The organism is Roseibium hamelinense, assembly GCF_007830545.1.
GTDB lineage: Bacteria > Pseudomonadota > Alphaproteobacteria > Rhizobiales > Stappiaceae > Roseibium > Roseibium hamelinense.
The window spans coordinates 859,188-914,132 of the sequence record NZ_VLLF01000001.1 but is presented as its reverse complement, the minus strand read 5'-3'; the positions used below and the strand labels follow the sequence as shown (position 1 = coordinate 914,132).

Sequence of the window (54,945 nt, the reverse complement as noted above, 5' to 3'; positions counted from 1 at the left end):
CCTTTCCCGATTTGAGCAGGGAGACATTCTGTTCGGTAATGCCGATCCGCTCGGCCAATTCCTTTGACCGCATCTTCCGCCGGGCGAGCATGACATCCAGCTCAATGACAATGGGCATATAGACTTCTTTCCGGCTCCCGTTCAGACAAAGCGGCGGTTTTCATCATCCAGATTGGCCGCTTCCCGCAAAACGGCGCCGAAGACAAGCATCAAAGCCCCTAAGATTGCAAAGAAAATTTCGCCGCCATCCAACGAAACCTCAAGTGTGCGTTGACCTTCCGGACGGTCAAGCGTCGCCAGCACCGACAGGATCGGGTCGCTGAGAATATCCATGACCGCATAGCTGATCAGCCAGACACCGAACAGGAAAACATGTCCGAGGGTCTTTGCGGAAAAGTAGTCCGTCCTTTGGAACCGGGCAAACAGCAGGCGCAGCTCCCAGGCCGCGCCGGCCAGCAGCGCAAACAGGACGCTTTCGACCAGGGCCAGAGCACAGCGCTGCAATATCGGAATGTCGGCGAACGCGCGGTGCGCCCCGGCCACGTCAAGTCCGGTCTCCGGGCTGAACCGGGACAAGGACGGCACCAAAATCGCCAAAACGTAGCCGGCCCAGACAAGAAGAAGCGCGGCAAGAACCCCGCTCAACACCCATTTCAAGATCGCGGAGACCCGGGAGATGCGTTTCTGGCGGCGAAGGCGGCCGGTGGATGCGGGCGTAGTCGTCAATTGGTTTCCTTTAAATGAATTGCTTGTTTTCTTCGGCGATCAGAGCCGCTTCCCGCAGGATCCAGCCAAACACCAGCATGAGCGAGCCGAGAATGAGGAAAAACAGCTCGCCGCCATCCAGCGTGACGTCGATGCTGCGTTGGCCTTCCGGTAGATCGAGGGTCAAAAGCGCCGACCCGACCGGATCGCTGATCAGATCGACAATCGCAAAGATGATCAGCCACCGGCCGAACGAAACGACGCTGGACAAGGTCCGCGGGTCGAAAAATTCAATGTGCTGAAAGCGTTTGAACACAAGCCGTATGTGCCAGCACGCGCCGGCGATCAGAAAAAACGCGAGCCCGGTCAGGCCGGCGATTGCAATGCGCTGGCCCAAAGGAATGTCACCCATCCGGCGCTCGACATCGGCTATGTCGATCATTTCGTCGGCGGTGAACAGAAGGTCTGCGGGCAGGCACAGGGTAACCACCAGAAACAGGCCGATGATCACGACCAGCCCCATCACGACAGTGAGGAACCATTTCATGAACCCTGAAAGCCGCCGGATCCGTGCGAGGCGGTCGGCGCGTTCAGCCATCAAGGTGTCGGTCATCTGATCCCCCATTGCGGTTTGTGCGGATGCACACTGTGACGGTCGCCGGTCTAGCCGCGTCGCGGAATGATTGCAATAAAAAATATTGCGATTGACAAAAAAATTATTCTAAGCATTTTGAAAATTATTGCTTTGCAATAATAAAATTATGTTGCAAGGCAAGTGTATATACGTACACCAAGGAAAGAGCCAAGATGCGAAGATATTGTTATCATTATGCTTTTCACCGAAAACCGGTCTATGAAGCGGAAAAAGGTTCTATGCGTGCCACCAAGGCAAAACGGGCCAGCGGGCTGTGGCTGCTGGAGCCGTTTGCCCTCGCAGTCCTGCTGATTTTGCTGGCCAACGGGGCACGGGCGGCTGATCTGGACATCTGGCAGCAGCCCTCCGCGATCCCTGAAATGCCGCGCGGTTCGGTCTGGTCAGGTTTTTACATGGGCGCAGAAGCGGGTTTGTCCCAAACCGCCACGGACGCCAAATCCAGTGGCCGCACGAAGGAGCTTTCGCGCACCGATGCGGCCTTTGGACTGTTTGCCGGCCACAACTGGGAAGTTGGCCGGGTTGTTCTTGGCGTCGAAGCCGGTGCGGCCTACCTGGGTGGCAAAGCGAAGGCGACCCACCCAACGCTCGGCGAGATCAAGGCCGGCTCAAAATGGACGGCAACGTTAAAAGGCCGGGTTGGTTTGCCGGTCCGTAACTTCCTGCCTTATTTGAGCGCCGGTGTCGCGGCGAGCGAGCATTCCCTGACAGCCAACGGCAAGACCCGGTCATCGGTCGGCATTGGCCCGGTGCTGGGAGCTGGCGTCGAGGCTGCCTTTGCAGAAAAATGGCGGCTGCGGCTGGATTATTCCCTGACCGGTATCGTCAACTCAAAGGACAACTATAACGGCACAAACGTTAAGCGGACGGCGGCAAATCATCGTCTGATGATCGGCGCCGCCTACGCATTTTAACCGGCCTGACCCGCCTTTCGGCCTGTTTTGCGACCGGTTTGTTAGCCCAGGGGCGGCAGACCGGTCAGGTCTTTCAGGACGGCCGCGGGAGCCAGATCGGCATATTCGTCCGGCATTCCCGTCCGGTTCATCCACACCGTGCGGAAGCCGAATGCGGTCGCGCCGGCAATGTCCCAGCGGTTGGAAGACTGAAACGACACCGTATCCGGGTAGATTCGGAACTGGGTGGTGACCAACTCATAGACCTTCGGGTCGGTCTTGAAGGTGCGCAGGTCGTCGACCGAAAACACCTCGTCGAACAGGTCGGTCAACCCGGCCGCATTGACCGCCGCATCAAGCATCGCCGGCGAGCCGTTCGACAAGATGGCGAGTTTCGCCCCGGTGTTTTTCAGCTCGGTCAGAACCTGCGGAACCTCCTGATAGCAATCAAGCGTCCAATAAGCGTTCAAAAGATCGCTTTTCAGCGCGGCATCTGCGCTGGGGGTCAAGGCAAAGGCAGTGTCCAGCGCTTCCTGGGTCAGTTCCCAAAAATCCCGGTAATGCCCCATGAGGGCCCGGACCCAGGAATATTCCAGCTGTTTTTCACGCCAGATCTGGGACAGGCGGGCCGCATCCGGGCCGACACTTTCCGAGTATTTCCGCACGGCCGCGTGAACATCGAACAATGTGCCATACGCATCAAAGACATAAGCGGCATGCGCCATCGCACTCTCCCCCGGTACCTGTTGTTCTGTTTGCAGGTCAGAAAACAGGGTCTTCCGGGCGCCGTCAAGCCATTGCGCAGTGCACAATGATCGCGCTTGCGCCAAATTTCACGGCGCTGCAGCAGAAAGGTCGACATTGCCATCTTTATCAAGGGCCCAGAACGGGTTGAACGCGATCTCCAGCAGATGGCCGCCTGGAATTTCGACATAGGACGAATGACCGCCCCAAAAGGCCTTTTCGGGACGTTTGACGATTGCGGCACCGGCATCGACAGCCCGCTGAAACGTCACCTCAACCTCTTCTTCGGAGCGGGCGTTGTAGGCAAGGGTAATGGCACCAAGCGCCTGTTCGGGAACATGTCGCCCGAGTTCGCGGTTGAGCGCGTCGCGTTTATAAAGGGCAAGGACACTGCCGCCGGTCTGATAAAACACGATGTCGTCGCTCGGGGCTTCCTGTGCGGTCCAGCCCAGTCCGGTTTCGAAAAAAGAGCGTGCTTTCGGCAGATCGGCAACTGCCAGCGTGATCATGGAAATGCGTTGGTCCATAAAGATATCTCAATGTGTTGCGGACCGGGGGTGGCCCGGCTGTGGATAAAAGATCGGATCAGGAACAGAAATAGAACAGAAAACGTACGCTTTGAAAAGCCCGGCTCCGGTCCCGTCCGCTTATTCCCTCTGTTGCGCCCGAAAGGCGTCTTTGAGAGAATGAAAACTGCGGTTTTGCAATCCAGAAGGTGATGATTTTCCGCTCATGGCGGCTGATTGAAAAGAGAATCTGCGATCTCCGGCGATCTGGTGGGAGAATGTTGACCTGGGCCGGTGTTCGTCGTTTTTTAGCAGCCTGACAAAAATGACGTCAGCCGGAAGCCGGCAAGATGAGGAAATGCGCAATGGGCGAGCTGAGCCAAACCTGGACCTGGATCGATGGCACCTGGCATGAGGGCAATCCGCCGATGATGGGACCGCGCTCCCATGCGGCCTGGCTCGGCTCAAGCGTGTTTGACGGCGCCCGGGTGTTCGACGGTGTGGCACCGGACCTTTTGCTGCATGCGCAGCGCACAAACGATTCGGCCGAGGCGCTCGGGCTCAAACCCGGCATGAAGGCAGAGGCGATCGCCGAGCTGACTTGGGACGGGGCTGCCAAATTCGCCGCCAGCCAGCAGCTCTATGTGAAGCCGATGTACTGGGCCGAGGCCGATGGGGCAGGCGTGATTGCGCCGGATCCGGACAGCACGCGGTTTTGCCTGTGCCTGTTCGATGCGCCGATGGCGCCGAAGGACGTGGCCGCGGCCATCACCTTGTCGCCGTTCCGCCGCCCGACCATGGAATGCATGCCGGTCAACGCCAAGGCGGGCTGCCTTTATCCGAACAACGCACGCGCGATGATGGAAGCCCGGAAACGCGGCTTCGACAACGCCGTCGTGCTCGACATGCTCGGCAATGTCGCGGAGCTGACGTCGGCGAATATCTTCATGGCCAAGGATGGCGACGTGCACACCCCGGCGCCGAACGGCACCTTTTTGAATGGCATCACCCGCCAGAGGGTGATCAAGCTGCTGAGGGAGGCCGGTTATGCTGTGCATGAGCGCACACTGGCCTATCAGGACTTTCTGGACGCCGACGAGATCTTTTCGACCGGTAACTACAACAAGGTGTCGCCGGTCAAGCGCATCGAGGAGCGCGATCTGCAGCCGGGACCGATCGCCGCAAAAGCGCGCGAGCTTTATTGGGAGTTTGCCCACGCCTGATCCGAGCGGAACACAAGCGCGCTGGCAACAACCAGCGCGGCGGCCGCGATCAGCGATGCCGCCGCATAGGACCCAGTCGCCTCGCGCAAGGTTCCGGCAACGAAAGGGCCGATCATCTGGCCCAGTCCAAAACTGGCGGTCATCAGCGCCAGAAGGCGGCTGGCATGGGCCGGGCTGAGGCTGCGCGCCTGCGTCAGGCCAAGTGCGGTGATGCCCATGAAAGTGCCGCCCAACAGCGCGGCGCCGAACATCAGCCAGAACGGTCCGAATCCGGCAACGGTCAAGGTGACGCCTGCCGCCTCGGCCAGGCAGGCAAGCGCAAAGGCCGATGCCGAGCCGAGACGGCTTGAAACGGCGTTCCACAGGTAGATCGAGGGCGCGGCGGCGAGCCCGACCACCAGCCACACCAGATGCTGGACCGGGGCCATGGCGGGATCTTCCGCCGCGATGACCGAGACGAATGTGGCCGTGATCACATAACCAAAACCGAACAGGCCATATGCCAGCACAAGCCGCACGAGGGGCGCGGTCCAAAGCGGCGGTGTGGCCTGCGCTGCCGGAGGCTTTTGCGCCGTGTCCGGATGTGTTTGCGCTGCCGGTCCGTCCATGGCCGGCCGATCTGCAGCCGGTTCTGCCGGGACCAGCACAAGAGCCACAGCCAGAAAGACAAGGGTGGCAAGCGCGCTTGCGAACCACAGCTGCGGCCAGGAGGCACTGCCCGCTTCGAGGCTTGCGATCAGCATCGCTGAAAACGCAATGCCCGCACCGACACCACCAAAATGGAGCGCAGACAGGCCCGGCCGGCCTGCGGCCTGCAAACGCTCCAGCACCACTGTGGAGGCAAATACCAGCACGAAAGCGCTTGCCAGTCCGCTGACAAATCGCAGCGCCGCCAGCACCCCAAATGCCGGGGTCAGCCCCATGGCGCCGCTTGTCAGCGCACTTATGGCCATCCCCGTCAAAAACCACCAGCGCGGATGCCGGGCGAACAGGCCCGCGGATGCCGTCAGAGCGCCGGTCAAATAGCCCAGGAAATTGGCCGAGGCGATCAAGCCGGCCTCGGTCGGCGGAAGTGGAATTCCTGCCGCCATCGCCGGCAGGATCGGCGTATAGACGAAGCGGCCGATCCCCATGGCTGCGGCGAGAGCGATAAAACCACCGAAAGCAAGCGGCACCGGACGAGCCGGGGAGGGAGTGCGAAACACGGGTTGAAATACCTGAAATCAAAAGACGCCACACCATAAGCGGGCCGCGGGCGGAGCGATAGGGCCAAGTATAGGCTGTGGAACTGTTGCAGTTTGAAACGAAAAAGCCCCGCAGCGCGTCCGCTGCAGGGCTTTTTTACGGGGTCAGGCTTTTTAGTTGGCAAGGCGGACCGGGTTCACGGCAGGGGCTTTCAAGGTTGCACGGGCAGGTTTCGCTTTGCGCAGGCTGTTGCGCTTCATGGCCTGGACCTTGTAGCCGGGGATTTCGGAAATCGCGGCCGAATGCGTTTCGTCACACATGTTCAGGCTTTCGGTGTAACAGTTATTCGGATAACCGGCTGTGTGCTCATCACAGTAATTGATCCAGTTATTGTAGCATTCGACAAGGCTAGAGCCCATGCCCGGACCTGCATTTGCAGACATTAACGTTGCGGCGAAGAGTGTTCCCGCTGTCGCGATTGTCAGCCCGAGTGTTTTAAACAATGACATTTCTATTCTCCTCTGTTTTTTACGCAGCCGTTCCTGACTGCAAGAACAGAGATACGTTAGGTGAGGCTGTAAAACCGTGTTGAAGATCACAGGTTTCAATTTTCGCTCACATTCTTGCGATTATCTGTGATCTTTTGAAAGAAACGCGCACCTGATGCGCTTTTCAGGTGTCGGATACACCGGCTCGGTTGATCAGGCGGGCCAGCGTGGCGGGCAGGAAATCGGCGAAAAAAAACCGGCCGCATTCATAGGCCCAGGCAATCATCGGAGCCTCAAGGCGCAGGTTCAGCGATGCCAGGCCGGTGTCGCCTGTGGCAAGCATCTTCAACTGATCAAGCTGGTATCTGCCGTCTGCCCGGCCAAGGCCCGGCACCCGGGTGGACAGCCGGTCAACCGCCGGGTCCTCGGCCCAGGGATCAGACAGAACCGCCATGGGACGCAGGCCGGGGGCGTCCGACCATACTTCGACAAAGGTGATTTCACCCGCGCTATTGAAGGTGAACTCCTCATAAATTGGCGTGCGCGCACCGGTCCAGTCGAATTCAAAAGTCACCCGGCAGCGCGCAAACGGCTGAACCTCGAAGGCACGGCAGGTCCGGTCGGTGACGCGGGCCGGGAAGAGAACCACCAGCTTGTCCATCACCATGAAATGGTCCTTGTGTCCGGTCAAATAGAGCCAAGGCGGCCACTCCCAGCGTAGGACATGGGAGGCATAAGCCGGCTGCGAAGACCGCGGCGCAAAACTGTCGAGGGTGTCAAAATATTTGTGCGCCTGATCGACGTAGTAGGCCTTCGAATGCTGTGGGGCGAGGCTGGCCGAAAACTGCATCTGCGGGGAAGCAGTGCCCGGATGCGGCTGTGCAAACAACAATGCGGCAAGTTTCAAGGCAAACAGTGCGGGATCAACCTGAGTAACGGATATCGAAGGGCTTCAACTTACGATACGTCAGATTGCGTGTTTATACGAGTGTATTTTTTGGTGAATACAACTGATGGGGTGACGCGGGTCAGTTTGCCTGCGGGATTTCGAGCCCGGTGGCGTCCAGGGTCCAGAGGCTGATCATCCGCACGGGACCGTCGACAACACGCATGGTTTGTTCCTGCAGCTGTTTGGTCAGCGTGCCGGTGACGGTGATCTGGGTAAACAGCGGCAGCACGGGGGTGCTGCCGGGCAGGTGTGCCAGGACTAGATTGTTGGCGGGCGGCGGCGGCACATGGGCACACATGCCAAGTTCCGGCACCAGATAGGCGCGCGGCTTTCCTGAAGCTCCGGGGGGCGCGGGGATAACAAACCCGGACAGTTTCACCGGCTTGCCATCGAGGTCCGGATTGCCGGCAACGCCCGCCCGGGCGCGCTTCTCGGCGACCACGAAGCGCTGATCGACCAGCCGTTGCGCGTCATACCCCTTGTTCTTCAAAGAGTTTGCTGCAATGCGGCGCCGGTTTTCAAGGCGTTTGCGTGTTGCATCGTCAAGGTCCAGATCTTGCAGTTGCTGGCCCGCTCGCAGATAGGTGCTCAAAGACTGCAGCTCAAAAATACCCAGTGCCTCAAAAGGGTCGTTGAATTCGGCGTGCGGGTCTTTCAGATCCGCCCAGCCGATCGCGACAGGCGGTTTTGCAAAAACCTGCGTGCCCATCGTCACGGCAACCAGAAAGACAATCAGACCCCGAAACTGCATGCAGCGCTCCATTGGTGTCAGGCCGGATCTGAATACCAGATTCGGAGCACGCCAGGTGGTCACAAACCGCTGAAGAACTCCGCCGCCCCCGGCGTGATCGTCAGGATCCCCGGGCGGCCCGCCAGCCCGCTGCGAGTGCCTCGTCCTCGGAACAGAACCAGCGCTCGCCCTTGGCCTCATTGATGCGGGTGCGGGCATAGGACGGCGACCACGGCATGTGATAGATCCGCCCGCGGCTGGAAATATTGCCCTTGATGGTACAGCCCTGCGGGGCGGTCTGCCCGGCGCTTTGCCATTTCGCCGCGCGGTAGTCCCACGGGGCTTCGGCAACACCGGCCCACACACCGGCACCGGACTGGCGGGCAAGCTGCTCATCAGCCTCATAGGTGCTGTCGTATTTGACAAAGGCAAAGGCATATCCCGACCGGACCAGTGCCGCGTTCAAATCCCGGCCTCCGGAAAAGCAGGTCGCAATGCGTCTGCCATAAGCGTCGCGCTCGGCGCCGCGGCACTCCACCGGCCCGGTCTTGGCAAGTTTTTGAAGCTGCTTTTTCGCCGACTGGCCGCAACGCCAGGGCGTGCCGGTCAAGGTGAGGCATGTTTGGCCAAGCTCAGGCGCATCAATGCCGGCAAGACGGATTTTCTCGCCATCAAGCTCCAGCGTGTCCCCGTCAACGACGCGCAGGCTCTGGGCGCCGTAGGCAGGAGGCAGAGCGCAAAAAAATGTGAGGGCCAACGCACAAGCGAGCAGCCCCCGAGTTGGGCGGAACATCATATTCACATTTCGAATCAAGCAATTACCGTTTGTTTCAGCTTCACCTGCCAGGCGTGCCGCGCAAGCGGCTGGCAGGTCATTTGCGGAGTTGGGTGGTCTTTACATGTGGAGAGACGCACCGCGCCCGCCGGTGTGACACGATCACCCTTTTCCGCTGCGCTCAAAAAACCTCTATCGGGTTAACAGCGTGACAACACACCTGTGGTTCCCTAAGGGCAATTTTGGGCAGGCAATCGTCCGCTGTTAGGGGACCGAAGATCATGTTTGAGCGGTTTGATCGTGCGTTGAAATTGGGCGCGGCATGCTGGCGCGTTCTGATGCTCGACAAGGAAATGCTTCTGTTTCCGATCATGAGCGCCCTGGCGCTGGCCGCCATCCTGGGCGGGACCTTCTATCCGCTCTACGCTTCGGGCGAGGCACAGGCCTTTCTGGAATCCTTGCAGGACAACCCGAATCCGGAGAACGACCCGCGGTTCCTGGCGATCATTTTCGCGATCTACTTTGTCAGCTATTTCGTGATGATCTATTTCAACGCCGCGCTGCTGGCCTGCGCGATGATCCGGTTCGCCGGGTCGGATCCCACCCTGATGGACGGGCTGAAAGTTGCGACACGGAATCTGCCGCAGATCCTCGCCTGGGCTTTCGTGACCGCGCTGGTCGGCTTCATTCTGGAACAGATCGAGCAACGTCTCAAAGGACTGGCCAGCTTCTTCGTCAGTCTTTTGGGCGCCGGATGGGCTGTTGCGACTTACTTTGCGGTCCCGGTTCTGGTGGTCGATGGTGTCGGCCCGATCGAAGCCGTGAAACGCTCGGTGGCGGCAGTGCGCAAGACCTGGGGCGAGGCGCTGGTGGGCCATATCGGGCTCGGCGCGCTGAATTTCATCAGTTTCATTGTTGCCCTGCCGTTGCTTTTTGTCGGCTTCATGCAAATAGAGACCTCACCGGAAACCGCGGTCATTGCGTTTGCCATCGCCGGAAGCTGGATCGTGTTTTGCAGCGTCGTGATCACCACCTTGAGCGCGATCCTGCGGGCCGCGCTGTACATCTACGCGGTTGAGGGGCAGATGCCGGTGAATTTCGATTCCACATTGATAAGAAATGCTTTTCAGCCCAAGAAGCGCTGAACGCGGCATCCGGAAAAACCCGAATAAAATTTTGCAATTCTGACCCAGAGACATTGCCCAAAGGCGTGTGGATGCCTATTTTGCCGCACGACGCACGGTGTTGGCTTCCGCTTATTACGAAGCGCGGCGTGCTGGTCTGTAGACCCTTGAGGAGTTTTGATATGTCCTTTGAATTGCCCGACCTCCCTTATGCCTATGACGCCCTTGCGCCTTACATGTCCGCAGAAACACTCGAGTTTCACCACGACAAACACCATCAGGCCTATGTCACCAAAGGCAACGAGTTGCTCGCCGGCAGCGGTCTTGAAGGCAAGTCTCTCGAAGAGATCGTGAAAGAGAGCTACGGCAAGAATGCGCCGCTCTTTAACAATGCGGGTCAGCACTACAACCACATCCACTTCTGGAAATGGATGAAAAAGGACGGTGGCGGCACCTCGCTTCCAGGTGCTCTGGCTTCCAAGACCGATAGCGATCTGGGCGGCTACGACAAGTTCCGTGCAGACTTCATCGCGGCCGGCGTTGGCCAGTTCGGGTCCGGCTGGGCGTGGCTCGCGGTCAAGGACGGCAAGCTGGAGATCATGAAGACCCCGAACGGCGAAAACCCGCTGGTTCACGGCGCAACGCCGATCCTCGGCTGCGACGTGTGGGAGCACTCCTACTACATCGATTACCGCAATGCGCGCCCGAAATACCTTGAGGCGTTTATCGACAACATGATCAACTGGGACTACGTCCTGGAGATGTACGAAGCCGCTTCCTGAGGCATTTGTCTTTGGTCCGCAGGACCTTCGAACCCCGGCTCGAAAGGGCCGGGGTTTTTTGTGCCGGTAATCCGTGACATGGTTCTATCACGTGGGCGTGATTTCCTCTTCGGGCGTAATCCTGCCTGAATTGGCGGCATAGGTTGCGCACTCGCGGCTTGAGGAGAGGAGACAGGACGCATGCGGAAATTGGCTTTGGCATTGGCGGGCGGCGCTGCTATGGCGGCGGCTTTCGGAGGGGGTGCGGCAACGGCGGCGGACGACCCGATCCAGACCCGCAAGGCAATCATGCAGTCGGTCGGCGCAGCTGCCGGTCTCGGCGGCGGCATGTTGAAGGGTGAAATCGACTACACCCCGGCAGCCGGCAAGGCGGCGATCGCGACCATGTATGCGGCCTCGCAGTCGTACGGCAGCTTCTTCCCCGAAGGCTCCAACACCGGCGATACGACCGCAGCGCCAGCGATCTGGGACAATCCGGTCGAGTGGCAGGCGGAGCTTGAAAAATTTGCATCACCTGCGCAAGCCGCGTTTCAGGCGGCTGGCCGCGAGGGACCGGTTGATCTGGATGCGTTCAAAGCGGCATTCGGGCCGGTTCTGGCAACTTGCAAGTCCTGCCACGAAGGCTACCGGGTCAAACGCTAACTTGGCACTGACTTGGCGCTGACTGATTCAGGCAGAGCGCGCGTGCGGGCTGCTGCCTTTTTGGGGAGGGACGCTTGAAAACGGTTCTTTACGGGCTCATCGCCATCGGACTTGCTGCGGCTGTGGCGCTTTATGTGATGTCGGCCGGTGCGGAAGTCTCTGAAGAACAAATTGCGGCTCTTCCGCCCGGCAGCGCGGAGCTCGGTGAAAAGTGGTTTTGGGCGGGGGGCTGTGCCTCCTGCCATGCCGCACCCGAGGCGAAGGGCGATGACAAGCTGCTGCTCGGCGGCGGCCTGCGGCTGGAAACGCCGTTCGGCGTGTTTGTCGCTCCGAATATCTCCCAGTCGTCTGAGGACGGGATTGGCAGCTGGAGCCTGCGTGATTTTGCAAGCGCCATGCTGCATGGAACCGCCCCGAACGGAGCAAACTACTATCCGGCGTTTCCCTACACGTCCTATGCCCGCATGGAACTTCAGGACGTGTCGGATCTGTTTGCCTACATGAAGACGCTGCCGCAGGTCACAGGAAAGGCAGCCACTCATGAGCTGTCTTTCCCTTACAACATCCGGCGCGGTATTGGCCTTTGGAAGCTGGTGTTCGTTGACCCCGCACCGGTGGTGCTGCAACCGTCCGTCGAGGTGGAGGATCTGGAGGTCTGGCAAAAGGGTCGCTATCTGGTCGAAGGGCCGGGTCATTGCGGCGAATGCCATACCCCGCGGGATGCTATTGGCGGGCTTGAACTTGCCAGATGGCTGGGCGGCGCCCCGGCGGCGACCGGTGAGGGTACGGTGCCGGACATCACCCCCGCCGGCCTGTCCAGCTGGAGCGCGTCCGACATCGCGTATTATCTGGAGAGTGGCTTCACGCCTGACTATGATTCCGTTGGCGGCGAGATGGTGTCCGTTCAGGAGAACATGGCCCGCCTGGGACCTGAAGACAGGGCTGCGATCGCTGCCTATCTCGAGGCGATCCCCGCGGTTCCGGAGTAACCGGCGCCAAAGCGGATGGCGGTTGTTTTTGAAGCAGTTTCTTGTGTCAGATTGTTCGGCTGCGGCCGGAAGACGTGTAAGGCCGGCAGCCGATATAACCTGGAATGTCGATATACTGGCGCATGACAACCAGGAAGGCCTGGCATTCCTGCTCGGTCTTGAAACAGCCCGCGCGGGACACGTTCCAGCTTTGGCTGAACAGCTGGCGCTTTCCGCCGGCAATGCCCTTGTAGCCGGAGCCCTGGAAGGTGCGGCAGTCATAGGGTGTGCCATAGGTCGCCGGCACGTTGCGCGAGGCGTTTGGTGTCGGTGCAAACAGGACCGTGTCGGCCAGCTGCTCGGCGCCGCCGCCCGCCTGGCATCCGGCGAGCGTTACAACGGCCAGCCCACATGCCAGAAAGCTCTTGATTTTTGTAACAAACACCCTGGCATCTCCTTGCAAGCGACGGCAGCTGCTCCGTCAAGATTTTATCGTCAACGCCTAGCGCGCTTCTGATGTTTTGCCAACCACCGCAGGACGCCGCCGCGATCACAACTGGGCAAGCCGGTCTTGTCCGATAGCTGCGTCAGTTCACATTTATCCAGCGCAAGATGACGAAATTGTCGGCGCGCTGCGTGAGGCTGATATTGGATCGCGCCCCCCACAGCAGCGGCTGGATGTGCAAGGGCACATAGACCACGTCTTGTTTCACTTTGGCCGCGGTTTCGTCCAGCATCGCCTGGCGTGCGGCCGGGTCTATCTCGCTCTGGATCTTCGGCAGCAGCTCATCAATTTTTTCGTCTGAATAGCCGCCAAAGTTCCAGCTGCCGAGTTTTTTGTCCGCGTCCGGCGTGGCCACCAGAAAGCGCAAGGGGTGCTCGGCATCGAACGTCCCAGGTGACCATCCGAGAAGATACATGTCGAAATTGCCCTCGCGCAGCTCCGGCCAGTAGGAGCGCACCGGCATCGCGGTCAGCTCGGCTCTGAGGCCCGCTTTGGCCAGCATGGCGGCAACCGCTTTGCAGATTGCCTCGTCATTGATGTAGCGGTCATTCGGGCAGGCAAGGCCAAAGGAAAATCCCTCCGGATACCCGGCCTCTGCCAGAAGCGCTTTTGCGGCCTCCGGATCGAACGCGTCTCTCTCAGACGCTTTTTCGCTGTAGCCCTTCATTTGCGGGCTCACCAGCTGCGAGGCGACTTCCGCATTGCCGCGCATGATCTTGTCGACAATGGCATCCGCATCAATGGCCTTTTGCACAGCTTTGCGCACGCGCACATCCTGGAACGGGTTTTTGCCCTCGGTCTCTGCCGAAAAGCGCAGCGTGTCATGGTCGTGGCCAAAGCCGAGCATGATGACACGGGCTTCGATGCCCTGATGCAGGGAGAGTTCAGGGTTCCCGGCAACCCGGCTGATGTCCTGGACCGGTACCGGATTGATCATGTCCACCTGGCCGCTCATAAGCGCTGCGACCGATGTTGCAGGGTTGGACACCGGAATGAAAGTGGCCTTGGTCAGGTTGTGCGTTGCTGCATCCCACCAGCCGTCGAAGGGCTCCAGAACCGTCTGCACGCCGGGTTCGCGCGATGTCACCTTGAACGGGCCGGTGCCGTTGGTCATCAAGGTGGCAAAGGTCTGGGTGTCGCGGGCAGGACGGGTTGCGTCGTGCTTCTCGGCCCAGTCCTTGTCCATGATCATGAAATTGGCGATGGAGTCCGGGAAGATCGGGTTCGGCGCGTTTGTCAGAAAATCGATCGTGTAATCGTCGACGATGTTGACCGCCTCGATCGAGGAAAACCATGATTGCACATCCGATTGTTCGGAGATTGCGCGCTCATAAGAAAACAGAACGTCTTCGGCGGTCAGCTCCGCGCCGTCGTGAAACCTCACGCCTTCGCGCAGGTGAAACCGCCAGCCATCCGGCCCGAGCGGTTCCCAGCGGGTGGCAAGCGCCGGCTCAATGGCCATGTTCTGGTCGCGGCGGACCAGACCTTCATAGACATTGTTCAAAAACCCGAGCACCGCTGCGGAACTCAGCGCATGGGGGTCCATGGTCTGCGGATCTGTGGGAGACGCCCAGGTCAGCTCCTCGGCCGATGCGGTCTGCGGCACAAGGCTTAGGGCGGTAAGGCAGGTGGCGGCAAGGCTCAAGCCGGCGGCCATGCCGAAAACGGCGCGGCGGAGAGGTCGGCGCGGTGTTTTCGTCATGTCGGCGCTCCGAGGTTGTCGACTTGCTTGGCAGCAAGCCTACGCGTTCTTGGGAAAAAGAAAATGCCGGACCGTGTCAACAGTCCGGCATCTGCGTACTATATTGTTAAAAATTCGGACATTCAACGCGCGGGGCGCGTTAAGCCTTTCCGGCCACCATCAGCGCGAAAGCTTGGTTCAAGGCGACTTCCTTCAGCCGGTCGAACCGTCCTGACGCGCCGCCATGACCCGCATCCATGTTGGTCTTGAGCATCAGCAGGCTGTCACCGGTTTTGGTCTCGCGCAGCTTGGCGACCCATTTGGCCGGCTCCCAATAGGTGACGCGCGGATCGGTCAAACCGCCCACTGCCAGGATCGCGGGGTAGGCCTTGGCCTCCACATTGTCATAGGGAGAATAGGACGCAATGTACTCATAGGCGGCCTTGTCGGTGATCGGGTTGCCCCATTCCGGCCATTCCGGCGGGGTCAGCGGCAGCGTGTCGTCCAGCATGGTGTTGAGGACGTCGACAAACGGCACTTCAGCGATGATCCCGGCGAATTTCTCCGGGGCGATGTTGGAAATTGCACCCATCAGCATGCCGCCGGCGGATCCGCCCTGCGCGATGATTTTGTCATAGGCGGTGAAGTGTTCCGCCACCAGATGATCGGCCGCGGCTATGAAGTCGGTGAAGGTGTTCTTTTTGTGCTCCCGGCGTCCGGCCTTGTACCAGCGGAAACCCTTGTCCTTGCCGCCGCGGATATGGGCTATCGCATAGACAAAGCCGCGGTTCGCCAGCGACAAGGCATTGGTGTTGAAGCTTGCGGGGATCGAAATGCCATAGGACCCGTAGCCGTAAAGCAGACAGGGGGCGGAGCCGTCCAGCGGCGTGTCCTTGTGATAAAACAGGGAAATCGGCACCGTTTCACCGTCCGCCGCCGGCGCCTGAAGCCGCCGGGTGACATAATCGTCCGCTGTGTGGCCGGACGGGACCTCCTGTTCCTTGCGCAGCACCCGTTCACGGGTTTCGACATTGTAGTCGAAGGTCTGCGACGGTGTGGTCATGGACGAATAGGAGAACCGGATCGTTTGGGTATCGAACTCGTAGCCGTCGCCCATGCCCAGGGAATAGGCTTCTTCGTCAAACGCCACTTCATGCTCGACATTGTCGGCAAGGCGGCGGATCACAATGCGCGGCAGGCCGTTTTCACGCTCCAGCCGGGTCATGAAGGTCTTGTAGACTGTCAGGGACAGGATCAGGCAGCCCGGCTTGTGCGGGATCAGGTCTTTCCAGAACTCCCGCCCCGGTGTCGCTTTCGGCGCAGTGACGATCTTGAAATCCTCTGCGTCGCCGAGATTCGTCAGGATGTAAAGCGTGTCGCCATGGTCCTCGACCGAGTATTCGACGCTTGTGTCGCGCGGGGCGATCAGCACCGGCGGGCTCAGCGGCTGGTCGGCCGGGATCATCCACACTTCTGAGGTCTCGTGATCGTGAATGTCGATCAGGATCGTGTCGCCGGATTGGGTCTTGCCGACGCCCATGAAAAAGCCGGGATCCTTTTCCTCATAGACAAGGACATCTCCCGTCGGATCGGTGCCGATCTCATGGCGAAACAGCTTGGACGGCCGGTGATTTGCGTCCAGCCGGATGTAGAACATGTATTTGCTGTCTTTGGAAAACACGCCGCCGCCGCCGGTGTCCTCGATGCGGTAGCCCATATCCTTGCCGGTCCCAAGGTCGCGCAGCTGAAAGCTGAAATACTCAGAGCCCTTGTCATCGACGGCCCAGGCCAGCAGCTTGTGATCCGGCGACTGGCTGACGGCGCCAATCTTGAAATAGGCTTTGCCCTCGGCCTCCTTGTCGCCGTGCAAGAGCACGGTTTCCGCGCCGCCCTCGCGCGGGGTGCGGAAGAAAATCGGCTGCTGCCCGCCGGTCTCGTATTTGACACCGTAGGCATAGGGGCCATCGGGGGAGGGGACGGAGCTGTCATCTTCTTTTATGCGGCCGCGCATTTCGGCAAACAGCGTATCCTGCAAGTCCTGGGTCGGCGCCATCACCGCTTGCTGATAGGCGTTTTCCGCCTCCAGATAGGCACGGATGTCATCGGCGAGCACCGACGGGTCGCGCATGACCTCCTGCCAGTTGTCTGCGCGCAGCCAGGCGTACTCGTCCTGGCGGGAGATGCCGTGGGTTTCAAGGGCGGTTGGCCGCGCCTGCGCGCGCGGGGGCGTTGGACGTGTTTTCATACTTGCCGAGGTAGGTTTTTTGGCGGGTAAAGGCAAGAGGGATGCGCGGTGGAAGAGCGTGCTCGAGCCGTAATTCTGTCTTCGGGGCCGGGCGGGATCCCTTCATTCGGCAGGCGTGACCTGGGCGCCCTCCACGCGATCCCCTGCGGATTGGTCGTGAAAAGGCGAGGGCATGATCGGAGACGCTTTTGACGCCCAATACCGGGTCCGTATCCCTCCCCATTGACAACCTGTCGCAGGTGACGGCATCTGGGACGTCCATGGTTTCCGATTCCATGTCTTGGATCGGGATGAAAAGGGAACACGGTGCGGTGTAGCCATCAGGCGCCAAATCCGTGACTGCCCCCGCAACTGTAAGCGGTGAGCGAACCTGAAAACGCCACTGGGGAAACCCGGGAAGGATCAGGCCAGCGTCGACCCGCAAGTCAGGAGACCTGCCATGGACACTGTGAAACTTAACCCGGACGGGGTGTGCCGGAGGAGGATGACGACATGGTGCAGTTCTGCGGGCTTCTGGCCCCGCCAAAATCCGGTCTGAATGTCCTTGCCCGCACCCCGCGCGATCGCGGAGGGCGATATGACCCGGACTGCCGAACCACTTCCTCTTTTGAACGCGGCTGATTTTGCCACGAGCCTGAGCGACCGCGTGATGCGGGCAATGCTGCAAAACGGCGCAACAGGTCCCCTTGCAAGTTGTGACAATCGTAATGTAATAACATTACATTCGTCCGGACCGGGCACGGCGCCACGTGCGGCGGCGGGCGAAGCCTTTGCGAAAGCCGGGAGCGGAGCAGGTGCCGGTGCAGGCTGCGTACCGGGGACCGGATCTGGGGCCGGATTTGGGGCCGTGGCGGACGTGTTACCGGACACCGCGCCGGACACTGCGTCGGACACCGCGCCGAAACAGCAGAACGACACGAGGGGCAGCGCGGGCCCATCCAACGGCGCAGCGTGAAAGGGGCGGACATGAGCGACGACACACACAAGATTTTTGTCTGTACCACCTGCCGCCAAAAGGGCAGCGATTGCCGGCCCGGCTATGAGCTAATTGCCAAGCTGCAGGAGGCTCTCAAGGCGGCCGAACCATTTGTTGCCGATGACTTCGAAGTGTCCGGCATTGCGTGCATGGCCGGTTGTGAGCGGCCCTGCACGGTGGCTTACCGGGCGAGTGGGAAGGCAACCTATCTGTTCGGTGACATTGACCCGGACGAGGACATTGAAGTCCTCGTCGCTTTTGCCGATCAGTACCGGCAGCTGGAAGACGGCTGGTGCTCGTCAACGACCCGCCCCGGCAAGCTGCGCCGCACCACGCTTGCCCGGGTGCCGGCAGCCTTGATCGTCACCGAAGCCGACACGGCGCGCGCATCATGACAGCGGCCGCACTCAGCGTCGAAAACGCCTCCTGGGGCCCCGACCGGCAAGGCGTCCTGCTGCACCCGGTGTCCTTTGATCTGGCCCCAAGCCGCATTCTGGGCGTGGTCGGCGCCAATGGCGCGGGCAAGTCCACGCTGTTGCGGCTGCTCTACCGGTTCCACCGTCCCCGGTCCGGCACCATCAAGCTGGACGGTCAGGACCTCTGGGCGATCAGCGCGCGGGAAGCCGCCCGCAAAGTGGCCGCCGTCCTTCAAGAACAGCCGACGGACTTCGCCTTGACCGTGCGCGAGATTGTCGGGCTGGGCCGCACCCCGCACGGCTCGGGTTTTTCGCGCGGCGGCGCGCAGGATGGCGAAATCATCGAGGGGGCGCTGATCCGCATGGAGCTGCAGGGCCTGGCCCACCGGCGGCTGGGGACGCTGTCTGGCGGCGAGCGCCAGCGCGTGATGGTCGCCCGGGCCCTCGCCCAGGAGCCGAAACTCCTCATTCTGGACGAGCCGACAAACCATCTCGACATCCGGCATCAGCTGGAAATCCTCAGCCTCATTCGCGGCCTGTCGGTGACCATCGTCACCAGTTTGCATGATCTCAACATGGCCGCCGGCCTGTGCGACGACATGCTGGTCCTGAGCGGCGGGCATGCGCTGGCCTTTGGCACGCCGTCGGAGGTTCTGACCACTGACCGGGTTGAAGCCGCCTTTGCCGTCCGCACCCGGGTTCAAACGCTGCACCCGAGCGGCGATCCGCATTTCACCTTTCATCTTTGACCGTATTCAGGAAACACACCATGAAACGCCTCGGCATCTCGCTTGCCTTTTCTCTCATCGCCAGCACGGCTCTGGCTGACGTCACCGTGCAGAGCTGCGACCGCCAGGTCACGTTCGATGCGCCGCCGAAAGCTGCCATTTCCAACGACGTGAACCTGACAGAAATGATGCTCGTTCTCGGCCTGCGCGACCACATGGTCGGCTATACCGGCATTTCCGGCTGGAAAACGCTGGACGAGAAAATGCGCGAAGGCGTCGCCGAGTTGCCGGAGCTGTCCGAAAAATATCCGACCAAGGAAGTGCTGATCGGCGCGGACGCGGATTTCTACTTCGCCGGCTGGAACTATGGCATGCGGGTCGGCGGGGAAGTCACCCCGGAAACGTTGGAGCCGTTCGGCATCAAGGTCTACGAGCTCAGCGAATCCTGCATTCACATCGGCGAAAAGCCGAAAGTGTCGATGGACGACATGTATAACGACCTTTTGAACCTTGGCCGGATTTTCCAGGTCGAGGACCGGGCCGAGGCGCTTGTTGAAGGCTACAAGGCGGAGCTGGCGGAGTTCACGGGATCGCTTGAGACCGGCGAGCCTTTGGACGTATTCGCCTACGACAGCGGCGAGGATACGCCCTTCACTGCAGGCCGCTACGCAATGCCGACCGCGATGATCGAGGCTGCCGGTGGCCGCAATATTCTCGACGATTTCGAGAAAAGCTGGGCCAAGATTGACTGGGAGACGGTTGTCGACCGCAACCCGGATGTGGTCATCATCGTGAACTACGGCAATGTAACTGCGGAAGAGAAGATGGACTTCATGCGCAACAGCCCGGCGCTGGCCGATATCGATGCGGTAAAGAACGACCGGTTTGTCGTTCTGGAATATGTCGAGGCAACGCCCGGCCCGCGCAACATCGAGGCCGTGAAGAAGCTGGCCAACGGGTTCTGGAGCAACTGAGCATGACGGACAGGGCGGAAACGGGCCTATCTGCTGACGTGAGCAATGCCGAACCGGCGCGGACCGCTGGCCGGATGGCGGGGTTTGCCCTCGCCATGGCCGGCGGGCTTGTCCTGCTCGTCCTGTCCATCGTCTTTGCCGTGTCCATCGGCGCGGTCGCGGTGCCTGCGGGCACGGTCTTCGGCATCGTCGCCAACAAGCTGGTGCCGGATCTTTACGAGGTAACCTGGTCGCGCGGCCGCGAGGCCATCGTCTGGGATATCCGGTTTCCCCGCGTGCTGCTTGCCGCTCTTGTCGGGGCCGGGCTTGCCGCCGTCGGGGCGGCGCTTCAGGCGGTCACGCGCAATCCGCTGGCCGATCCGCATCTGCTCGGCATTTCCTCCGGCGGGGCGTTCGGGGCGATCCTGGCGCTGCTTCACACCGGAATGTTTCTGGGCCTTTTGACCGTGCCGCTGATGGCGTTTACCGGCGCGTTGGCGGCCACGATCCTGGTTCTCGGTGTCACGCGCTTTGCCACTGCCACCAGCGCCGACCGGCTCGTGCTGGCCGGTGTCGCCGTGTCCTTCATCGTCATGGCGCTTGCCAATATGCTGATCTTTCTCGGGGATCCGCGGGCAACCCACACGGTGGTGTTCTGGATCCTGGGCGGGCTGGGGCTGGCCCAGTGGCAGCATCTGGTGTTCCCGCTGGTCATTTTGAGCGTGTGCGGCGCGTATCTCTGGGCGCGGGCGAATGATCTCAACGCCATGACAATCGGCGATGAAACCGCCTCGACGCTTGGCATTCCCGTTGCCCGGTTCCGGCTCACGGTCTTCGTCGTCAGCGCCCTGATCACCGGTGTCATGGTGGCATTTTCGGGCATGATCGGCTTTGTCGGCCTGATGATCCCGCACATTGTCCGCTTTCTGGTTGGCGGCAATTATGTCCGCGTGCTGCCGGCCTCCATGCTGGTGGGGGCGATCTTCCTGATCTGGGCCGATGTTCTGGCACGCACGATCATGTCGCCGGAAGACATGCCGATCGGCATCGTCACGGGCCTGATCGGCGGGATGTTCTTCGTCTGGCTGCTGCGCTCGCGGGCCACCCAGTAGACAAAATACGGCTGCTTTGCGGGCATGGAAGCTCCCCAGAATTACGAGGCTGGCGCGCGGTGCGCCCTACCGCTAAATTCTGAGCGCCAACACTGCCCGACCACCTGTCAGCCCGAGCATTCACGATGGACACACCAGCTGCGAACCTGGCCGAATTCACCCATGTGCGCACCATCATGGGCATGGTGGTGGGGCTTGGCATGGCGCGGCTTTTGAACGGGCTGGCGCGGTTTGTTCAGCATCCGGAAAAGAACAGGATTTCGCCCATCCATCTGGGGTGGACGCTTTACATGCTGCTCGGGGTCACATTTTTCTGGTGGTTCGAGTTTGCGCTGGCAGGCGTCGAGCAATGGACCTTCGAGACGTATCTTTTCCATATCCTGTTCGCGTCGATCTACTTCTTTGTGACCGCGGTGCTTTATCCCGACAATATCGACGAGTATGAAGGTTTCGAAGATTATTTTCTGCGCCGCAAGGCCTGGATTTACGGCCTGACTGCACTCCTGCTGGCCATCGACGTGCTGGACACGGGCGTCAAAGGGTTCGACCGGCTGAGCGGCAACGGCATTCCCTATCTCATTCGCCAGGCAAGTATTATCTTTCTGGTTCTTTCGGCCATTTTTGTCGAACGGCGCAGTTATCACCTGTTCGTGGTCGCCGTTGGCCTTTTGTCGCTGGTCTATCTGATTGTCCGGAACTTCAGCGCGTTGAGCTGAACACCGGGAGGTGCGGGTCACGCCGCCGCGAGTTTCTCCCGGCCGCCCCGGCTGTTCATCAGGATGAAGATCATCACGCCGATGTTCAGGAAATTCCACGCAATGCCATTGAGGAACGCGGCCTGATAGGACCCGGTCAGGTCGTAGATCCAGCCGGACATCCACCCGCCGATCGCCATGCCGATAATCGTCGACATGATCACCAGCCCGATCCGCTGCCCGGCTTCTTTTGCGGGCAGGTATTCGCGCACGATCACCGCATAGGACGGGACGATGCCGCCCTGGCTGAGGCCGAAGACAAGCGAAACCATGTAGAGCGTCACCAGCCCGTCCGAGGGCAGGTACAGGAACAGGGCCGCGCATTGCAGGACCGAGCCGATCAGAAGCGTGCGCACCCCGCCGATCCTGTCGGCAAGAAGGCCTGACGCAAGACGGCTGATGATCCCCGCGCCGACCATGATCGCCAGCATGTCCGCGCCCGCGGCCACGCCGTACCCCAGATCGACGCAATAGGCCACGATATGCACTTGCGGCATGGACATGGCGACACAGCAGCCAAGACCGGCGAGCACCAGCAGGATCTGCAGCGTGCGCGGGGACAGCCCGGCGGACAGCTGGCCGAACCGGCCGACCACCTGCGGATTGCGTGTGGCGTACGCCGGGTCCGGCGTCCGGCGCAGGAAGAAGGTCAGCGGCACCATCACCACCACACAGATCACCGCGATCATCAGATAGGTGCTGCGCCAGTCGGTGAACCCGAGCCCCCACTGGATGAAGGAGGGCCACAAGACGCCCGCCAGGTAGTTTCCGCAGGCCGCAGAGGCGACCGCGATACCGCGACGCTTGTTGAACCAGTGGGACAGATCCGCGAGGAGGGGTCCGAACGTTGCCGCCGTGCCCAGGCCGATCAGGAACCCTTGCGCGAGAGAGAAAGTGACGATCCCGGTCGAAAGGCCCGCCAGGGCAAAGCCCGCGCCGAGCGCCAGCGCGGACAGGAGCACGGGGAGAACGATGCCGAACCGGTCGACCCAGCGCCCGATCAGGTAGTTGCCGGCAGCAAAGCCGATCATGGTCATGGTGTAGGGCAGGGAGGCATCGCCCCGGTCGACGCCGAACTCGGCCTGCACCGCCGGCAGCACGACGACCACCGCCCACATGCCCGCGCCGCCAAGGGTCGACAGGATGATGCAGATCGCCAGCCGGAACCAGGCATAGGACCCGTCCGGGGCATAGGGATCGACCGTCTCGGTGGCTGCGCTCATTGGGGGCTCCTTCCCCTTGTCAGTACCAAGCGGGACGGTGCCGAACCAACAAAATAAAATTATGCAAATGATCACGAAAACTAACAGATGGGCGATGGCAGATGGCTGGAGGAGCCTACGGCATCTGCATCGCACAGCCGGGCCAAACAGGACCGGCGTCCATTGCCGCCGTTCGAGCTTGAGCACAAACGCGGCTTTTCTTTACCGATTTCCGCGCGCCGTGTTCCCGGATAAGTCCGGGTCGGACCTATCCGGGGTATTGCTGCCTCATCCGTTAATCCCTGTGGGGCTAGAACCAGAAGGGATCCCCGGCCACGAACTGTTCGGATGTTTCGATAGTGTCCTCGACATTGACCAGGAACGCGTCCTTGGTTTCCTTCACTCTCACGGACACGTAGGTGTCTCCGTCAAAGTCATGGACCTCGATTTTCAGCTGGCTCATGCTGTCGATGCCGAGTGAAGACCCGAACTTGATTGTGTCAACGCCCAGCTGAAAGTCTTCGATCACATCAAGGGCTCTAACATCCCACCCGACATCTTGCAGGTTGATCAGGTCCGGCCCATAGAAAACGAACTGATCCTTGCCCCAGCCACCATAAAGGATATCGGCGCCAGGTCCTCCGACAAGGGTGTCTGCCCCTTGCTCCCCGTAGAGCACGTCATCGCCAATGTGCCCGCGCAGGATGTCCTTTCCGCGCCCGCCGGTCAGCACATCCGCGCCATTCCAGCCGGACAGGTCGTCATTGCCGTCCAGACCGTTCATGATGTCGGGATCATCGGTCCCAAAGAGCTTATCGTCGGTCTCTGTCCCGTCGATAATGTAGGTCGACGGGTCGAACTCCCCCTCATTGAGGTGAATGCGGTCGATGCCGGCCTGCCGCGACCGGCCCGAGAGTTCCAGGATATAGGTTTCACCTGCGGCCAGGTCTTCGAACCGGGCCGGGGCAAAGTTGTGGTTGGATTCAAATGTGGTGCCCCACAGGAACTGCTCTGAATTGCCGGAAAAGAAGACCTTGGTGTGATCCTGCAGAACCTCGCCATCCGCGGTTTTCAAACGGAAGAAAAAGTCGTTGTTCCGGTCATGGTTTTCGCCGGTGTCTGGCTTCCAGCCCCGGTAGGACATGTAGTAGTCGCCGTCCACATCCACGGTGAATTTGAACGAAACGGTATCTTGCGGCTGATTGAAGGAATCTGTCGGGCTGTCCCAGATCAACAGTCCGTCCCCGGTGGCTCCGTCCACGTCACTGAGCGCCCAATTGCCCGTCAGTTCGGCCGTTTCCGCCTCGATCACGACGTTTCCGTTCTTGCCGATGCTGACCCCATCGAGGATAGGCGATGCGATTTCATCATTGGGCGTGTAGGCGGCAGGATCTGACAGATATTCCTCAACATCGGCCGGTGTGCCGTCATCTTCGCCGGTGAGTGCATAAAACAGCATGCCCGCGTCCGAAGGGTCGTTCGGCTTTCCGGCATCCACCCCTTCATCAGCCAGATACATGATGGCACGGGCATCCTGGTAGAGTGGTTCATCGGTCTCATCGAGCCAGGACCAGCTTTGATTGTAAAAACCGCGGAAGTTGTTGTTGCCGCCATTCTGGTCGGCAATCTCAATGAGGTTCACTTCCGGAAAATCATTGCGGATGTCTGCCCAGGAATGGGTTTCCGTAAGGCCCGGATAGCTGGGATTGTCGATGTCGGTCGCGTCCTGGTTCCATGTGGAATGGGACAGCAGTGTGACGTTTGCAAGCTTCGCCGGGTCGGCCTGCTCCAGCGCTCGATAGGTGGCGTCCATCGGCCCGCCTTCAAGGATCAGGACGGACTGGCCGGAATTGATCATTGAAACGAGGCGTGCCGTCGTTCCATCAATATCCTCCTGATAGTTGTAGGAACTGATGCCGAGGGAGCGTGCGAAGGCGCCGCCTGCGTCAAGAGCCTCAAGACGGCCGTCTTCATTCGCCTGGCTCAGGTTGTTGCCGTAAAAGAAGCTGGTCTTGTCCTCGATACCGGCGGCATCCGCAAGCAGGGCCGCAATCGGCAGCGCTGCGATATCGTCCGGATCGTTGTTGTTGCCGTCGAAGTGAAAGACGATTTGATCAAACTGGCTGGCCAAAACGTCTGCAGCGAGCGGCGGTGCCGGCTGCTCCGGGGCCTGCCGGATCGCGAGTTCAATGTCGAATGTGTCGAGAACGGCGCCGGTCTTGTTCTGGCCCCCGTAGATTGTCACGCTCATATCCTGAAGCGCAGCGGACAGGTCCAGCACCCCTTCGCCATAGTCGCCCAGCATGTTGTCCCCGAAGAGCATGAAAGGCGGATAGTTTTCCACGCGGGTGGTGTCCCCGAGCGTGAGCTCGACGCTGCCGACCGACCCTTCGGGATCTGTCAGCTGGGCGCCGATCGTGATGCTGCGTCCGGCGAGATCTGCGTGCGGAATGACATCACCCGGCCCGAAATAGGTGATGATTTCATCTGTTTGGGCGTCTGCGATGAAAAACGTCAGCAGGCCGAGACCTGGTTTGGTGACGGTGGAAGCGGTCAGGAAATCCATAGCGGTCTTGCCTTTTGACGATGTGAGCACACCGCCATATTCCGAGGTTTCCGCTTGTGCGGGCCTGACCTTTGGGAAAGCCTGTGGATGACCGCAAGCGCGCCGGGTCGATGTCAAACGCACAAGATCTGCCATCTTGACATCGCTGCCAGCAGAAAACGGTATAGTGTTGAAGCGCCGTTTGGAGGCGATTGGCACTTGCCGTGCCGCAACAAGGGAACCGAGGCATGGACACACAAAAACAAACGCGCACCGGGTTCTCGTTGTTTGCCATGGCAACGCTGATGATCGTGGCCTTTACCATCGGAACCGACTTTACCGGCGCACTGTTGCTTGTTCCGGCGATCGAGACCGAACTTGGCGCCGATATCACGACCACACAGTGGGTCCTGAACATTTACGCCCTGACGTTTTCCATGTTTATGGTGACCGGCGGGCGTCTGGGCGACACCCATGAGCGCCGGCGCATTCTGCTGATCGGCCTGGTGATTTTCGTGATCGCTTCAATCGGCTGTTTCACCGCTCCGTCCGTCGGGGTGTTGATCGCATCCCGCGCTTTGCAGGGATTCGGGGCCGGAATGATCTGGCCGAGCATCCTCGCCTTCGGCGCGACCAATTCCTCCGAAGACCAGCGCGGTTTCGTGATGGGTCTGATTCTGGCCGGCGTCACCATGGGCAATGTCATTGGCCCTTTGATCGGGGGCGTGTCTGTGTCCATGGGCGACTGGCGCCTGTTTTTTGTGGTCAATGCGCTGTTTTCGGCCATTGCCGCGCTGATGGTTCTGCGCGTTCTGCCCAAGCAGCCGCCGCAAACCCACAACGAGCCGATCGATGTTTTTGGAATCCTGGTCTTGTCTGCAGCAATTCTGGCGCTGCTTTACGCGCTCGACGCAGGCGCCGGCTGGGGCTGGGGATCGGCGGTTATCATTGGCCTGTTTTCTGCGAGTTTTGTGCTGTTCGTGGCATTTCCGTTTGTCGAGAGATTTGTCAAGGATCCGGTGCTGCCGCCGCAGATGCTGCACAATCGCGAGTTTCTGCTGGCGCTGTCTTTGAACGCGCTGTTGATGCCTGCGGTGTTCGTGGCCTTCCTGTATTTCCCGCAATTCCTGCAAAAAATGCTGGGCTGGTCGGTTCTGCAGGCCTCGTTTGGCATGATCCCGCTGATGCTGCCGCTGGCCGTCGGCTCGATCATTGCAGGAAACTTTTACAAGCCCGTTGGCCCGAAACGGCTGCTGTTCGCGGGCTATGCGCTGGTGGCTCTGGGGTGTTTGTGGGTGGTCTTCATGAACCCGTCCTGGGGTTACTTTGCGGTGCTGCCCGCCATGCTCTTGATGGGGTTCGGTGCGCCGCTTGCCGTCAGCACAGCCGGCACGGCGACGGTCAGTTCGGTGGCTGCCTCGAGAGCCGGGGTGGCGGGCGGATTGTCTTTCATGTTCCACCTTGCTTACGGCGCAATTGGCGTTGCGGTGGCAACCGCAATCATGGCTGTCTCGAGCGAGGGTCAAATCAGGGCCGGACTGAAAGAGGCGGGTTTGTCGCTTTCCAATACGGCGATTGATGTTCTGGCCTCCGGTCCGGCGTCGTCGTCGGCTGCAAAATCAGCTCTTTCCGGGTTCAATGCGTCCGATATCGACAAGATTCAGAGCCTGATACACAGTGCGTTTGCCAGCGGAATGAGCCTTGCCTACTGGCCTGCGCTGGCGTCGGCCGTGGCCGGTTTGCTGGTGATCGCTGCCTTGGACGAATCCAAGCTGCATGCCATCGACGGCTGACCGGTCTTGTTCTCCTGCGGGCGGTTTGCTTGTTATTGTGTGTAGCGGCGGACGATGTCCGCATAGTCCGGTGACCGGCGCACGTCCTCGATCGCTTGCCGCAGCCGGGCGGAGATGTCCGGATCAAACTCCTTGTGTGCGGCCAGATATTGTTGGCCGGACCAAACAGGTTTTCCAATTTTCAGCCGGGCGGGGTCGTAACCCAGTTTTTTGGTAAGATACGCCGCCCGCCACGTCATGGTGTACCATGCCTCGATACGGCCGGCGTTCAGCATGGCCGCGATCTGGCTTTCCGAGGGGATCTCGCTCAGGTTGGTCAGACCCTCGTTTTTAAAAATACGGACCCGGCCGGAACCGAGCAGGACGCCGACATTGATGTTTTTTGAGATGGCCTCCTGATAGCTGTCGACCGGTTCGCTCAAGGACACAAAGCCGCTTTCCGTGTCGAACAGGGGGGCGATCCAATGATACGCCTCTTCGCGGCTTGCTGACCGGCCAATGGAAAAGATCAATGTGCCAGGCGTCGATTGGGCGGAGGCTTGGGCCCGTTTCCAGGGCTGGTACCGCACATCGAGCTCAATTCCGGCGCGGGCCGCGGCCAGCTGCATGACTTCAACGGCCATTCCGGGCGGTGTGCCCTCGATCGACAAGGGCGGCAGGTGGGCGGTATAGGCCACGATCCGCTCAGTCTTTGCCTTGGCGGGGCCAAGGGAGGCGAGTGCGAAACCAAAGGCAAGCAAAAAGGTGCCGAGGAAAGTCATGAGCGGCGTGGCTCTACGTTGACACAAATGCTGCTACCGTAAAGCCAACGCCTTAAGAGGATGTTTCAGCGGTTTTCTGTATCTGTCCGCGTGTGCGGGACAAAATGCATGGCATGGCCATTCAGACAATAGCGCAGACCCGTCGGCGGCGGACCGTCCGGGAAAACGTGCCCCAGATGGGCATCACAGGTGCTGCAGCGGATTTCGGTTCGCACCATGCCGTGCGACCTGTCCTCGATTTCGGTGATCGCGTCCTTGTGGGCCGCTTCGAAAAAGCTCGGCCAGCCGCACCCTGCATCGAACTTGGTTTCGGAATTAAACAGGTGCTGGTCGCAGCACACGCAGATGTACTTGCCGGTCTCGAAACTGTTCCAGTATGGCCCGGTGAACGGGCGCTCGGTGCCGGACTGGCGGGTCACGTGAAACTGGTCATGCGTGAGTTGATCCCGCCATTCTTCGAGAGACTTCTCGACCTTCTTGGTCTTTGCATCTGTCATGGATTCCTCGCAAGATATACGTGATCTCACATATACGTAGGTCGCACGCCGCACCGCGGCAAGCCGCCGCCTCAGTCGCTGCCGTCGCCGGCCTGTAACACGATCACAGCGGTCTCGATCCGGTTGCCGCCCTGTTCACGGGCCAGGTCCAATGCCTCCTCGGCGCGTTTGAACAGGAGGCCCGAAGCCGCATCGACAGCCCGTTCGACATAAAGCCCGGTCGCGGTGCCGATGCTGACAGTGGTCACGCCGCCCCGGTCCTCGTTTTCCAGGTTGGGCACTTTGCGGTCGGCAATCGCCTGGCGCACATAATCGGATATGGTGCGGGCTCCGGCCTCGGGCGTGCGCGGCAGCAACAGCGCAAACCGGCTGTCGTCGAGGCGGGCCGCGGCATCGGCCGCGCGGCGGGTGGTGCTCTTCAGGATATCGGCGATCGCCCGGGCCGCAAGATCGGCTCCGGCGGTCCCGCCGTTGATATCGGTCAGTCCGTAATACTTGTCGATTTCAATCAGGATGAGACTGACAGGCGCTTTTTCCCGGCGGGCGACCGCCCATTCGCGCTGAAGGCTCTCGTGGAACCCGCGCCGGTTTTCCAGTCCGGTCTGCTCGTCGTGACGCCGCAGGCCGGTCACCGTCTTTTCAAGGGCAACATGCGTGGAGGCGTCCTGAAGATACAGCCCAACATGCAACAGGCTGCCGCCGCGTGTCTGGATCGTTTTTGCGGTGACGTCCGTCCAGATCAGATCCCCATTCTTTGTCGCAAGCTGGCAGCGTTTGCGCACCGGCGGGCCGTCCTCCCGGTCAAGCCGCTTGAGCGCGTCCATGACCAGTGAGCCTTCGCCGGACATGAGGACCGACAATCCGCGGTCCATCAGGTCTTCCGGCTGCCAGCCGAAAATCTCGGCAACCGCGCCGGAGGCGTAAGCCACTCCAAGGCCTCTGCTCAGGCCGAGAGCTGCAACCGGGCTGGCCTCGAGAAGCTCTGAAAAACCGGTGTCCGTCTTTGCAGCGGCAAGCCGGTCGCCGCTCATGTCGTCCTGGTTCCCCGCCATCAACATAACCTCCAGTCCGCCGGCCGGCGGATGCAGCCTCCGCGCTGACCGCACCGCCCTTGCACTCAATCCCGGTTCGCAGGCTAGCATGGCCGCATAAAACAGTCGGTGATTCTTTTTAGGGGTTGGGCCGAAAAAAATGCAACAAAACAGTGCTTTTTTTAAACTTGTCGAGATTGACCAAGCAATAATGCGTACCCAAGTAAGCCCAGAGTTGTTTCTCCGGCTATTGGGAGCTCCGATGCGCGCCTGCTTTCCTTCAAGAACCTGTCGATTTCATTTTGCGCGCTCCGGTTATTCTGGAAACGGTTCGATTACACTTGCGCGGCACTATTCCAGATCGTAAGACCACGTACCAAGCTCGCTGGTGATATCCATCAGCACCATTGCCGTTCTGGGCCCGTTTTCCAGCCCGACCCTTGCAGTTCTTTGCGGGGGTGAAGTGACCCGAGAAACGACATGACGCCTGTAGCGATCGACAGCAACACGCTGATCACCATTCTCGCCGTTTTGGCGCCTTTTTTTGCGGCAGCCGTCGCGCCCTTCCTGACACGACTGATGGGCCACAACGCGGCCTGGCCGCTGGCCATCGTGCCCGCTGGCATTTTCATGCATTTCGCCGGCTATGTTCCAGCCGTCGCAGAGGCGCAGACATTCGTCGCGATTCGCGACTGGGCACCCGCTTACGGGATCAATCTGTCGTTTTACATCGACGGCTTGTCGACGCTGTTTGCGCTGCTGATTTCAGGCATCGGCACATTCATCATCCTCTATGCTGGAGGCTACATGAAGGGGCATGCCCAGCAAGGGCGGTTTTTCTCCTTCCTGTTCCTGTTCATGGGCGCGATGCTGGGTCTTGTGCTTGGCAACAATCTGATCACGCTGTTTGTGTTCTGGGAGCTGACATCGATCACCTCCTTCCTGCTGATCGGCTTCAACCATCTGAAAGAGCGCTCGCGCCGGGCGGCCGTTCAGGCGCTTGTCGTGACCGGCGGCGGCGGGCTGCTTCTGCTGGCAGGGTTCATCCTGATCATCACGGCCACGGGCCAAATCGAAATGTCGGCGCTTTTGCGCGACCCGGATGTGCTCAAGGATCATGCGCTCTACGTGCCGATCTTCATTCTCATCCTCGGCGGTGCCTTTACCAAATCCGCCCAGTTTCCGTTCCACTTCTGGCTGCCGAACGCGATGGAAGCCCCGACGCCGGTATCGGCGTTCCTGCACTCGGCCACGATGGTCAAGGCGGGCGTCTATCTGTTGATGCGCATGCATCCGCTTCTGGGCGGCACAGAGCTCTGGACAACCGTGTTGCCTTTGTTTGGCGGGATCACGCTGCTGGTTGGCACGATCCTGGCGGTTCGCCAGACCGACTTGAAACTGATGCTGGCTTACACGACGGTCGCCTCGCTCGGGCTTTTGGTCATGCTGACCGGTGTCAGCTCCGAGCGGGCACTGGAAGGGGCTGTGCTGTATCTGTTTGCGCATTCCCTGTTCAAAGGCGCGCTGTTCATGGTTGCCGGCACGATTGACCATGAGGCGGGGACCCGCGATGTCACGAAGCTGGGGGGGCTGCGCAAGGCGATGCCGGTCACCTTCGCCGCCGCGTGTCTTGCCGCTCTGTCCATGTCCGGCCTGCCGCCATTTATCGGGTTCATCGCCAAGGAAGTGCTGTACTACGGCACCTGGGGGGCGCCTGCCGCTGCCATGGCCTTGACTGTCACCGCGGTTGTCGGCAACGCGCTCATGCTGGTGATTGCCGCAGCGGTCGCGCTCAAGCCGTTCCTCGGCGAAAAGGTCAAGACCCCGAAAGAGGCCCATGAAGGGCCGCTCTTGTTGTTCTCCGGCCCTGTTGTGCTGTCGGTCGCCGGTCTTGTGGCCGCGCTGGCCACCACGGCAACAGGTTTTTACCTGATCGGGCCGATGCTGTCGTCTCTGGTCGGTGAGCCGCAAGAGGTCAAGCTGGTGCTGATCCCGCCCTATATCAACGCGCCTTTGATCCTGTCGGTGATCACCATCGCGCTGGGTGTTGCGCTTTACACGCAGCTGGACCGGTTGCGGGCGCTGATCAAGGGTGTGCTGGATGCCATCGGCTGGGGCCCGGACAAGGGGTTCGACCAGGTCATTGCCGGTCTGGTGACGCTGTCCGGCGCCTTCACGCGCCTGGTTCAGGGCGGCAAGATGCAGACCTACATGCTCGCCACCTTCGTTGTCATCGCCGCGAGCGTTTTGGTGCCGGGGTATCTCGGCGGCGGCTGGCCGGCCATGCCTGATTTCCCCGAATACCGCTTCTATGAGTGGAGCGTGTTCCTGATCGCGGTCATCGGGTTGATTGCCGTTCTGATCGCAAAATCGCGCCTGACGGCGATCGTCTCCCTCGGCATCCAGGGCTTTGCCGTTGCCCTGATCTTCATGATGTTTGCCGCGCCGGACCTGGCTTTCACACAGTTGATGGTCGAAACCCTGTCGGTGGTCATCCTGGCTCTTGTCATGACGCGGCTCAACCTGCAGCCGCGCGACCGGCGGCCATGGGGCGCTGCGCTTGCCACGGGTGTCGTCTCGATCGGGGTCGGGGCGGGCCTAGCCTTGACGCTGATCGCAATCACCCAGCAGCCGTTCGATTTGCGCCTGTCTGAATTCTTCACGGAATACAGCTACTCGCTCGCCTTCGGCCGAAACATCGTCAACGTCATCCTGGTTGATTTCCGCGGCATCGATACGTTGGGCGAAATCGCCGTGGTCTGCCTGACCGGCCTGTGTGTGCTGGCCCTGATCCGGGTTCGCACGCGGCCGGACAAGGAAGAAGAGCCGGAGGCCGGGGCCGATACGCCTGCCAAGAAAGCGGAGGCACGCTGATGCGCACGATTATCTTCCGCACCATCGCGCCGTATCTCGCGGCCCTGATGGTTCTGTTCTCGATCTTCGTCCTTCTGCGCGGCCACAATGAACCCGGTGGCGGCTTTATCGGCGGGCTGATTGCCGCGTCCTCGCTGGCCATTTACGGGATCGCCTGCGGCGTGGCATCGGTGCGCCGGGCCATCGTGTTTCATCCGATGGCAATTTCCGGTTTCGGACTGTTCATGGGAGCGGCCGCGGGTCTGCTCGGCCTGTTCTACAAACAGCCTTTCATGACCAGCCAATGGTGGCCGATTTACCTGTTCGGCGTTGAGATCAAGCTGTCGACACCGCTGATCTTCGATATTGGCGTCTATCTCGTGGTTGTCGGTGCGATCGGATCGATTGCCCTGGCGCTGGAAGAAAGGGAGAGCGACTGATGGAAACCGGTCTTGCTATCCTCATCGGCCTGTTCTTCACCGTTGCCGTCTATTTGCTTCTGTCCAAGTCGATCGTCCGCATCCTGCTCGGGATCGCGATCCTCGGCAACGCGGTGAACATGCTGATTTTCACGGCCGGCCGGCTGACGCGGGAAGTGCCGCCGGTCATCCCGAACGACCTTTATGTCCCGGCGGAGGCGACCGCCAACCCGCTGCCGCAGGCACTCGTCCTGACGGCGATCGTGATTTCGTTCTCGTTTTTCGCATTCCTTCTGGTGCTGGCGTTTCGCGCCTATCAGGAGACAGGGACAGATGACGTCAACGAAATGCGCATCGCCGAACCCAAAGATGACCCAGCACCCCCGCAAGGATACTGACCGAGATGGCCGGATCTTACCCTTCCGTTGATGTTTCTGCAGCGATGGTGACCCAGCCGGTCGCCGCCGGTGACTGGCTTGTCGTTGCTCCGGTGCTGATCACGATGATCGGCGGCGCTTTGTGTTTGATGACACGCAAGAACACCGACGCACAGCCGAAGCTCGGCATGATTTTCCTGTCGCTGCTGGTGTTTGCCAATGTGGGCTTGCTGGCGCGCGTGCTCGACAAGGGCGTCATCACAATGGTGATGGGCGGCTGGCTGCCGCCTTTCGGCATCGCCTTCACTGTTGATGCGCTGGGTGCCACCTTGTCACTGATCGCCAGCATTGTGGCGTTCACGGCTGGTCTTTACGGCGCGATCTCGGTCGATCACACCGGGCGGCGCTACGGCTTCTACCCGTTCCTGCTGCTGCTTTTGACCGGCGTCAGCGGCGCGTTTCTGACCGGCGACATCTTCAACCTTTATGTCTGGTTCGAAGTGCTGCTTATCTCGTCCTACGGCCTGCTGGTGCTCGGCAATGACCGCGCGCAGCTGGACGGGGCGGTCAAATACGGCATCTTGAACCTGGTCGGAACCAACCTGTTCCTGATCGGCACCGGCCTGATCTATGGCGTGTTCGGCACATTGAACATGGCAGACATTGCCATGAAGGTGTCTGAATTGGGCAGCCCGGCCACCGGCACCCTGGCCGTGATCGCCGCGCTTTATCTGCTTGCCTTTGCCATGAAAGCCGCCGCGTTCCCGGTCAATTTCTGGCTTCCGGCCTCCTATCACACGCCGAACATCGTCGTGTCAGCCGTGTTTGCCGGTTTGCTGACCAAGGTCGGGGTCTACTCCTTGATCCGGATCTTCATGGTCATCATGCCGGAATCACGGGAGTACATGGCGGACGTGATTTCGCTGCTGGCGATTGCGACCATGCTGACCGGAGCGATCGGAGCGCTGGCGCAGACCGAGTTGCGGCGTCTGCTCGGCTATCTGGTGATCATGGGCATCGGGTCGATGCTCGCCGGGCTTGCGGTCGGCACCAATCTGGCCATCTCCGGTGCGATCTTCTACGCGGTGCACTCGATCATCGTGATGACAGCACTCTATATGGCGGTTGGCATCGTGGCGCTTTTGACGGGCACCTACAGTCTGCGCGAGGCAGGCGGTATTTACGGCGCAAATCCGGCGTTTGCCTTTGTGTTCCTGATCCTGGCTTTTGCAGTATCCGGCCTGCCGCCTTTCTCCGGCTTCTGGCCCAAGGTCATGCTGGTGGATGCCTCGTTTCAGGACGGCCGCGGGTGGCTTGGCGCGGCGATCCTGTTAAGCGGCTTCCTGACAACCATCGCCATGGGCCGGGCCTGGATCTACGCGTTCTGGCGCGGCGGCCCGGAAGGCACGCCTGACGGACAGGCGCTTGCCTTGCCCGCAGCGCAGCAGGGGGTGTTCTCAGCCGCGCTCTGGTTGCCCCTCGGGATCCTGACGGCCATGGTGATCTATTTCGGCCTGCAACCGGAGTGGATGTTTGAGCTGACGGCGCGGGGCGCCAGCGGCGTAGTCGAGCCCAGCGGGTATATCCGCTCTGTCTTTGGAGATCAGTGATGACCGGACTGTTTCTGATCAACATTTTGATGGCGCTGGCCTGGGGTGCGGTTTCGGGCAACTTCTCGGTCATCAATCTCGTGTTCGGCTTTGTGCTCGGCACAGGCGCTTTGTTCCTGATCCGCGAGCAAGTGGGAACCGGCGCCTATTTCCATCGCTACGGCCAGGCCGTGTCGCTGGCGCTGATGTTCATCTACGAGCTTGTCATGTCGGCCTGGCGGGTTGCCACCATCGTGCTGCGTCCGAAAATAGAACTGCAGCCGGGTATCATCGCATTTCCGCTGACCGTCGACCGGGATTTCGAAATCACCATGCTCGCCAGCCTGATCACACTGACGCCGGGCACGTTGTCGGTCGATGTGTCTGAGGACCGCAAGACGCTGTATGTCCATTGCATTGACGTGCCGGATCCCGACGAGACGATTGCCGACATCAAGAACGGTTTTGAGCGCAAGATTCTGGAGGTGTTCAGATGACACCGATTGAAGTGTTTTCCAGCCAGTTCCTGTCGGTCTGCGTGCATATTGCCCTGGCGATCTTGTCGGTCTCCTTCATCCTGATCTGCATTCGCACGATCAAGGGGCCGAGCCTTCCGGACCGGGTGGTCGCGCTGGACATGCTGGTGGCGGTCGGTATCGGCTTTTTGGCTGTGTTCGGCATTCTCAGCAATTATCCGCTCTACATCGACGTGGCGATCACACTGGGTCTTGTCGGTTTTCTGGCAACGGTCGCTTTTGCCCGGTTTATCCTGAACAGGGGCACCGCCCACGATCCCACCATCGTGGGTGAAGTCAAAGAAAGCATCGCACGACAGGAGGCAGGCGAATGATCACGGTCGTTTTGGAAATCGTTGTCGGCCTGATGCTGGTAATCGGTGCGTCTTTCGCGTTTGTTGCGTCGCTTGGCATCCTGCGTTTGAAGGATGTTTATATGCGCATGCATGCCGGCTCCAAGGCTGGCACACTCGGGTCCGGCCTGATGCTGCTGGCGCTGGCGATCTATGCCGGAGACGCGGGCGTTGTGACCCGTGCGATTGCTGGCGTGATCTTTTTTCTGCTGACCGCCCCAATTTCGGCCCATCTTCTGGCTAAGGCGGCTTATGTTGTTGGATACAGGCCATGCGGCGACACAAAGCTTGACGCTCTGGCAAAGGTGGTCACACCGAAGAACTAGCGCTGCATTTCGGTGAGTTGCGCTGATCCGGGACGGGGTAAACCTACTCCGGGTTATTACGAAGCTAGGCAGCGGGAAATCGATATATTTTGCTGATGGCTGTTTTCAATGATCGTTATATTGAAACACGGCCCCCTTGATTTGAATAATTACTTGCTTTTCAAGTCATGAGGGGTTGTACTCCTGCGAGTGCAGGTCTATAAAGCCGCAATCGTTGCCTGCGAAGTAGAATCAATTTGAATGATTGTCGCTCCAAAGTAACCAGTTGTTTGGGCTATTTGGTGTGTGTAGACCTCCCGCGGCATTGCGTAGAAAATTTTATGAACTAAAGAGAATGGGTGTATGATGACTGAAAGTCCGGTAGACAACAATCTTATTGATCTGACCGCAGATATTGTCTCTGCTTATGTGAGCAATAATACAGTGGCATCTGCGGACTTGCCGAACCTGATCAATGAGGTTTACGGCGCCCTGCAGCGGACTTCGACCGTGACCCAGGAGCCGGAGCCGGAGCCGCTCAAGCCTGCCGTGCCGATCAAGAAATCAGTCATGCCGGACTACATCATCTGCCTGGAAGACGGAAAGAAATTCAAGTCATTGAAGCGCCACCTGCGGACGCACTATGACATGACCCCGGAAGAATACCGCGACAAGTGGGACCTTGGTTCCGACTATCCGATGGTTGCGCCGAACTACGCCGCAGCCCGTTCGGAACTGGCGAAAAAGATGGGTCTTGGCCAGCAACGCAAACGTTCCAAGTAAACCGTCTTTCCAAATGAGTTGAGGAAAGCCGTCTGCTTCGCAGGCGGCTTTTTCTTTTGGGCTGCCAGCATCCCGCATGTCTCCTGTGCGCGCCTCAACAGGGATCGAGCCGCGTCCATTTCGCCTCTGGAACACAGGCCGGGGCAGGAGGGAGGGCAAAGCTGCTCTGCCGGGACGGGCGTAACGGACCCAAACCCTGTCGATCCCCTCAATTTAGAGGGTATTCCTCCCGGAAACTGTCAAAAAATGCGGCATCCCACCGCAGTTTGCATGCCGAAGCATTGGAATTTTTACCGCGTATTTTAAGGTTGTTGGATAATTTATCCACGACCCATAAGTGTGCTGTTACAATATAGGAAAATTTACCTAATGTTTGCGTTCGGTTATTTGTTAACAAGTGGAGGAAGTCTATGCAGGCAAATAGGGATCGGGGAAAAAGCAAAGGTCCGGGCCTCGCGGCCTCGCGGCGCGTGTTTTCCGCGCTGTGGGAAAGCCGGATTGCGGCGCATTTGCACCTGGCCGAGGGGTATGTCTCAAAGGCTTACTGCGTGCTTCCAGTCGAATTTTACGACGACGGCCGGGGCCCGCGCCGGGTATGCGAGGCCCGGCAGTTGCTGATGTATCTGGCCCATGTCGAGTTCGGCTTGCCCCTGTCAGAGGTTGCAAGACGCTACCGGCGGGACCGGTCAACCGCCCATCACGCATGCCGCAAGATCGAGGACCAGCGGGATGATCCTGCGTTCGATGAAATGGTGTCGAAAATCGAGGAGTTGATCAGCTTGCGGGCGGACCCGCTGTTTCGCGACATCTATGGAGCTTGCGCATGAGCTGCCACGCATTGCCTGTCACCAACGTGTCCGCCCGCGCGCTCAAGCCGGTTCTGAAGCTGTTGAGCAGCAAGTCTGCGCGGCTGACTTGCGGACAAAACAGCGATGGAACGAGCCAATGGAGCCTGACCCGCGCTTCCGACAAAAAGCCGCAGGCTGTTGACGAACCGGTCGCAAGGACGCTTTTGGCAAACGATTATCTGTTGGAAGAACCGGACGGGTTTCGCCTGTCGGACACTGGGCGCAAAACCTTGAAACGCCTGCTCAGTGCCGGAGACGGCGGCTTTGCGGCCCAGCACCGGGACATGGCCGGCGTGCAGATTCCGAAGCAGGGGGATGGCAGTTCACAGCCGGTGCGGGTCAATCTGCAGGAAAGCCCGCTTGCGTGGCTTGCCAGCCGCAAGACCAAACGGGGCACACCGTTCTTGACCGCAGATGAAGTGACTGCTGGCGAAAGGTTGCGCAAGGACTACGAGTTTGCCCGCCTCACACCTTCCTTCGGGCCAGGGTGGAAACTCAGCGACGCGCCTGGTGGCACCGGTGCGATCCGCGGGCAGGCCGAGTTTTCCGACGATGTGTATGCAGCGCGGGACCGTGTGCAAAAGGTGCTGGGGTCGCTTGAGCCGATGTTGTCCGGCGTTCTGGTCGATGTGTGCTGCCATCTCAAGGGGCTGGCTGCAGTCGAGGCGGAGCGGGAATGGCCGGTGCGGTCGGGCAAGATTGTCTTGAAAATCGCCCTGGCCAGCCTGTCATTAGCCTATGGCTACAAAACCCGGGCGCCCAGCACCAAGCGCTGACAAACGCGCGCAGGCAAATCGCCGGCAGGGGGGCTGCCGGCAAAAAGCCGCATCAGGCGGCGGCCAGCGCGCCTTCGGCATCGGAGCGAATCCGGCCGACCATGGATTTCAATCCGTTCGAACGCTGCGGCGTCAGGTGTTCTTGCAGGCCAAGCCGGTTGAACACGTCCTCAACATCGGTATCGAGTATGTCCTGCGCGGTCTTGCCCGAGAACAGCGCCAGCACGATGGCCACAAGACCCTGCACGATCAGGGCGTCGCTGTCGCCGCGAAAGCTCACGACCGGCACGCCGCCGCGGGTATCGACGCTGGTGATCAGCCAGACTTGAGAGACACAGCCCCGCACCTTGTTGGTCTCGTTCTTCTCACCGTCGGGCAGGTCCGGCAATTCCTTGCCGAGATCGATCAGATACTTGTACCGGTCTTCCCAGTCGTCGAGGAACTCGAAATTCTCAAGGATTTCGTCAATCGTCGTGGTCATCGCACACCGCTTTTCTATCTCACGCATTTCCATATAGCTCGTCGCGGCCGCGATGCAAATCGCAGTCGGCTGGCGGAGCGGCAGACGGAATTTTAAGGGCCAGGATGCACAGGGTGGCAGACAAAGAAACGCCGCAGGTGGAGTGGGCAGCTGTCCGACCTGCGGCGTAGCGGAAACATCCGCTGAAGGTAATCCGTTGTCCCTGGCCGCGCGGCATGGCCGGCGCTCAGAGGTCAACGGGGGCGCATCGCCGCCTGGCCGGCTCTCTTGATATCGAGAGCTGCCGGACGGACGGGTGCTCAGGCGTTGCCGCCTGTGCGGGGTTTGGGCCGTGGAACCGGCCCGTATTCTGCCTTGCTGGCGGTCTGCGGCGCAGAATTGGGCTGTTGCGGGGTTTCAGCCGCGCCGCGCCAAGGCAAGGCAAGATCGTCATGTGTCAACGTGCCGCTGGTAACTTGTGTGGTGGTTGCGCCGGTCACCAGGATGCCGTCTTCACCGGCCTCTGCCAGCTGCTGTTCGCGCGGCAGTTCAATGGTGATCCCGTCTTTTTTCGACACTTTCGCATCGAGGAACTCATAGACAATCCGGGCGCCGTCCCGCGCCTGGGCTCCGATCGCGCTCAGGGCCGCACCGCCTGTTTCGCAGGCCTGCGGATTGCGCTCGCAAAACTTCGAAATGTCTGACACGGTCGCCGAGGCTGCCAGATACGCGGCAACGGGGTCGACGTCGATCTCGGTCTCGGTTGACTGGCCGGATCCCAGTGGGATCAGGGCCAGAACCAGCGTCATCCAGAACGCTGTCCTGAGAAGAAAAAACATTGTGCTACCCTGTTCAGTCGTAAGCGTTGAGCAGTCCAGACCAAACCGGCCGCGCAATCGTTATGATCAAACGCTAGCAGACACTTGAGAATCCCGCGTTTCGGCGAACGTGCAAATTTTCGACGTATTTGATTCAAATTTTATCTATTTCCCGGGAAGCGGCTGTTTTTACGCATTGAATCGGCTCCGGAAGCTGAAAAAACGCTTTATCCTTTATCGTTCCTTAAGTGGTCGGGTGGAAAATGCTGCACACCTCTTGATGAAAGTGAATCGCCCCAAGACGGGCTCTGGGTAAGTGTAGTGCGTAACCGGCTTTTTTCATTTGCAGCTCTGTGCGAAGCAGTCCTTTCGCAGGCTGACAGTCTGGTCCATCCGGCCGCAGCTGCGGATCCTTTGGCGCGGCCGCGTCATCGGGGATTCATAAGCGGCTGCCTTCTGACCGGCGCGCTCGGTCTTCTGGTGCTGCCGCTGCACCTTGCCTTTGCGGGGGCACCGGGCTTTGCCGTTATCCTGCTGATGGCCTTCATGCTCTCCCAGTGGCCCCTGGCGATGGTCCTGTCTCAAACCGGACGGCTCGATCTTGCATATGGGCTTTCGGCTCTGGTGTTCGCGGGGTTCCTGACCGGATTTGCTGCCGTCAGTGGCGGTCCGGCCTCTGCCGCTTTGTTCTGGCTTGTGCTCGTTCCGCTCGAAGCGGCCCAGGCGGCCTGCCGGCGGATGGTCTCCCTGTCTGCGCTGGTTTGTCTCGGCGCGGTGGCCCTTTTGTTCATGGTGCCCTTACCCGAGCCGATGCCCGGCAGTCTGGCGCCGTTGACCGTGGTTCTGGCCGCGTGCGGGGCAGCGGTTTACGCCGCGGTTCTGGCCGGCCGTCTTGTGTCGGATGTGCGCCGGTCGCGGAAAGTCATGGAAGAGCGTCATGGCGCGGCCCAGCTGCTCAGCGCACACAGCAACGAGGCGGTGCTCGTTTACCGCCCGGACGGCAGCATGGGTCTGCTGGGCGGCTCGCTTGATCCGATGCTGGATGTGCCCGCCCGCCAGCTGAAAGGCGATTGGCTCCTCCAGCGCCTTCATGTCACCGACCGCCCGGCCTATCTGATGGCGCTCGCCGATGTGCGCGAAACCGGTGGACCCAAGGTCATGAACCTGAGGCTGCGCCGGGGGGCAAGTGAGCCGGGAACACCCGGCCACGCTGACTATGTCTGGCTGCGGGTCACGCTGCGCCGCGCCGCGGATCCGGGCACCAAAGACTGTGTCGTTCTGACCTTGAGCGACCGCAGCCGCGAGCATGCTGAAAACGAGGCCTTGACCTCGGCGCTCGGCACGGCGCGTTTGGAGACCACTGCGCAATCGCGCGATCTTGCCCGGTTCGGAGCGGATCTGCGCGGCCCGCTGAAACAGATCATCGACTATGCGGCGATCCTGAAATCGCGTGACGGGTCCGGCCTCGCAACAGGCGCCAGCTCGTCGGAAGCCTATGCGGAGCGGATCGAAGAGACCGGCCAGCAGCTTCTTGAAATGGTCGACACGGTGCTGTCGGCCGCAGATATGGACAGCGGTGCGCGCACGGCGAACGTCGTGCCGTTTGACATGCCTACCTGCCTGTCGGGGACGCTTGCGGAATTGCAGGATGCGGCCGCCCGCGCGGGGATAACCCTTGCGGCTGCCATTGAGACGGGCCTGCCTGTCTATGCGGGCGATCAAGAGGCTTGCCGCCAGATGCTGAAATGCCTGGTGCTGGCGGCCGCGAAGGCCACACAATGCGAGACGGAGCTGACCCTGTCCGCAAAGGCACGGCCCGGGCATATTCTTGTTGAGATGAGCGGCGATCCATGGCTTGTGCTGAACGCGGGGCCGGCCCGGCATTTCATCACACTTGCTGAAAAACTGGCCCAGCTGCAGGGTGCGCGTTTGAAGATTTCCGCCGTGCGCGACCGCTGCGAGCGGGTGAGCGTGAGCTTTCCCCTCCAATCCTCGCATACAGATGGACGGACTTCTGATAGGCTAGAGACCAACAATACGGGCCAGCTGCAGAACATCGCATGAGCAAGAGGCAACAAAAACAAACCAATCTGGCAAAAGACCTCGGGCTGGACGAACCGGAAGACGGCGTCCTGGCAAAGGCGGGGGGCTTTGCGCGCGACAACCCTGTGGCGGCGGGCGGCTCGGTTGTCATGGCGCTCACCGGTTGCCTGATTGTCGCAAATGCCGTCGGCCTGCAAAATGGCCGCCACCCGGCGCCGCTGTTTTCCACCCGTGAATGGGACACACCGCCGGCTCAGGTCACACCTCAGGAAGGTCGCCCGGCACAGGTTCAGGAAGTATCGGTGCTTGTCCTCGATCTTCAGACAGCCTTCCGCAAGGCCGGAATTTATGTCGGTCCGCTGGATGGTATCAACGGTCCGGCGACCGAGCAGGCCATCCGCCAGTATGAGCGCCTTCTGGGCCGGCCGGAAACGGGCCTGCCAACCGAGGAATTGCTGGCAACCGTATTGATGCGCGGTGTCGAAACACCTGGTGTTTCGGGACAAGCAGGCCCGGCCGGCACGCCGGTGGCCGGGGCGCCGTTTCCACGGCCCAAGCCCGATACCCGCACTGGTTCCATCCCGGCCCCGCGCAGCGTGGCCAGCACGCCGGTTCCGCCGCCGCCGGCCACACGCCAGATCGCAACGGCGCCGGCGCCGGCAAATCCGCCGCGCGGCGCGGGCCGGTCAGCATCCTCTTCCGGGCAGGCTCCTGTGCCGCCGGAGGTCATCCCGGCCCCCCAGGCCGACACCCGCCTTGTGCAGATCCAAAGGCTTCTGGCGGACCTCGGATACGGTCCGCTGGCGGCAGACGGCAGGATGGGCGACAACACCTCAAAGGCGATCCAGCGTTTTCAGCTGGACCGGGGCTTGCCGCTCACCGGGCTGCCGACAGCTGATGTTGTCGAACGGCTTGAGATGGTCAGCGGCCAGAACATTACCAATTGACGGGTTGACCTGATGCGTGCCGCTTCCGATTTTTTTGTTGCCGCCTTTGTGCGCCGCCTGTTCCAGGCCGGCGGTTTTGCGGCGGTCAGCAAGCGCGGCGCAGCGGAAGCAGGAGCGATTTTCATTCTGGTCGACCGGCTCGACGGAACGCTCGATCTTTACGGTCCCGCACCGCAAGCATATTTCGTCGAAACGCCCGATGGCCGCCTATTTGAACGGGTGCTGTCTCAGGCAGACCGGGAAGCGGTGGATGCGCGGCTGGCAAGCGAAGCCCGCATGGATCCGGACTACTGGCTGGTGGAAGCCGAAGCCCGTGACGGCCAGGTCGATCTCCCGCTTGCCGATGATGGCGACGAGGCCCCCAAAAAACCCGATCCGTGGCCGTTTCGCTAGACCGCAGCCGAGAACCCGCGCAAAAATCCGTATCCGGATGTCGAACAGCCCCAGACTGCGACAGGGCGTTACATCTGCGGCACAGGTTTTCTCAGCCGGTTTGTTAATTGGGTCCCGTTCACACAGAAAGGGATCTTGCCGACATGACTTTCACATCGCTTTTGCCCAACCGCCGTCATCTGATTGCCGGAAGCGTCATGATGCTTCAACTGGCGTTCATCCCGTCTGTCGGTGCGGCGCAATCCATGGCAAAGCCGCCGCAACCGGCGGAAGTGGCAGCTGAACTCGGCCTGAGCGGTGATCAGGAGGCCGCTTTTATTGCCATCATGGACGCGCACCGGTCGCAGGTAAAAGCCCTTCTGGTGGAAAACGGGATTGACCCTTCCAAGGGCCGCCCCTCGCGCGCCGAGATGATGAAGCTGCGCCCGGAAATGCGGCTTATGCGGCAGGACCTTGAAACCCAGCTTGCGGGCGTTCTGACACCGGCCCAGCTGGAGGCGTTGAAGTCCAAACGGCCCAGACGGCCTTAAAGGGGCGCCTCAAACCAATCTGTCTTCACGCATGGTTCCGGCTCCCGAACGGGCTGGATGCCGAAGGTCGGCCACCCGGCGCGTCCATGACATCCGGATTGATGCGAACACCGGGCAGAATCTGGTGCGGAGACAAGTGCCGGGAACCGTGATGGCCGGCCCGTATCCCGGGCGGGATGCCAAGAGCCGGATCAATATGGCAGTCTGAATACATGTCAGGCGTGAGGGATAAGAAAATTCAATTGCGATATAAATATACAGGGATGATTATATTTTTGTAGAGGGGCGCTCCCGTTGAATTGGATAGGAAGAAAGATGTCGAGCGTTCCTTTGATTACAAATTCTGAAAATGTAAATAAAACTCTACAACAAGAGGATGTTGTCGAGCATTCGATTGGTCAGTTTCTAACGAAATCAGACAAGAAGTCTTTTGGACTTACGAATAAATCCTTGTTTAATACGTTCAATAGAAGCCGCCGCGATTCCGATGATCACCGGCCGGCGATCGTCTCCACAATGAACGGCATGACCCTTTCCCGGGAACTGCTCCCGCAACGGAACGTCGCGCGGCATTCTGTTGCGCCGTTTTTGACCAGCAAAGAGCAGGCAAATCTCGCCAAGACCAGCAGCGCGATGAACGATTGCCTGTCGAAGTCGGTTGACAAGGAAAAGCCCACACGACTTCAGCTCAAGCAGAGTGAAATCAAGTTGAATACGCGGCTTGTGAACCAGACGTTTTCCGCCTTGATCTCAAACAGGAGTGTGGTCGATATCGACGATTTTGAAGGCTACATGAGTGACAACTTTACCTTTGGACAAAGCCAGTTTGATGCTGACGCACATGCACGGCACAAGGTGAATGCAGTCAAGAACATACCAGCGGGCGAGATCGATCAAAACGCGTTTCAAAAGATGCTCGGTATTGGCCACAATGATGATTTTTGCCCGAATCCGCCATTCGGCGTTCAGTACGGACGGCCTGTGGTTTCAAAGGACGTGATCGAGGCCATCGTCCAGCATCCGGGCACGAGCATTCACACGCTCGAAGTTGCCGCCGAACACCGTCACAGCGACGAAGTCCGCGATGCGGCATGTGTAAGACTGCACGAGATCGCGTGCAATACAGACAAGGAATTGCTTAAGTTGAAGCATTTGATGCAGGCGGACAGCTTTGGTGCGCCCGCCGCCATCCGGGAAATGATTTCCTGTGCAAGCAGCAACAAGGAAGTCGATAACAGACGGTATCTCAATGGGTTGCGCAGTATCGCGTACACCCTTAGTGCGGATGCGATCAACAGGGCAGAGACATTGGATCTCATTGGTATGAAGGGGCAGAACGATCAGAAAAAAGCCACAGTCGCACCCGTGTTGCCAAAAATCGTTGTGAAGGATCTATTGGCCAACCCAAACCTCGAAATCGAGACGCTTAAGTTGGTCTCCGACACGCATCCGGACGCGGGCATTCGGTCTTTTGCCGCAGGCGTGTTGAAGGAGCGCGTCAAGAAAGACACCAGCTGCCTGATCATGTGAGTGGCCCTGAAACCGGCGCGCCTTTAACACCGTCAGTCCGAAACACGCCCATTGCCTGGCCAAGTGTCCTGCAAGGCAGGGCGGGTGTTTGAGCCGGTGCCGGATCAGATATAGTGTTTCCGGCGCCGGGTGGTGCTTGATTTGGCCGCTGGGCCGTGGGACACCTGTTTTCAGGCAATGCATCTGCGCGGTCTGCCACCGGGAAGGAGCACGGCATGCAAGGATTCAAGAGCACTTTGTTTCTGTTGATTGTTGGTGTTCTGGCGTTTTCTTCGCCTGGCCATGCAACCGGCGCCTGGACAGTGGAGAAGCTTCCGGATGCTCAGGGCCTATACCCGGGCGAGGAAATGCTGACTACCAACGGCATTGAGACACTTTCATATTTCAAGAAAGGCGATCCGGACAAACCTCTGGTTGTTTTTGTGCCGGGCGGATTTCATCTGGCACGCGTCGCCTATGGCTATCCGGGCGGAAATGAGCGGGATTTTCTGGCCTACTGGCTTGCTCAAGAGGGCTATTCGTTCCTCGGCGCGTCCTATCCGACGGGCAACAAGGTCTATTCCAAGGTCTATCCGGCGTTTTCGATCCGTGATTGGGGCAAGCAGGTTGCCGCAGTCGCCAAGCATTTTTCTGATGAGAATGGTCTTTCAGGCGAGATCATTGTGCTCGGCTGGAGTGCCGGCGGACAAATTGCACAATCGGTCTATGAGGCGTCTCAGGCGGCCGGCCTCGACATGAGCCTATATGTGTCCATCGCGTCGACCCCACCGATCCCGTTGCTCCTGGCCGCGCCCGGCGCAATATCCAAGGCGGAAAATGGGCTGTCTGCCGCACCGCAATTCTACGACTTGTTCAAGAAATATGTTCTGGCGCAGGACGCGATGAACGGCCATACGATCATGCCCTGGGACACGTTCGAGAGCCAGGTGCTGGGCGAGATCCCAGTGGCGATGAACGCGATCATGATGGCATCGCGCTACGAGAATGGCGAGTTTGTCGAAGATCTGGATTGGTCCTTGGCCGACACCGGCGGGTTGAAAGTGACTGATTTTCCGTTCGTGGTGACAATCTCGGGAAACAAGGTTCTGGACAACGATCACGCGCTCACCGATCGCGGAAACTGGGGCATTTACCAGATCCAGCATTTGTACCGGAACATTGTGCTGCCGGTCCTGTCAAAGTCGGAGGATATTGATCCGGCGAACTGGCAAAGCCTGATGGACCGGATGAACTATGCGACTTCCGGGGCATTGAATGCGCGTGTTCCGGGAAACCATTTCTTCTGGTACGGCGAAGTCGGTGCACGTGAAACCGTTCAACAGCTCGACATGCTGCTTTTGCGGGCCGCCAATCTCATTTCCGATATAGAGGCGGCCGTCGCAACGGTCTCTGCCAAGCAGTGAGGCCAAACCTGCACCGGGCAGCCAATCCTGCACCGGGCAGCCTAGGCCGCGCCGGGCTCCCTAGGCTGCTCCGGAGCCTCGGACAGTAAGAACATGGCGGTGGCAAATGCCGCCACCAGCAGCGCGGCACATACGCCAAACACGAAGGGGATGCTGAAACCGGCTGTCAGCATCGCACTTGAGGCGGCCACGCCGATGGTCGACCCGAGCAACCTGATGGTAACAACCGTTCCGCTCAGCTGGCCCTGCTCATTGGCCGGTGCAGAGTTGACAGCGATCCGGCGCGAAGGTCCGGCGATGCACACCATCGCAATGCCCCAGGGGACCAGCGCGCCCGCAAACAGCCAATAGGACTTCAGCGGCATCAGGACAGCCAGGCAGACAGTGGCCAGCGCTCCCAGAACGGTTCCGGTTATCACGATCGGCCTCGAGCCGATCTTGTCGGCAAGCCGTCCGACTTGGGCAGAGATGAGGGGGATTGGTACCACGGCGAGGACCACCGCCAAGCCGGCCTGGGCTGCCGTGTAGCCCATTTCGGATTGCAGGAAGATCGGCAAAAAGACCGCCATCACGATCATGACGTATTGGCAGCACATGAAAACGAAGCAGGCCGATGTGAACGCGGGCACCCGAAACAGGTGGACGTCAATCAGGGGGTTGCGCTGGCGCAGTTCAAACCGGTCGAACAAGAACAAGCCGAAGAGGCCAGCGGCCGCACTCGCAAGCACGATGATGTTCAGCCACCCGAGGCTGGAGCCCTCCATCAGTGCAAACACGAGCCCGCACAAGCCGATGAGCATCAAGAGCCCGCCTACCCAGTCAAGACCTGTTTTTTCTGGCGGGTGGTCCGGTTCTTTCCAGACACTGTAGGCAATCGCCCCGGCAAGTGCGACAATGGGAATGTTCAGCCAGAAGACCCAGTTCCATGAGACGTAATGTGTGATAACGCCGCCGATGAGTGGACCGATGGCAAGGGATGTTGTTGCAATGGCGGCATAAATTCCGATGCCCAGACCACGCTTTTCCGGCGGGAACGCCATGTTGGCGCCGGCCTGTGACAAAGCAAACAACAGGGCCGCCCCGCCCCCTTGAAGCGCCCGCATGGCGATCAGCATGGGTCCGCTCTCGGCCAATCCCGCCAAAAGGCTTGCAAGGGCAAAAACAGTTCCGCCGGTAATCAGGACGGGCCGCAAGCCAAACAGGTCGACACACTTTCCACCCAGCGCGGCCAGGCAGGTCAAGGTGAGGAAATAGGCATTCACGATCCAGTGCGTCGTGCCATGAGACAGACCGAGGTCCGTCTGAATGGACGGGATCGCGACGCCGAGCACGGTTTCGTCGAGCAAGACCAGGCCGGACAAAGTCCCCATGGAGCAGATGATCCACAAGCTCCGGTGTTCATCCGACAGAGGCTTCATGACCGTGTTTCCTGTTTGACGACCCGCTGGAGGCAAATGGGAAACCGCCCGAAACGAAACCGCCTGAAACGAAACTGATGGAGCGGCGCTCGATACACAGCCTCAAGCGCTGCGCTTGCCGGTCTCGGTCTGCCGCTGGACGGTGAGGCCCGTACCGGTTTGCGGCCGGGGCGCTGTTGTTTGGGTGCGGTTCGGATCGGACGTGCCGCGTAGCCGGGCCTTGCCGTCGGTCTCGGTGGTGAGCGCTGCATGATGCGCGGGTTGTGTGCTGGCAGGTGCGGCTTGGCTCCAGCTCCTCACCAGCATTTGCGCGGCCGACAAGCTGAGGCGGGCGTGCAGGCGCATCAAGCCGCGGATTTGCTCCAGTCCCATGCGGCTTCCGAGCTGGCGGACAAAGATGTTTCCGGCCACGGCTTCGCTGATATTGAGCGCCTTCAGAGCAATGGCCAGCGCATCGCCGCCCGGATCCTGACTGACCTCGGTGGCCAGCGCCCGGGGCAGTGACAGCCCCTTTGCAAGAGCTGCATCGAATTGCCGGTGATCGGAATGCAGGGCCGCGTTTTCCAATGCGCTAGAGATTGCCGGATCACACCGAAGCGCCGCGCGGGCCCGGTTTGACGCAGGTTGTCCGGGGATCTGCATGGCTGTGGCTGTTTCCACCAGCGCTTCCATTTCCGCTGCCGCAAGAGCTTTTGTGCGCAAGGGTGCGTCCAACGTCAGATACTGGGCCATCAGGGCCTGCGGGCTCATGATGCCCTTTGCCGCCAGTTTGATGCCAAATTCTGACACGATCGCCGGGCGCGCGAGAAGGGCGTCCGCGATGGCATCAGTCACGACAAGGTCATCGCGCGCGAGCAAGAGGGAAATCACTTCAGCCCCGCCATGAACCGCCAGTGCCTTGGCGGCCTCCGGGGGCAGATCCACACGCTGCGCCAGGATCTTGCGCAAGCTGTCCGGGCCGCGTTCGGCTTGCCGGACCAGGGTTTGCGGTGCAATCCCCGGCGTGTTCTTCAAGACAGGATAGGCTGTGAGGGGATCCGCGTCGGCGGCAAGCAGTTGCAGGACCGGCATCGGTGTTTGCGGATGGCGCACCAGCATCATAGCGATCTGGCGCCGTTCGGCGCGCACGGTGTCCGGCAGCAGGCTTACGCCGAGCTCTGCAAAGATTCGGCATTCTTGCGCGTCATGGCGGGCACGGCCGGCGAACAATTTGGCCGCAGACAGCAAAACGCCTTCGGACGGGGCAGGGGACTGTAGCACCATTTTGCGTCGTGACCGGTTCCCGGATCCGCTAAGCGGCGGCAGGCTTTTTGGGTTCATAAGGCTGTCTACTCAAACACATGACGAGCCGGAGGCTTCCGTTGCCTAAAATTAGAGTGAAACCGTTAGCATCCTGTTAACCCTGACGGGGCCTTAATCACATTTGTAGAAGTATTGCGTCCCCATTTGACCCATTTGCACGTCTTAAGCGTAACAGTGCAGTTGGAACCGAAGGAGGAGACGATGGGCACATTGTTGGATTTCGCATCCGCCCCGCGGCCCACTTCACGCCTGAAATCCCGTGATGAGGGGTTGGCTCGGGCACGGAATAAGGAAAATGGAGAGGTTATCCTCTTTCCAGGTGTGCGCTACGAGCGCACGTCCCTTGATCTGTCCGCGCGAATCACGACCATCGGAGCAAAGGCTGACATGGGATCGACCGATCGCGATCGGTAAGAGGAAGTGACCGTGCAGCTGTAACCGGCAATGCACGGAGACAGGCCCGATGGGCACATGGCCATGGGCAACTGAAAAAGCTGCGGGCAAACCCGCCTTGACGAGCTTGAGGCTCTGCGCGCTGGTGCTCCTTTGCGTATCGGCAGCCGCATGCACGCGGCCGACCGGAGATTTTGACCGCGCCGAACCGTCCGTCATCCACGACAAGGTCATGCCGGCCGCCGGCGACCGGGCCGCAAAGCTGCGGGGCGATCCCGTCTCCACCTTCAACTACACCAATGACGAAGAATTGCTGCGGGACCGCGGCTGGACGCTGATCCGTCCGCCCTGGACCAAGGACTGGATCGGCGGAACCATCGTCGAGCTGTCCCGGACCCGTGTCCTGCCGGAGGCCGAAGGCCGGGTGCCGCCGGATCTGTATTACCATTTCCTGAGTTCGGACAAGTTCCGCTCCAGCGATGCTCGCTACGACCGGATTGCCTCAGATGCGACCGGCGATGCAGATCTGGTGCTGCCGTTTTGTGAAGTCGCGCTCAGGGTGAGGGAAGCGGACAGCGAGCGGCTGCGGGTTCTGGCCAACAAGAAAGTAACCACCCAGGAGCTTTACAACGGCGCCAAAGCACGCGTTTGGGAAAACCGGATGATGATCAATTGGGTGGCCCAGGCGCTGCGGTTCCGGATCGAGGCGTATAAGAATGCGCTGGACAAGCTGGAAATCGAGACCCCGACGGAAAACCGGATGTGGAAGACAAACAACGCCATCCGCACCCTTGAAGGGCAGGTCCGTCTGGCGGAAAACGGATGTACGACGAGCAACCGCTACGGCATCGCCGAAGCCCCGAAACGGTCGCGCATTTACAAGAGCTGGGGCCAGGAGCGCCCGCCGGTCCAAAAGTGACGCAATAAGCGCGTTCAGCTTGGCCCGCGGCCAATATGTCGTTGCATGATTTCGTCCAGTTTACCGCTTTTGCGCAGCTCACGCAGACCCTTGTTGAAGGTTTCGAGATGCTGTTCGGCGTCCGGCAGTCTTTTTGAGACGATGAAGTAATGCGGGAGGTCCCGGATCGGCGGCTCCAGAACGGTAAAGTCATCGCTGTTAACGCCTCTGGTGTTGTTCAGAACGAACATGCCAACCTCTTCGATCAGGGGGACGAGATGTGTGCGGCCGAGCGCAATCATCTTGAAACAGTCCTGCAGCGATCCCGGTTCGTCAACGACGATGTAGCCTTCGGCTTCCCAGGCCCGGAACAACGATTTTTCATAACCGCGCGGACTGCAAACCCGGCTGCCGGTCAGGCTCTCCGGGCCGTCGAAAACAATCGACGAGTCCCTGCGGGCAAAGAACTTCTGGTGCCCGTCCAAAATGGGGTCAGAAAACAGGAAATCCTGAGCTCTTTCCTGGCTCCAGATATACGGGAATGTGCCGATAAACTTGCCTTCTTTGCTGAGCTGATAGCCGCGGGTCCAAGGGGCCAGCACAAGTTCGTAGGATGCGGCATTGGCTGCATTTGCGAAGATCTGCTCGACGATTTCCGTGACCATCCCGCCCTTTTCAAGAGTGATGTCGACATAGGGAGGATAGCCGGTGCCGGTGACGATCAAATATTCATCGGCTTTGCTGGCGCTGACCGGCAAAACAAAACATAAAAGCCAAACGAGGACGACGTTCCGACATGGGTTCATTCTATGCAGTTGCCGCGATGAACGTTGAAAGACGGTTAAAAATGAAAGATGCTCAAAGTATTAGTGCTCAAAAAATAAGCGGTCGGCAATATATATTGTTATTTTTGTCACGGTTAAAAATGAAAAATCCTGACCGGAGCAAAAATGCCGTATTTTCCTCTAGGTGAGGCTGCCGCATTCGGCAGCGGTCAACGCCGTTGCCACCAGTGCGTTGAGGCTCGGATGCGGGGCATAGGCCCGCAAGAGTGCAAAACCGGCCTGCATATCGGTCTCAATGACAATCAGGTCCTCCAGATCGTCAGGCGGATTTTCTCTCAGGATCGAAAGTTGCGCCGGCGACAGGATCAGCATCGACAGATCGTCCGAACCTGCGGTTCTGTTGTTGAGACTGTAGATGGCTTCGCCAGCTGCATTGAACACGCCGATCGACCAGAACGGGACCGGCACATCGGCCTTGAACGCCACCGGCCCATCGCTCAGCTGAAACCGGCAGGCGGCGTGTTTCATGGCCGGGTCCAGCGCGGGCAACGGTTCAGCGCCGGGCATGACGTCGGGCAGAAGATTGAAACTCCGGTCGGGACCGAATTGATCCAGTTTGGCATAGGCGCTGTGGCTGACATTGTCGGGGACCGACAGGACCACCAGAATATGCACAATCCCGGCAATCGCCAGCAGCGACAGCAGCGCGATGGTCAGACGGAACCGGTCGGACAGCATCGGCTCAGCATCCCAGAATGCGGATGGAAGGCATGCTGACGCCTTCAATGGCCGCGCCGGTCGTGACCGGTGCATCGTAAAGCCGGAGTGTGAGATACAGACCTTCGACGGATTGCGGGTCGGCCGGCAGCGGCAGCCAGTTTCCCGGCTGTGCGCTGCGCGAGGCAATGATGTCGAAGCTGCTGTCCGGCTTGCGCAGCAGCCCGCGGCTGGTCAAAAAGGTTCTGCCAGGCAGGGTTTCGAACAGCCGCCCGTGCCGGTCCGTTGCCGTCAAGGTCCAAAGCCGGGCCGTCGGTGTCTGTCCGGAAATGCGGTAGGTGCAAGACGGATCAAGGATGCTGTCGGCGCTGTCCGTGCGTGCGGTGAGCGCCAGGCCTTCGCCATTGGCGAGCGGTATGATGGCCCCCCGCGTGTAGATAGCAACCGAATAGGGATCGGCATCCTTTGTGCCGGCCAGCGGGTAGGCCTCCCAGGGGCCGATTTCAACGGCGTTGAACGGCCGTTCCGCCTCGATGATGACATAGGCCGACCCAATTCCAAGCAGGGCGCCGATCACCGTGATCAGAAACAGCCCCACAAGGACGCGCAAGGGCGCGGGACGGGGCGTGCGCAGGATCCGTGGCGTGTCTGTCCCGTAAAAGCCGGTTTCGCCGAGCGGCTTGAGCGGAGCATTCATTGGGTCACCCGGGCCCCGGGCGCCGCCAGGGCGCCGGTTTCCTGGCCGGTCCCGGCATCCGCCCGCGCCTTCACGCCGCTCAGCTGTTGGCCAATCTCATCCAGAACGATCTGCGTCTGTCTCTGTAGCAGCCGGGGTTGCGGGCGTGTGTCATCGGTGCCCGCGGCAGCAACGGCGGGGCTGCTTTGCAGGCTGTCGGCATCAACGCCGGGCATCGGCACAAGATCGATCCCCTCATGGGCGTAGGCCATGAACTTTTGCCAGGTCATGGCCGGCAGGCTGCCGCCGGTAACCCGGCGCGTTGAGGTGAAGTCGTCATTGCCATACCAGACCGCGGCCGTGAAATTGCCGGTGTAGCCAACAAACCATGCATCGCGATAGGCATTGGTGGTGCCTGTCTTGCCCGCAGCGACGACGCCATCGATCCGCGCACGGCGGCCGGTGCCGGCCTCCACCACATTGACCAGGATCTCGTTCATTTCGGCGACTTTGTCTGCCGGCAGCACACGCCTTACCGGGGCCTCGTCCTGCTCGCGCCGGTAGAGCGTACGGCCGTTGCTGTTTTCGACCTCAAGGATCGTATAGGGCAGCGCCTGAAAGCCGCCATTTGCAAAAGTCGAGTAGCTTGCCGCCATGTCGATCACCGACACATCGGAGGAGCCGATCGGCAGCGACAGCGAGTTTTGCAGCTCGTGGCTGATGCCCATCTGATAGGCGGTCTCGATGATCTTGTCGCGGCCGATGGCAAGCGACAGGCGGATCGGGATCGTGTTGATCGATTTGGTCAGCGCCAGCTTGAGCGTCACCGGTCCGCGGAAGCTGCGGCCGTAATTCTGCGGGGCCCAGTTGCCGATCCGGATCGGCCGGTCCGGCACGATGCTGTCTTTGTTGTAGCCATTCATGAAGGCAGTCATGTAAACAAACGGCTTGAATGACGATCCGGGCTGGCGCAGGGCATTGACGGCGCGGTTGAACTGGCTTTCGCCGTAGGACCGGCCGCCGACCATGGCCACGACCCCGCCATCGGTCGCCATGGCAACCAGAGCCGCGGAGTTGACATCGCGCACCTTGCCGTTTTCCCGCAGCACGGTCTCCACGGCCAGATCGGCCTGTTTTTGCAGGGCCGGATCAAAGGTCGTGCGTACGGTTACGATGCGATCACGTGACAAGGCGGGCAGACGGCGGGCCAGGGATTTGACCTCTTCCAGAGCCCAGTCGAGGAAATATTCAGGCAGCTGATCCTCCGACCGGTCGACGGCAACCGCCGGATTACGCCTTGCGCCGATCACCTGGCCTTCGGTCAGGAACCGGGCCTGCACCATGTTGGTCAGCACCTCGTTGGCGCGCGCACGCGCGGCGGGCAGGTTGATATGCGGGGCGTAGCGTGTTGGCGCCTTGTAAAGCCCGGCCAGCATGGCGCTTTCGGCCAAGGACAGCTCACGCACGTTTTTGTTGAAGTAAAACTCTGCCGCAGCGGTCACGCCGAAAACGCCGCCGCCCATATAGGCGCGGTCGAGATAGAGTTTCAGGATTTCCTGCTTTGTCAGGTTGGCCTCAAGCCACAACGCCAGATACGCCTCCTTGACCTTGCGGCCAAGCGTGCGCTCATTGGTCAGAAACAGGTTCTTGGCCAGCTGCTGGGTGATCGACGACCCGCCCTGAACCACCGTTCCCGCTCGGGCGTTTTCCACCATGGCGCGGAACGTGCCGACAATATCAATGCCGAAATGGTCGAAAAAGCGCCGGTCTTCGGTGGCCAGCGTGGCCTTTATCAAGGAATCGGGAATCTGGTCCAGGGGCACACTGTCATTCAGCACGATGCCGCGCCGGCCGATTTCATTGCCGAACCGGTCTAGGAATGTGACAGCGAAATCATCCGTCGTCTTCCAGTCCGCATACCGCGTGGCTTCAAAGGCGGGCTGGGCAAAGGCCAGCACGACGATAAAGCCCAGGATCCCAAAGGTCAGGCCGTCGGACGACAGCTCCGCAAGCCCGCGCCACACGCCCCGTGCACGGAACTGGCGCAAGAACGCATCATACCGTTCGAACGCTCTGCGCAAAAACGTGCCGCTTTTCCAGAGCGCCGTGTCCACGAACGCGTCAATCGACAGCAGAAACTGGCCGAAGCTCCGGCGTTTTCGGTGCATCCGGATCCCGTCCGGCGGCGTGTCTGTCTGCTCGCTATGCCCGCGTTTTTTCAAAGCCGTCCGGTCTCCAGGGCTCTGCA

The 54,945-nt window shown here is 60.1% G+C and carries 57 protein-coding genes and 1 riboswitch (1 of these 58 cut by a window edge); of the genes, 31 read left to right on the top strand and 26 right to left on the bottom strand.

Going from position 1 to position 54,945, the window contains the following annotated elements:
- The 3 genes in view from JM93_RS04295 to JM93_RS04285 are tightly spaced (at most 23 nt apart) and all read right to left on the bottom strand, a layout consistent with a single transcriptional unit that may run on beyond the window.
- On the bottom strand, positions 1–118 hold the 5' portion of the coding sequence (locus JM93_RS04295) for a helix-turn-helix domain-containing protein (RefSeq protein WP_145340791.1). The gene continues 98 nt to the left of window position 1, outside the view; 118 of the gene's 216 nt are visible here — the first part of the coding sequence; the start codon lies at positions 116–118; its stop codon lies off the left edge, out of view.
- A gap of 23 nt (positions 119–141) precedes the next feature.
- Complete coding sequence (locus JM93_RS04290) at positions 142–726, bottom strand: DUF2975 domain-containing protein (protein ID WP_145340790.1); 585 nt, start codon at positions 724–726, stop codon at positions 142–144.
- Between the two features lie 10 nt (positions 727–736).
- Entirely contained in the window at positions 737–1,318 is a 582-nt protein-coding gene (locus JM93_RS04285) for a DUF2975 domain-containing protein (RefSeq protein ID WP_145340789.1), read from the bottom strand.
- A 260-nt stretch (positions 1,319–1,578) separates the two neighbouring features.
- Here JM93_RS04285 and JM93_RS04280 point away from each other — a divergent pair, with 260 nt between their 5' ends.
- Positions 1,579–2,271, top strand: a complete 693-nt coding sequence (locus JM93_RS04280) for an outer membrane protein (RefSeq protein ID WP_145340788.1) — start codon at positions 1,579–1,581, stop codon at positions 2,269–2,271.
- Between the two features lie 41 nt (positions 2,272–2,312).
- Here the strand turns inward: JM93_RS04280 and JM93_RS04275 are convergent, their stop codons facing one another.
- Together JM93_RS04275 and JM93_RS04270 are read right to left on the bottom strand one after the other, a co-directional pair.
- The gene (locus tag JM93_RS04275; RefSeq protein WP_145340787.1) at positions 2,313–2,975 is read right to left on the bottom strand and encodes a haloacid dehalogenase type II; all 663 of its coding nucleotides are present in this window, start codon (positions 2,973–2,975) and stop codon (positions 2,313–2,315) included.
- A gap of 108 nt (positions 2,976–3,083) precedes the next feature.
- The gene (locus JM93_RS04270) at positions 3,084–3,521 is read right to left on the bottom strand and encodes a VOC family protein (RefSeq protein WP_145340786.1); all 438 of its coding nucleotides are present in this window, start codon (positions 3,519–3,521) and stop codon (positions 3,084–3,086) included.
- A gap of 344 nt (positions 3,522–3,865) precedes the next feature.
- Between JM93_RS04270 and JM93_RS04265 the strand changes: the two genes are divergently transcribed.
- Positions 3,866–4,723 carry a branched-chain amino acid aminotransferase gene (locus JM93_RS04265; protein ID WP_145340785.1) on the top strand — a complete coding sequence of 286 codons (858 nt, stop codon included), beginning with the start codon at positions 3,866–3,868 and terminating at the stop codon, positions 4,721–4,723.
- Here the strand turns inward: JM93_RS04265 and JM93_RS04260 are convergent.
- From JM93_RS04260 to JM93_RS04240, 5 genes are all read right to left on the bottom strand, one after another.
- On the bottom strand, positions 4,699–5,898 hold the full coding sequence (locus JM93_RS04260) for a YbfB/YjiJ family MFS transporter (protein WP_208994918.1): 1,200 nt from the start codon (positions 5,896–5,898) through the stop codon (positions 4,699–4,701). The two genes, JM93_RS04265 and JM93_RS04260, sit on opposite strands and share 25 nt — an antisense overlap.
- A gap of 183 nt (positions 5,899–6,081) precedes the next feature.
- A complete protein-coding gene (locus JM93_RS04255; RefSeq protein WP_145340784.1) occupies positions 6,082–6,417 on the bottom strand; it encodes a hypothetical protein in 336 nt (111 codons plus the stop codon).
- Between the two features lie 163 nt (positions 6,418–6,580).
- Positions 6,581–7,303 carry a hypothetical protein gene (locus tag JM93_RS04250; RefSeq protein ID WP_145340783.1) on the bottom strand — a complete coding sequence of 241 codons (723 nt, stop codon included), beginning with the start codon at positions 7,301–7,303 and terminating at the stop codon, positions 6,581–6,583.
- Between the two features lie 121 nt (positions 7,304–7,424).
- Entirely contained in the window at positions 7,425–8,096 is a 672-nt protein-coding gene (locus tag JM93_RS04245) for a DUF3299 domain-containing protein (RefSeq protein WP_170230509.1), read from the bottom strand.
- A 100-nt stretch (positions 8,097–8,196) separates the two neighbouring features.
- Positions 8,197–8,871 (bottom strand): thermonuclease family protein, encoded by a 675-nt coding sequence (locus JM93_RS04240; RefSeq protein ID WP_145340781.1) that lies wholly within the window; start codon positions 8,869–8,871, stop codon positions 8,197–8,199.
- Between the two features lie 350 nt (positions 8,872–9,221).
- Here JM93_RS04240 and JM93_RS04235 point away from each other — a divergent pair, with 350 nt between their 5' ends.
- The 4 genes from JM93_RS04235 to JM93_RS04220 all read left to right on the top strand — a co-directional run bounded on the left by JM93_RS04235 (position 9,222) and on the right by JM93_RS04220 (position 12,387).
- A complete protein-coding gene (locus JM93_RS04235; RefSeq protein ID WP_208994916.1) occupies positions 9,222–9,995 on the top strand; it encodes a DUF6159 family protein in 774 nt (257 codons plus the stop codon).
- Positions 9,996–10,156: 161 nt separating this feature from the next.
- Positions 10,157–10,756: a superoxide dismutase gene (locus tag JM93_RS04230; protein WP_145340779.1), complete on the top strand. Its 600-nt coding sequence runs from the start codon at positions 10,157–10,159 to the stop codon at positions 10,754–10,756.
- A gap of 180 nt (positions 10,757–10,936) precedes the next feature.
- Positions 10,937–11,398 (top strand): c-type cytochrome, encoded by a 462-nt coding sequence (locus tag JM93_RS04225; protein WP_145340778.1) that lies wholly within the window; start codon positions 10,937–10,939, stop codon positions 11,396–11,398.
- 74 nt (positions 11,399–11,472) lie between these two features.
- On the top strand, positions 11,473–12,387 hold the full coding sequence (locus JM93_RS04220; protein WP_244300748.1) for a c-type cytochrome: 915 nt from the start codon (positions 11,473–11,475) through the stop codon (positions 12,385–12,387).
- 46 nt (positions 12,388–12,433) lie between these two features.
- Here JM93_RS04220 and JM93_RS04215 read toward each other — a convergent pair whose 3' ends face one another.
- The 3 genes from JM93_RS04215 to JM93_RS04205 all read right to left on the bottom strand — a co-directional run bounded on the left by JM93_RS04215 (position 12,434) and on the right by JM93_RS04205 (position 16,797).
- On the bottom strand, positions 12,434–12,811 hold the full coding sequence (locus tag JM93_RS04215; RefSeq protein ID WP_145340777.1) for a hypothetical protein: 378 nt from the start codon (positions 12,809–12,811) through the stop codon (positions 12,434–12,436).
- 142 nt (positions 12,812–12,953) lie between these two features.
- Entirely contained in the window at positions 12,954–14,573 is a 1,620-nt protein-coding gene (locus JM93_RS04210; protein WP_208994914.1) for an ABC transporter substrate-binding protein, read from the bottom strand.
- Between the two features lie 139 nt (positions 14,574–14,712).
- The gene (locus tag JM93_RS04205) at positions 14,713–16,797 is read right to left on the bottom strand and encodes a S9 family peptidase (protein WP_145340776.1); all 2,085 of its coding nucleotides are present in this window, start codon (positions 16,795–16,797) and stop codon (positions 14,713–14,715) included.
- Between the two features lie 244 nt (positions 16,798–17,041).
- A riboswitch (cobalamin riboswitch) is annotated at positions 17,042–17,253 on the top strand.
- A gap of 121 nt (positions 17,254–17,374) precedes the next feature.
- Here JM93_RS04205 and JM93_RS04200 point away from each other — a divergent pair.
- The 6 genes from JM93_RS04200 (at position 17,375) to JM93_RS04175 (ending at position 21,698) form a co-directional block, all read left to right on the top strand.
- A complete protein-coding gene (locus tag JM93_RS04200) occupies positions 17,375–17,752 on the top strand; it encodes a hypothetical protein (RefSeq protein WP_145340775.1) in 378 nt (125 codons plus the stop codon).
- A gap of 11 nt (positions 17,753–17,763) precedes the next feature.
- Positions 17,764–18,168 carry a DUF1636 family protein gene (locus JM93_RS04195; RefSeq protein WP_145340774.1) on the top strand — a complete coding sequence of 135 codons (405 nt, stop codon included), beginning with the start codon at positions 17,764–17,766 and terminating at the stop codon, positions 18,166–18,168.
- Positions 18,165–18,938, top strand: coding sequence for an ABC transporter ATP-binding protein (locus JM93_RS04190; RefSeq protein WP_145340773.1), 774 nt, complete (start codon positions 18,165–18,167; stop codon positions 18,936–18,938). Before JM93_RS04195 ends, JM93_RS04190 begins: the two co-directional genes overlap by 4 nt.
- 20 nt (positions 18,939–18,958) lie before the next feature.
- Positions 18,959–19,891: an ABC transporter substrate-binding protein gene (locus tag JM93_RS04185; RefSeq protein WP_145340772.1), complete on the top strand. Its 933-nt coding sequence runs from the start codon at positions 18,959–18,961 to the stop codon at positions 19,889–19,891.
- Positions 19,892–19,986: 95 nt separating this feature from the next.
- Positions 19,987–20,982, top strand: coding sequence for a FecCD family ABC transporter permease (locus JM93_RS04180; RefSeq protein ID WP_244300761.1), 996 nt, complete (start codon positions 19,987–19,989; stop codon positions 20,980–20,982).
- Positions 20,983–21,107: 125 nt separating this feature from the next.
- Positions 21,108–21,698, top strand: a complete 591-nt coding sequence (locus tag JM93_RS04175; protein ID WP_145340771.1) for a hypothetical protein — start codon at positions 21,108–21,110, stop codon at positions 21,696–21,698.
- Positions 21,699–21,715: 17 nt separating this feature from the next.
- On the opposite strand, the gene JM93_RS04170 is transcribed toward JM93_RS04175, so the two are convergent.
- Both JM93_RS04170 and JM93_RS04165 read right to left on the bottom strand, forming a co-directional pair.
- Positions 21,716–22,960, bottom strand: a complete 1,245-nt coding sequence (locus tag JM93_RS04170) for an MFS transporter (RefSeq protein WP_145340770.1) — start codon at positions 22,958–22,960, stop codon at positions 21,716–21,718.
- 289 nt (positions 22,961–23,249) lie between these two features.
- Complete coding sequence (locus tag JM93_RS04165) at positions 23,250–25,640, bottom strand: hypothetical protein (RefSeq protein ID WP_145340769.1); 2,391 nt, start codon at positions 25,638–25,640, stop codon at positions 23,250–23,252.
- Between the two features lie 92 nt (positions 25,641–25,732).
- On the opposite strand from JM93_RS04165, the gene JM93_RS04160 reads away from it, so the two are divergent.
- On the top strand, positions 25,733–27,277 hold the full coding sequence (locus JM93_RS04160; protein ID WP_208994912.1) for an MFS transporter: 1,545 nt from the start codon (positions 25,733–25,735) through the stop codon (positions 27,275–27,277).
- A gap of 32 nt (positions 27,278–27,309) precedes the next feature.
- On the opposite strand, the gene JM93_RS04155 is transcribed toward JM93_RS04160, so the two are convergent.
- The 3 genes from JM93_RS04155 to JM93_RS04145 all read right to left on the bottom strand — a co-directional run bounded on the left by JM93_RS04155 (position 27,310) and on the right by JM93_RS04145 (position 29,587).
- The gene (locus JM93_RS04155) at positions 27,310–28,038 is read right to left on the bottom strand and encodes a substrate-binding periplasmic protein (RefSeq protein ID WP_145340768.1); all 729 of its coding nucleotides are present in this window, start codon (positions 28,036–28,038) and stop codon (positions 27,310–27,312) included.
- A 65-nt stretch (positions 28,039–28,103) separates the two neighbouring features.
- On the bottom strand, positions 28,104–28,535 hold the full coding sequence (gene msrB, locus JM93_RS04150) for a peptide-methionine (R)-S-oxide reductase MsrB (protein WP_145340767.1): 432 nt from the start codon (positions 28,533–28,535) through the stop codon (positions 28,104–28,106).
- A gap of 71 nt (positions 28,536–28,606) precedes the next feature.
- Positions 28,607–29,587 carry a GGDEF domain-containing protein gene (locus tag JM93_RS04145; protein ID WP_170230506.1) on the bottom strand — a complete coding sequence of 327 codons (981 nt, stop codon included), beginning with the start codon at positions 29,585–29,587 and terminating at the stop codon, positions 28,607–28,609.
- Positions 29,588–30,046: 459 nt separating this feature from the next.
- On the opposite strand from JM93_RS04145, the gene JM93_RS04140 reads away from it, so the two are divergent.
- The 10 genes from JM93_RS04140 (at position 30,047) to JM93_RS04095 (ending at position 38,384) form a co-directional block, all read left to right on the top strand.
- Complete coding sequence (locus JM93_RS04140) at positions 30,047–32,440, top strand: putative monovalent cation/H+ antiporter subunit A (RefSeq protein ID WP_145340765.1); 2,394 nt, start codon at positions 30,047–30,049, stop codon at positions 32,438–32,440.
- Entirely contained in the window at positions 32,440–32,859 is a 420-nt protein-coding gene (locus tag JM93_RS04135) for a Na+/H+ antiporter subunit B (RefSeq protein WP_145340764.1), read from the top strand. The genes JM93_RS04140 and JM93_RS04135 overlap by 1 nt, the downstream gene beginning before the upstream one ends.
- On the top strand, positions 32,859–33,236 hold the full coding sequence (locus JM93_RS04130) for a Na+/H+ antiporter subunit C (RefSeq protein WP_145340763.1): 378 nt from the start codon (positions 32,859–32,861) through the stop codon (positions 33,234–33,236). The genes JM93_RS04135 and JM93_RS04130 overlap by 1 nt, the downstream gene beginning before the upstream one ends.
- 5 nt (positions 33,237–33,241) lie before the next feature.
- A complete protein-coding gene (locus JM93_RS04125; RefSeq protein WP_145340762.1) occupies positions 33,242–34,825 on the top strand; it encodes a Na+/H+ antiporter subunit D in 1,584 nt (527 codons plus the stop codon).
- Positions 34,825–35,301, top strand: a complete 477-nt coding sequence (locus JM93_RS04120) for a Na+/H+ antiporter subunit E (RefSeq protein ID WP_145340761.1) — start codon at positions 34,825–34,827, stop codon at positions 35,299–35,301. The genes JM93_RS04125 and JM93_RS04120 overlap by 1 nt, the downstream gene beginning before the upstream one ends.
- Positions 35,298–35,654 (top strand): cation:proton antiporter, encoded by a 357-nt coding sequence (locus JM93_RS04115; protein ID WP_145340760.1) that lies wholly within the window; start codon positions 35,298–35,300, stop codon positions 35,652–35,654. The genes JM93_RS04120 and JM93_RS04115 overlap by 4 nt, the downstream gene beginning before the upstream one ends.
- On the top strand, positions 35,651–35,998 hold the full coding sequence (gene mnhG / locus JM93_RS04110; RefSeq protein WP_145340759.1) for a monovalent cation/H(+) antiporter subunit G: 348 nt from the start codon (positions 35,651–35,653) through the stop codon (positions 35,996–35,998). Before JM93_RS04115 ends, mnhG begins: the two co-directional genes overlap by 4 nt.
- 345 nt (positions 35,999–36,343) lie before the next feature.
- On the top strand, positions 36,344–36,760 hold the full coding sequence (locus JM93_RS04105) for a Ros/MucR family transcriptional regulator (RefSeq protein WP_145341058.1): 417 nt from the start codon (positions 36,344–36,346) through the stop codon (positions 36,758–36,760).
- A gap of 410 nt (positions 36,761–37,170) precedes the next feature.
- Positions 37,171–37,587 (top strand): helix-turn-helix domain-containing protein, encoded by a 417-nt coding sequence (locus JM93_RS04100; RefSeq protein WP_145340758.1) that lies wholly within the window; start codon positions 37,171–37,173, stop codon positions 37,585–37,587.
- Entirely contained in the window at positions 37,584–38,384 is an 801-nt protein-coding gene (locus JM93_RS04095) for a DUF6456 domain-containing protein (protein WP_145340757.1), read from the top strand. Before JM93_RS04100 ends, JM93_RS04095 begins: the two co-directional genes overlap by 4 nt.
- Before the next feature lie 52 nt (positions 38,385–38,436).
- Here the strand turns inward: JM93_RS04095 and JM93_RS04090 are convergent, their stop codons facing one another.
- Positions 38,437–38,865: a SufE family protein gene (locus JM93_RS04090; RefSeq protein WP_145340756.1), complete on the bottom strand. Its 429-nt coding sequence runs from the start codon at positions 38,863–38,865 to the stop codon at positions 38,437–38,439.
- A gap of 299 nt (positions 38,866–39,164) precedes the next feature.
- Positions 39,165–39,683 carry a DUF5330 domain-containing protein gene (locus tag JM93_RS04085; protein ID WP_145340755.1) on the bottom strand — a complete coding sequence of 173 codons (519 nt, stop codon included), beginning with the start codon at positions 39,681–39,683 and terminating at the stop codon, positions 39,165–39,167.
- A 300-nt stretch (positions 39,684–39,983) separates the two neighbouring features.
- On the opposite strand from JM93_RS04085, the gene JM93_RS04080 reads away from it, so the two are divergent.
- From JM93_RS04080 to JM93_RS04055, 6 genes are all read left to right on the top strand, one after another.
- Complete coding sequence (locus JM93_RS04080) at positions 39,984–41,726, top strand: sensor histidine kinase (protein WP_145340754.1); 1,743 nt, start codon at positions 39,984–39,986, stop codon at positions 41,724–41,726.
- Positions 41,723–42,652, top strand: a complete 930-nt coding sequence (locus JM93_RS21905) for a peptidoglycan-binding domain-containing protein (protein ID WP_208994910.1) — start codon at positions 41,723–41,725, stop codon at positions 42,650–42,652. Before JM93_RS04080 ends, JM93_RS21905 begins: the two co-directional genes overlap by 4 nt.
- A 12-nt stretch (positions 42,653–42,664) precedes the next feature.
- The gene (locus JM93_RS04070) at positions 42,665–43,045 is read left to right on the top strand and encodes a DUF1491 family protein (RefSeq protein WP_145340753.1); all 381 of its coding nucleotides are present in this window, start codon (positions 42,665–42,667) and stop codon (positions 43,043–43,045) included.
- 143 nt (positions 43,046–43,188) lie between these two features.
- Entirely contained in the window at positions 43,189–43,575 is a 387-nt protein-coding gene (locus JM93_RS04065; RefSeq protein WP_145340752.1) for a Spy/CpxP family protein refolding chaperone, read from the top strand.
- Between the two features lie 315 nt (positions 43,576–43,890).
- Positions 43,891–45,105, top strand: coding sequence for a hypothetical protein (locus tag JM93_RS04060; RefSeq protein WP_145340751.1), 1,215 nt, complete (start codon positions 43,891–43,893; stop codon positions 45,103–45,105).
- A 215-nt stretch (positions 45,106–45,320) separates the two neighbouring features.
- Positions 45,321–46,508, top strand: coding sequence for a lipase family protein (locus JM93_RS04055; protein ID WP_145340750.1), 1,188 nt, complete (start codon positions 45,321–45,323; stop codon positions 46,506–46,508).
- 41 nt (positions 46,509–46,549) lie between these two features.
- Here JM93_RS04055 and JM93_RS04050 read toward each other — a convergent pair whose 3' ends face one another.
- Together JM93_RS04050 and JM93_RS04045 are read right to left on the bottom strand one after the other, a co-directional pair.
- Positions 46,550–47,926, bottom strand: a complete 1,377-nt coding sequence (locus tag JM93_RS04050) for an MFS transporter (RefSeq protein WP_145340749.1) — start codon at positions 47,924–47,926, stop codon at positions 46,550–46,552.
- A 102-nt stretch (positions 47,927–48,028) separates the two neighbouring features.
- Entirely contained in the window at positions 48,029–49,189 is a 1,161-nt protein-coding gene (locus JM93_RS04045; protein WP_170230499.1) for a DUF2336 domain-containing protein, read from the bottom strand.
- A gap of 240 nt (positions 49,190–49,429) precedes the next feature.
- Between JM93_RS04045 and JM93_RS04040 the strand changes: the two genes are divergently transcribed.
- Complete coding sequence (locus tag JM93_RS04040) at positions 49,430–49,642, top strand: hypothetical protein (protein WP_145340747.1); 213 nt, start codon at positions 49,430–49,432, stop codon at positions 49,640–49,642.
- Between the two features lie 49 nt (positions 49,643–49,691).
- On the top strand, positions 49,692–50,540 hold the full coding sequence (locus tag JM93_RS04035; RefSeq protein WP_208994908.1) for a hypothetical protein: 849 nt from the start codon (positions 49,692–49,694) through the stop codon (positions 50,538–50,540).
- A 14-nt stretch (positions 50,541–50,554) separates the two neighbouring features.
- On the opposite strand, the gene JM93_RS04030 is transcribed toward JM93_RS04035, so the two are convergent.
- The 4 genes from JM93_RS04030 to JM93_RS04015 form a co-directional block, all read right to left on the bottom strand.
- A complete protein-coding gene (locus JM93_RS04030; protein ID WP_145340746.1) occupies positions 50,555–51,325 on the bottom strand; it encodes a substrate-binding periplasmic protein in 771 nt (256 codons plus the stop codon).
- A gap of 159 nt (positions 51,326–51,484) precedes the next feature.
- Positions 51,485–52,042, bottom strand: coding sequence for a DUF1254 domain-containing protein (locus JM93_RS04025; protein WP_145340745.1), 558 nt, complete (start codon positions 52,040–52,042; stop codon positions 51,485–51,487).
- 4 nt (positions 52,043–52,046) lie between these two features.
- Complete coding sequence (locus tag JM93_RS04020) at positions 52,047–52,718, bottom strand: DUF1214 domain-containing protein (RefSeq protein WP_145340744.1); 672 nt, start codon at positions 52,716–52,718, stop codon at positions 52,047–52,049.
- A complete protein-coding gene (locus JM93_RS04015) occupies positions 52,715–54,865 on the bottom strand; it encodes a transglycosylase domain-containing protein (RefSeq protein ID WP_145341055.1) in 2,151 nt (716 codons plus the stop codon). Before JM93_RS04015 ends, JM93_RS04020 begins: the two co-directional genes overlap by 4 nt.
- Positions 54,866–54,945 lie beyond the last annotated feature (80 nt).

What these genes read in the sequence shown, in the direction of transcription:
- JM93_RS04285 (WP_145340789.1), bottom strand. Translation starts at nt 1,318, where the DNA reads ATGACCGACACCTTGATGGCTGAACGCGCCGACCGCCTCGCACGGATC.
- JM93_RS04280 (WP_145340788.1), top strand. Translation starts at nt 1,579, where the DNA reads ATGCGTGCCACCAAGGCAAAACGGGCCAGCGGGCTGTGGCTGCTGGAG.
- JM93_RS04275 (WP_145340787.1), bottom strand. Translation starts at nt 2,975, where the DNA reads ATGGCGCATGCCGCTTATGTCTTTGATGCGTATGGCACATTGTTCGAT.
- JM93_RS04270 (WP_145340786.1), bottom strand. Translation starts at nt 3,521, where the DNA reads ATGGACCAACGCATTTCCATGATCACGCTGGCAGTTGCCGATCTGCCG.
- JM93_RS04265 (WP_145340785.1), top strand. Translation starts at nt 3,866, where the DNA reads ATGGGCGAGCTGAGCCAAACCTGGACCTGGATCGATGGCACCTGGCAT.
- JM93_RS04255 (WP_145340784.1), bottom strand. Translation starts at nt 6,417, where the DNA reads ATGTCATTGTTTAAAACACTCGGGCTGACAATCGCGACAGCGGGAACA.
- JM93_RS04245 (WP_170230509.1), bottom strand. Translation starts at nt 8,096, where the DNA reads ATGCAGTTTCGGGGTCTGATTGTCTTTCTGGTTGCCGTGACGATGGGC.
- JM93_RS04240 (WP_145340781.1), bottom strand. Translation starts at nt 8,871, where the DNA reads ATGATGTTCCGCCCAACTCGGGGGCTGCTCGCTTGTGCGTTGGCCCTC.
- JM93_RS04235 (WP_208994916.1), top strand. Translation starts at nt 9,222, where the DNA reads ATGAGCGCCCTGGCGCTGGCCGCCATCCTGGGCGGGACCTTCTATCCG.
- JM93_RS04230 (WP_145340779.1), top strand. Translation starts at nt 10,157, where the DNA reads ATGTCCTTTGAATTGCCCGACCTCCCTTATGCCTATGACGCCCTTGCG.
- JM93_RS04225 (WP_145340778.1), top strand. Translation starts at nt 10,937, where the DNA reads ATGCGGAAATTGGCTTTGGCATTGGCGGGCGGCGCTGCTATGGCGGCG.
- JM93_RS04210 (WP_208994914.1), bottom strand. Translation starts at nt 14,573, where the DNA reads ATGACGAAAACACCGCGCCGACCTCTCCGCCGCGCCGTTTTCGGCATG.
- JM93_RS04205 (WP_145340776.1), bottom strand. Translation starts at nt 16,797, where the DNA reads ATGAAAACACGTCCAACGCCCCCGCGCGCGCAGGCGCGGCCAACCGCC.
- JM93_RS04200 (WP_145340775.1), top strand. Translation starts at nt 17,375, where the DNA reads ATGACCCGGACTGCCGAACCACTTCCTCTTTTGAACGCGGCTGATTTT.
- JM93_RS04195 (WP_145340774.1), top strand. Translation starts at nt 17,764, where the DNA reads ATGAGCGACGACACACACAAGATTTTTGTCTGTACCACCTGCCGCCAA.
- JM93_RS04190 (WP_145340773.1), top strand. Translation starts at nt 18,165, where the DNA reads ATGACAGCGGCCGCACTCAGCGTCGAAAACGCCTCCTGGGGCCCCGAC.
- JM93_RS04185 (WP_145340772.1), top strand. Translation starts at nt 18,959, where the DNA reads ATGAAACGCCTCGGCATCTCGCTTGCCTTTTCTCTCATCGCCAGCACG.
- JM93_RS04180 (WP_244300761.1), top strand. Translation starts at nt 19,987, where the DNA reads ATGGCCGGCGGGCTTGTCCTGCTCGTCCTGTCCATCGTCTTTGCCGTG.
- JM93_RS04175 (WP_145340771.1), top strand. Translation starts at nt 21,108, where the DNA reads ATGGACACACCAGCTGCGAACCTGGCCGAATTCACCCATGTGCGCACC.
- JM93_RS04170 (WP_145340770.1), bottom strand. Translation starts at nt 22,960, where the DNA reads ATGAGCGCAGCCACCGAGACGGTCGATCCCTATGCCCCGGACGGGTCC.
- JM93_RS04165 (WP_145340769.1), bottom strand. Translation starts at nt 25,640, where the DNA reads ATGGCAGATCTTGTGCGTTTGACATCGACCCGGCGCGCTTGCGGTCAT.
- JM93_RS04160 (WP_208994912.1), top strand. Translation starts at nt 25,733, where the DNA reads ATGGACACACAAAAACAAACGCGCACCGGGTTCTCGTTGTTTGCCATG.
- JM93_RS04155 (WP_145340768.1), bottom strand. Translation starts at nt 28,038, where the DNA reads ATGACTTTCCTCGGCACCTTTTTGCTTGCCTTTGGTTTCGCACTCGCC.
- msrB (WP_145340767.1), bottom strand. Translation starts at nt 28,535, where the DNA reads ATGACAGATGCAAAGACCAAGAAGGTCGAGAAGTCTCTCGAAGAATGG.
- JM93_RS04145 (WP_170230506.1), bottom strand. Translation starts at nt 29,587, where the DNA reads ATGGCGGGGAACCAGGACGACATGAGCGGCGACCGGCTTGCCGCTGCA.
- JM93_RS04140 (WP_145340765.1), top strand. Translation starts at nt 30,047, where the DNA reads ATGACGCCTGTAGCGATCGACAGCAACACGCTGATCACCATTCTCGCC.
- JM93_RS04135 (WP_145340764.1), top strand. Translation starts at nt 32,440, where the DNA reads ATGCGCACGATTATCTTCCGCACCATCGCGCCGTATCTCGCGGCCCTG.
- JM93_RS04130 (WP_145340763.1), top strand. Translation starts at nt 32,859, where the DNA reads ATGGAAACCGGTCTTGCTATCCTCATCGGCCTGTTCTTCACCGTTGCC.
- JM93_RS04125 (WP_145340762.1), top strand. Translation starts at nt 33,242, where the DNA reads ATGGCCGGATCTTACCCTTCCGTTGATGTTTCTGCAGCGATGGTGACC.
- JM93_RS04120 (WP_145340761.1), top strand. Translation starts at nt 34,825, where the DNA reads ATGACCGGACTGTTTCTGATCAACATTTTGATGGCGCTGGCCTGGGGT.
- JM93_RS04115 (WP_145340760.1), top strand. Translation starts at nt 35,298, where the DNA reads ATGACACCGATTGAAGTGTTTTCCAGCCAGTTCCTGTCGGTCTGCGTG.
- mnhG (WP_145340759.1), top strand. Translation starts at nt 35,651, where the DNA reads ATGATCACGGTCGTTTTGGAAATCGTTGTCGGCCTGATGCTGGTAATC.
- JM93_RS04105 (WP_145341058.1), top strand. Translation starts at nt 36,344, where the DNA reads ATGACTGAAAGTCCGGTAGACAACAATCTTATTGATCTGACCGCAGAT.
- JM93_RS04100 (WP_145340758.1), top strand. Translation starts at nt 37,171, where the DNA reads ATGCAGGCAAATAGGGATCGGGGAAAAAGCAAAGGTCCGGGCCTCGCG.
- JM93_RS04095 (WP_145340757.1), top strand. Translation starts at nt 37,584, where the DNA reads ATGAGCTGCCACGCATTGCCTGTCACCAACGTGTCCGCCCGCGCGCTC.
- JM93_RS04090 (WP_145340756.1), bottom strand. Translation starts at nt 38,865, where the DNA reads ATGACCACGACGATTGACGAAATCCTTGAGAATTTCGAGTTCCTCGAC.
- JM93_RS04085 (WP_145340755.1), bottom strand. Translation starts at nt 39,683, where the DNA reads ATGTTTTTTCTTCTCAGGACAGCGTTCTGGATGACGCTGGTTCTGGCC.
- JM93_RS21905 (WP_208994910.1), top strand. Translation starts at nt 41,723, where the DNA reads ATGAGCAAGAGGCAACAAAAACAAACCAATCTGGCAAAAGACCTCGGG.
- JM93_RS04070 (WP_145340753.1), top strand. Translation starts at nt 42,665, where the DNA reads ATGCGTGCCGCTTCCGATTTTTTTGTTGCCGCCTTTGTGCGCCGCCTG.
- JM93_RS04065 (WP_145340752.1), top strand. Translation starts at nt 43,189, where the DNA reads ATGACTTTCACATCGCTTTTGCCCAACCGCCGTCATCTGATTGCCGGA.
- JM93_RS04060 (WP_145340751.1), top strand. Translation starts at nt 43,891, where the DNA reads ATGTCGAGCGTTCCTTTGATTACAAATTCTGAAAATGTAAATAAAACT.
- JM93_RS04055 (WP_145340750.1), top strand. Translation starts at nt 45,321, where the DNA reads ATGCAAGGATTCAAGAGCACTTTGTTTCTGTTGATTGTTGGTGTTCTG.
- JM93_RS04050 (WP_145340749.1), bottom strand. Translation starts at nt 47,926, where the DNA reads ATGAAGCCTCTGTCGGATGAACACCGGAGCTTGTGGATCATCTGCTCC.
- JM93_RS04045 (WP_170230499.1), bottom strand. Translation starts at nt 49,189, where the DNA reads ATGGTGCTACAGTCCCCTGCCCCGTCCGAAGGCGTTTTGCTGTCTGCG.
- JM93_RS04040 (WP_145340747.1), top strand. Translation starts at nt 49,430, where the DNA reads ATGGGCACATTGTTGGATTTCGCATCCGCCCCGCGGCCCACTTCACGC.
- JM93_RS04035 (WP_208994908.1), top strand. Translation starts at nt 49,692, where the DNA reads ATGGGCACATGGCCATGGGCAACTGAAAAAGCTGCGGGCAAACCCGCC.
- JM93_RS04030 (WP_145340746.1), bottom strand. Translation starts at nt 51,325, where the DNA reads ATGAACCCATGTCGGAACGTCGTCCTCGTTTGGCTTTTATGTTTTGTT.
- JM93_RS04025 (WP_145340745.1), bottom strand. Translation starts at nt 52,042, where the DNA reads ATGCTGTCCGACCGGTTCCGTCTGACCATCGCGCTGCTGTCGCTGCTG.
- JM93_RS04020 (WP_145340744.1), bottom strand. Translation starts at nt 52,718, where the DNA reads ATGAATGCTCCGCTCAAGCCGCTCGGCGAAACCGGCTTTTACGGGACA.
- JM93_RS04015 (WP_145341055.1), bottom strand. Translation starts at nt 54,865, where the DNA reads ATGCACCGAAAACGCCGGAGCTTCGGCCAGTTTCTGCTGTCGATTGAC.